This is a genomic window from Enterococcus sp. BWT-B8, from assembly GCF_020567625.1.
Classification (GTDB): Bacteria; Bacillota; Bacilli; order Lactobacillales; family Enterococcaceae; genus Enterococcus_L.
The window spans coordinates 1-57,671 of record NZ_JAJDJV010000013.1 but is presented as its reverse complement, the minus strand read 5'-3'; the positions used below and the strand labels follow the sequence as shown (position 1 = coordinate 57,671).

Annotated in this window: 47 protein-coding genes and 5 pseudogenes (1 of these 52 running past the window's edge); 11 read left to right on the top strand and 41 right to left on the bottom strand. The window is 37.9% G+C overall.

The annotated features are described in order from the left end of the window. The 19 genes and pseudogenes from LI951_RS12170 to LI951_RS12090 form a co-directional block, all read right to left on the bottom strand. On the bottom strand, positions 1-859 hold the 5' portion of the coding sequence (locus LI951_RS12170) for a glycosyltransferase (RefSeq protein WP_229442348.1). It extends 464 nt beyond the left edge of the window; 859 of the gene's 1,323 nt are visible here — the first part of the coding sequence; its start codon is at positions 857-859; its stop codon lies beyond the left edge, outside the window. Positions 860-1,058: 199 nt separating this feature from the next. Then, the gene (locus LI951_RS15155) at positions 1,059-1,181 is read right to left on the bottom strand and encodes a hypothetical protein (RefSeq protein WP_267491736.1); all 123 of its coding nucleotides are present in this window, start codon (positions 1,179-1,181) and stop codon (positions 1,059-1,061) included. Positions 1,182-1,354: 173 nt separating this feature from the next. Beyond that, positions 1,355-1,651: pseudogene (gene murQ / locus LI951_RS12165) on the bottom strand (N-acetylmuramic acid 6-phosphate etherase); the annotation flags it as partial. Between the two features lie 342 nt (positions 1,652-1,993). Continuing rightward, positions 1,994-5,224, bottom strand: coding sequence for an LPXTG cell wall anchor domain-containing protein (locus LI951_RS12160; RefSeq protein WP_229442347.1), 3,231 nt, complete (start codon positions 5,222-5,224; stop codon positions 1,994-1,996). Positions 5,225-5,880: 656 nt separating this feature from the next. Further along, the gene (locus tag LI951_RS12155; protein WP_229442346.1) at positions 5,881-6,660 is read right to left on the bottom strand and encodes a carbohydrate deacetylase; all 780 of its coding nucleotides are present in this window, start codon (positions 6,658-6,660) and stop codon (positions 5,881-5,883) included. A gap of 295 nt (positions 6,661-6,955) precedes the next feature. Continuing rightward, positions 6,956-7,309, bottom strand: coding sequence for a PTS glucitol/sorbitol transporter subunit IIA (locus LI951_RS12150; RefSeq protein WP_202067623.1), 354 nt, complete (start codon positions 7,307-7,309; stop codon positions 6,956-6,958). A gap of 27 nt (positions 7,310-7,336) precedes the next feature. Then, the gene (gene srlE / locus LI951_RS12145; RefSeq protein WP_229442345.1) at positions 7,337-8,332 is read right to left on the bottom strand and encodes a PTS glucitol/sorbitol transporter subunit IIB; all 996 of its coding nucleotides are present in this window, start codon (positions 8,330-8,332) and stop codon (positions 7,337-7,339) included. 11 nt (positions 8,333-8,343) lie between these two features. Then, the gene (gene srlA / locus LI951_RS12140; RefSeq protein ID WP_229442344.1) at positions 8,344-8,895 is read right to left on the bottom strand and encodes a PTS glucitol/sorbitol transporter subunit IIC; all 552 of its coding nucleotides are present in this window, start codon (positions 8,893-8,895) and stop codon (positions 8,344-8,346) included. A gap of 637 nt (positions 8,896-9,532) precedes the next feature. Further along, entirely contained in the window at positions 9,533-10,042 is a 510-nt protein-coding gene (locus tag LI951_RS12135) for a transcriptional regulator GutM (protein WP_202067620.1), read from the bottom strand. A gap of 1 nt (position 10,043) precedes the next feature. Next, positions 10,044-11,894 carry a BglG family transcription antiterminator gene (locus LI951_RS12130; protein WP_229442343.1) on the bottom strand — a complete coding sequence of 617 codons (1,851 nt, stop codon included), beginning with the start codon at positions 11,892-11,894 and terminating at the stop codon, positions 10,044-10,046. 20 nt (positions 11,895-11,914) lie between these two features. Continuing rightward, the gene (locus LI951_RS12125) at positions 11,915-12,715 is read right to left on the bottom strand and encodes an SDR family oxidoreductase (RefSeq protein ID WP_229442342.1); all 801 of its coding nucleotides are present in this window, start codon (positions 12,713-12,715) and stop codon (positions 11,915-11,917) included. 496 nt (positions 12,716-13,211) lie between these two features. Then, entirely contained in the window at positions 13,212-13,721 is a 510-nt protein-coding gene (locus tag LI951_RS12120; protein WP_202067617.1) for a ClbS/DfsB family four-helix bundle protein, read from the bottom strand. 574 nt (positions 13,722-14,295) lie between these two features. Next, positions 14,296-14,382: pseudogene (locus LI951_RS15435) on the bottom strand (pentapeptide repeat-containing protein); the annotation flags it as partial. A gap of 256 nt (positions 14,383-14,638) precedes the next feature. Further along, positions 14,639-17,332, bottom strand: a complete 2,694-nt coding sequence (locus LI951_RS12115) for a cation-translocating P-type ATPase (protein ID WP_229442341.1) — start codon at positions 17,330-17,332, stop codon at positions 14,639-14,641. Between the two features lie 312 nt (positions 17,333-17,644). Further along, positions 17,645-18,379 carry a GntR family transcriptional regulator gene (locus LI951_RS12110; protein WP_202067615.1) on the bottom strand — a complete coding sequence of 245 codons (735 nt, stop codon included), beginning with the start codon at positions 18,377-18,379 and terminating at the stop codon, positions 17,645-17,647. Positions 18,380-18,565: 186 nt separating this feature from the next. Beyond that, a complete protein-coding gene (gene celB / locus LI951_RS12105) occupies positions 18,566-19,927 on the bottom strand; it encodes a PTS cellobiose transporter subunit IIC (protein ID WP_229442340.1) in 1,362 nt (453 codons plus the stop codon). 5 nt (positions 19,928-19,932) lie between these two features. Beyond that, on the bottom strand, positions 19,933-20,436 hold the full coding sequence (locus LI951_RS12100; protein ID WP_202067613.1) for a hypothetical protein: 504 nt from the start codon (positions 20,434-20,436) through the stop codon (positions 19,933-19,935). Positions 20,437-20,944: 508 nt separating this feature from the next. Then, on the bottom strand, positions 20,945-22,033 hold the full coding sequence (locus tag LI951_RS12095) for a hypothetical protein (protein WP_229442339.1): 1,089 nt from the start codon (positions 22,031-22,033) through the stop codon (positions 20,945-20,947). Beyond that, a complete protein-coding gene (locus LI951_RS12090) occupies positions 22,026-22,544 on the bottom strand; it encodes an RNA polymerase sigma factor (protein ID WP_229442338.1) in 519 nt (172 codons plus the stop codon). The genes LI951_RS12095 and LI951_RS12090 overlap by 8 nt, the downstream gene beginning before the upstream one ends. A gap of 962 nt (positions 22,545-23,506) precedes the next feature. On the opposite strand from LI951_RS12090, the gene LI951_RS12085 reads away from it, so the two are divergent. The 3 genes from LI951_RS12085 to LI951_RS12075 all read left to right on the top strand — a co-directional run bounded on the left by LI951_RS12085 (position 23,507) and on the right by LI951_RS12075 (position 25,930). Next, positions 23,507-24,319 (top strand): hypothetical protein, encoded by an 813-nt coding sequence (locus LI951_RS12085; protein WP_229442337.1) that lies wholly within the window; start codon positions 23,507-23,509, stop codon positions 24,317-24,319. 933 nt (positions 24,320-25,252) lie between these two features. Continuing rightward, positions 25,253-25,414: a hypothetical protein gene (locus tag LI951_RS12080; RefSeq protein WP_229442336.1), complete on the top strand. Its 162-nt coding sequence runs from the start codon at positions 25,253-25,255 to the stop codon at positions 25,412-25,414. 93 nt (positions 25,415-25,507) lie between these two features. Then, positions 25,508-25,930 carry a hypothetical protein gene (locus tag LI951_RS12075; RefSeq protein ID WP_229442335.1) on the top strand — a complete coding sequence of 141 codons (423 nt, stop codon included), beginning with the start codon at positions 25,508-25,510 and terminating at the stop codon, positions 25,928-25,930. 267 nt (positions 25,931-26,197) lie between these two features. Here the strand turns inward: LI951_RS12075 and LI951_RS12070 are convergent, their stop codons facing one another. The 10 genes from LI951_RS12070 to LI951_RS12020 all read right to left on the bottom strand — a co-directional run bounded on the left by LI951_RS12070 (position 26,198) and on the right by LI951_RS12020 (position 36,628). Then, on the bottom strand, positions 26,198-27,700 hold the full coding sequence (locus LI951_RS12070; protein ID WP_229442334.1) for a helix-turn-helix domain-containing protein: 1,503 nt from the start codon (positions 27,698-27,700) through the stop codon (positions 26,198-26,200). Positions 27,701-28,161: 461 nt separating this feature from the next. Then, positions 28,162-28,836 carry a ribulose-phosphate 3-epimerase gene (locus tag LI951_RS12065; protein ID WP_229442333.1) on the bottom strand — a complete coding sequence of 225 codons (675 nt, stop codon included), beginning with the start codon at positions 28,834-28,836 and terminating at the stop codon, positions 28,162-28,164. Between the two features lie 115 nt (positions 28,837-28,951). Continuing rightward, positions 28,952-29,830 (bottom strand): class II fructose-bisphosphate aldolase, encoded by an 879-nt coding sequence (locus tag LI951_RS12060; protein WP_229442332.1) that lies wholly within the window; start codon positions 29,828-29,830, stop codon positions 28,952-28,954. A 17-nt stretch (positions 29,831-29,847) separates the two neighbouring features. Then, positions 29,848-30,558 (bottom strand): GntR family transcriptional regulator, encoded by a 711-nt coding sequence (locus tag LI951_RS12055; RefSeq protein WP_202067604.1) that lies wholly within the window; start codon positions 30,556-30,558, stop codon positions 29,848-29,850. Between the two features lie 166 nt (positions 30,559-30,724). Then, on the bottom strand, positions 30,725-31,759 hold the full coding sequence (locus tag LI951_RS12050) for a zinc-dependent alcohol dehydrogenase (protein ID WP_229442331.1): 1,035 nt from the start codon (positions 31,757-31,759) through the stop codon (positions 30,725-30,727). Positions 31,760-31,781: 22 nt separating this feature from the next. Next, on the bottom strand, positions 31,782-32,630 hold the full coding sequence (locus LI951_RS12045; protein ID WP_229442330.1) for a PTS system mannose/fructose/sorbose family transporter subunit IID: 849 nt from the start codon (positions 32,628-32,630) through the stop codon (positions 31,782-31,784). A gap of 19 nt (positions 32,631-32,649) precedes the next feature. Further along, positions 32,650-33,417, bottom strand: a complete 768-nt coding sequence (locus tag LI951_RS12040; protein ID WP_202067601.1) for a PTS mannose/fructose/sorbose/N-acetylgalactosamine transporter subunit IIC — start codon at positions 33,415-33,417, stop codon at positions 32,650-32,652. 13 nt (positions 33,418-33,430) lie between these two features. After that, positions 33,431-33,904, bottom strand: a complete 474-nt coding sequence (locus tag LI951_RS12035; protein WP_202067600.1) for a PTS system mannose/fructose/N-acetylgalactosamine-transporter subunit IIB — start codon at positions 33,902-33,904, stop codon at positions 33,431-33,433. A gap of 2 nt (positions 33,905-33,906) precedes the next feature. Then, the gene (locus LI951_RS12030) at positions 33,907-34,329 is read right to left on the bottom strand and encodes a PTS sugar transporter subunit IIA (protein WP_202067599.1); all 423 of its coding nucleotides are present in this window, start codon (positions 34,327-34,329) and stop codon (positions 33,907-33,909) included. A 1,996-nt stretch (positions 34,330-36,325) separates the two neighbouring features. Further along, positions 36,326-36,628: a bacteriocin immunity protein gene (locus LI951_RS12020; protein ID WP_229442329.1), complete on the bottom strand. Its 303-nt coding sequence runs from the start codon at positions 36,626-36,628 to the stop codon at positions 36,326-36,328. 170 nt (positions 36,629-36,798) lie between these two features. Here LI951_RS12020 and LI951_RS15430 point away from each other — a divergent pair. Then, a pseudogene (locus LI951_RS15430) lies at positions 36,799-37,846 on the top strand (IS30 family transposase). Between the two features lie 130 nt (positions 37,847-37,976). Here the strand turns inward: LI951_RS15430 and LI951_RS12005 are convergent. After that, on the bottom strand, positions 37,977-38,261 hold the full coding sequence (locus tag LI951_RS12005; protein WP_229442327.1) for a hypothetical protein: 285 nt from the start codon (positions 38,259-38,261) through the stop codon (positions 37,977-37,979). Between the two features lie 222 nt (positions 38,262-38,483). On the opposite strand from LI951_RS12005, the gene LI951_RS12000 reads away from it, so the two are divergent. From LI951_RS12000 to LI951_RS11990, 3 genes and pseudogenes are all read left to right on the top strand, one after another. Continuing rightward, positions 38,484-39,701, top strand: coding sequence for a hypothetical protein (locus tag LI951_RS12000; protein WP_229442326.1), 1,218 nt, complete (start codon positions 38,484-38,486; stop codon positions 39,699-39,701). 892 nt (positions 39,702-40,593) lie between these two features. Continuing rightward, the gene (locus LI951_RS11995) at positions 40,594-41,481 is read left to right on the top strand and encodes a hypothetical protein (RefSeq protein ID WP_229442325.1); all 888 of its coding nucleotides are present in this window, start codon (positions 40,594-40,596) and stop codon (positions 41,479-41,481) included. Positions 41,482-42,021: 540 nt separating this feature from the next. Beyond that, a pseudogene (locus LI951_RS11990) lies at positions 42,022-42,216 on the top strand (IS30 family transposase); the annotation flags it as partial. A gap of 241 nt (positions 42,217-42,457) precedes the next feature. Here LI951_RS11990 and LI951_RS11985 read toward each other — a convergent pair. Then, positions 42,458-43,564 (bottom strand): annotated as a pseudogene (locus tag LI951_RS11985) (IS4 family transposase). Between the two features lie 138 nt (positions 43,565-43,702). Between LI951_RS11985 and LI951_RS11980 the strand changes: the two are divergent. From LI951_RS11980 to LI951_RS11965, 4 genes are all read left to right on the top strand, one after another. Next, positions 43,703-44,635 carry an ABC transporter ATP-binding protein gene (locus LI951_RS11980; RefSeq protein WP_202067587.1) on the top strand — a complete coding sequence of 311 codons (933 nt, stop codon included), beginning with the start codon at positions 43,703-43,705 and terminating at the stop codon, positions 44,633-44,635. Between the two features lie 10 nt (positions 44,636-44,645). Continuing rightward, on the top strand, positions 44,646-45,782 hold the full coding sequence (locus LI951_RS11975; protein ID WP_229442323.1) for an ABC transporter permease: 1,137 nt from the start codon (positions 44,646-44,648) through the stop codon (positions 45,780-45,782). Beyond that, positions 45,769-46,932: an ABC transporter permease gene (locus tag LI951_RS11970; protein ID WP_229442322.1), complete on the top strand. Its 1,164-nt coding sequence runs from the start codon at positions 45,769-45,771 to the stop codon at positions 46,930-46,932. The genes LI951_RS11975 and LI951_RS11970 overlap by 14 nt, the downstream gene beginning before the upstream one ends. Before the next feature lie 807 nt (positions 46,933-47,739). Then, positions 47,740-48,009 (top strand): hypothetical protein, encoded by a 270-nt coding sequence (locus LI951_RS11965; protein WP_229442321.1) that lies wholly within the window; start codon positions 47,740-47,742, stop codon positions 48,007-48,009. Between the two features lie 514 nt (positions 48,010-48,523). On the opposite strand, the gene LI951_RS11960 is transcribed toward LI951_RS11965, so the two are convergent. From LI951_RS11960 to LI951_RS11920, 10 genes are all read right to left on the bottom strand, one after another. Then, on the bottom strand, positions 48,524-48,673 hold the full coding sequence (locus LI951_RS11960) for a hypothetical protein (protein ID WP_229442320.1): 150 nt from the start codon (positions 48,671-48,673) through the stop codon (positions 48,524-48,526). A 21-nt stretch (positions 48,674-48,694) separates the two neighbouring features. Then, positions 48,695-48,823 carry a hypothetical protein gene (locus LI951_RS15150; protein WP_267491400.1) on the bottom strand — a complete coding sequence of 43 codons (129 nt, stop codon included), beginning with the start codon at positions 48,821-48,823 and terminating at the stop codon, positions 48,695-48,697. Between the two features lie 296 nt (positions 48,824-49,119). Continuing rightward, positions 49,120-50,220 (bottom strand): ABC transporter permease, encoded by a 1,101-nt coding sequence (locus LI951_RS11955; protein WP_229442319.1) that lies wholly within the window; start codon positions 50,218-50,220, stop codon positions 49,120-49,122. A gap of 1 nt (position 50,221) precedes the next feature. Further along, a complete protein-coding gene (locus tag LI951_RS11950; RefSeq protein ID WP_229442318.1) occupies positions 50,222-50,914 on the bottom strand; it encodes an ATP-binding cassette domain-containing protein in 693 nt (230 codons plus the stop codon). A gap of 879 nt (positions 50,915-51,793) precedes the next feature. Then, a complete protein-coding gene (locus LI951_RS11945; protein WP_229442317.1) occupies positions 51,794-51,925 on the bottom strand; it encodes a hypothetical protein in 132 nt (43 codons plus the stop codon). 303 nt (positions 51,926-52,228) lie between these two features. Further along, positions 52,229-53,227, bottom strand: coding sequence for a S16 family serine protease (locus LI951_RS11940; RefSeq protein WP_202068077.1), 999 nt, complete (start codon positions 53,225-53,227; stop codon positions 52,229-52,231). Between the two features lie 10 nt (positions 53,228-53,237). Continuing rightward, entirely contained in the window at positions 53,238-53,876 is a 639-nt protein-coding gene (locus tag LI951_RS11935) for a GTP pyrophosphokinase (protein ID WP_202068078.1), read from the bottom strand. 101 nt (positions 53,877-53,977) lie between these two features. Then, positions 53,978-55,183, bottom strand: coding sequence for a hypothetical protein (locus tag LI951_RS11930; protein WP_229442316.1), 1,206 nt, complete (start codon positions 55,181-55,183; stop codon positions 53,978-53,980). 21 nt (positions 55,184-55,204) lie between these two features. Next, positions 55,205-56,044 carry a YitT family protein gene (locus tag LI951_RS11925; protein WP_202068131.1) on the bottom strand — a complete coding sequence of 280 codons (840 nt, stop codon included), beginning with the start codon at positions 56,042-56,044 and terminating at the stop codon, positions 55,205-55,207. Between the two features lie 2 nt (positions 56,045-56,046). Beyond that, on the bottom strand, positions 56,047-57,171 hold the full coding sequence (locus tag LI951_RS11920; protein ID WP_229442315.1) for a M20/M25/M40 family metallo-hydrolase: 1,125 nt from the start codon (positions 57,169-57,171) through the stop codon (positions 56,047-56,049). Positions 57,172-57,671 lie beyond the last annotated feature (500 nt).

Sequence of the window (57,671 nt, the reverse complement as noted above, 5' to 3'; positions counted from 1 at the left end):
CATAATATTTTTTATCTCCTAAATCTTCAAATGCATCAGGCTTAGATAGTACTACCCAACGCGGATTATTCGGTTCTTCTGCAATCATTTCTTTAGTAAGTTTAGCATATCTAGATTCTTTGTTGAATCGTTTTACTTCTTCTTTTGATGCACCAGCATTAACTACAGATATCCTTGATTGTATTCTTTTAAGTGGATTTGCTGTAGTTGATCTAGGTTCTTCATGTACTTTCCCGTAAAATTTTACAGTATTTGATTTTTTTATTATTCTATCTGGCAAAATAAACCGTGAGGAATTTGGATAAAATGCTTGTATTTGTAAACTAACATCTCTATTCTCTGTTAATACTGTTACAAAACCTAACAAATTTTTTAGTACTTTATAAGAAATTTTATTAGTAAAAACTTCATCAGAATCTAGAATAATCACCCAATCTCCCGTGGTCATACTAAATATTTTATTTCTCATAAACGAAAAATTTTCTTCCCATTCATACTCATAAAATTTAATTTTGTCTGTATCTATTTCTCTAATAGAGCTAATTGTATTATCTGTAGATCCTGTATCCACAACCACTAATTCATCAACTAATTCTTTTAATGAATTTATTGCAGCTTTAATCTTTACTTCTTGATTTCTAACCATTATTAAACCACTAATTTTGATATTACTTTGGATATTATCGTAATTTTCTAGAATATTTTCTAAAAATTGCTGCTCATTCAATTTTTTATCCACAGCAAATGGTTCTTCAAAAAATAATGGTAATAAAGATTCCATAGTATCTAGTATTTCTATAATGTCTTCCCTATTATTATTTTCTAAAAAAGGAATCACTTCTTTTAATTTTAAATACATATCTATCTCCTTTTATAAAAAAAAGAGGACGTACCAAAAGTATGTCACATCCTTAAGACGATGTTACAGAAGAAACATCTTCAATAATAGATCAGAACTCACCAAAAATTTGTTCGTGAATTCCTTCTTATTTACTAGAAGCTGGACTCTTGTCACGACCTCTTTCTCTTTTTATTACTTCTTCACAAAAAGATTTATTCTACCAATACTCAAGTGTATCAGCCCATTGACTTCCCCAGCCTACCCAGTCAAGAAACCAATTTCCGCCTTCTACTTCTTCTAAAAATTCCATAGAAACTTCCTCGTATAACTCGCTTAGCATAATTAAACACCTCCTATTTTTTTGATACAAACTAAATAATAACATACATTAGAACTAATTACAACACCAAAAAAATATAAATATTTAACTCGATAACATTTGTAGCAGTTCAACCTTTGTAATAACATGCCGTCTCAACTATTCTCATCACACAGATAGCTTCTTTATTTATTAGCAATCAGTGCCTGAAACAATTTTGGATCTGTATTGAATGTGGGGATACATTCGGCAGCATCAAGAACACCCAGCCGTCCGCTGGTACCTGCACCAATATAAAATAAACTTCCTCCTTTCTCCATACAATCGATAACAGCATTTATTACTTTCTCAATACTGTCCAGTTCATTTGAAACAGCTTCAGCAACTGTTTGGTCTTCCTGATTCATCATCCCAATGATTTCTCTTACGGATGAATGATCCAGATTTTCGGTTTTACTATTCCGTTTTTCTGTTTCCAGTTTTTCTAACACGGTACGTCTCCCCTTTTTTTGAATCGCTTACACATATAATATAAATGATACGAATTAAAATTTCAAGTTTTTAATCTATAAAACGAAATAAAATTTCGCTCAATTGAATTATAAACCAACTTAAAAAGAAAAAACAACTAAAAGCTATCCTTAATTTATCTTTAGCAACCATCATAAATTAAGATCAACTTTAGATACTAACAGATTTTATTTAAGCAACACTATCATTTTACACCCTGTTTTTAAAATCAAAAGCACTTCAACCTTTCGATTGAAGTGCTTTTAATGGGTTAAGACGACTGTCGCTAACCCATATTTACTTATATAGTCAAAAACTATAAACTATGAGTTTTCGCCGTCTTTTCTTCTGCGAACAAAACCTGCTAATCCTGTAAGACCTAACATTGCACCAAATGAAGCCAACCATGTCGGATTACTTTCACCTGTTTGTGGGAGGGTCTTTTTGCCTGTAGTTGGATTGCTGCCTACCGGTTTCGCATTGTTTGTTCCAGTGACAGTTGTCCCTGCAAGCTCTGCTGGAGTTGTTGATTCTGCCGGATCGACCGGATCTGCTAAAACTGCCTCAGTTATCACGAATTCCTGGATAGCTACAGAACTTTCTCCCTCAGGACTTATTTCAGTAAACTCCACTGTGTAATTTCCTGGGGCCAAACCAGAAATAACGTCCTGTGGTACTGTATTCCCAGCTCCTTCTGCAATAATTGTACCATCTTTATCTTTAATTACCCATGTTAGTTCTGAGTCTGGTATCTTCTGTCCACCTGTTATAGAATCCGGATTTTCTGTTTTATCAATTGATACAGTAGCTTCCGGGTGACGAACAGTAAAGCTGCCATTGGTTGTATGTGTTTCACCTTCAGGACTTATTTCAGTAAATTCTACAATATACTCTCCGTTTTCAAGAGCATTTATGATGTCCTGCGGTACTTCACTTCCAGTTCCTGATTTCACCACCCGACCTTCACTATCCTTAATCTCCCATGTTAATTCTGAGCCTGGAATCTTTTGTGTTCCTGTAATGGAGTCAGGATTGACTGGCTTATCTACTGTAGTTGTTGTTTCAGGATAACGAATGGTAAAGCTTCCTTCCGTTGCATGTGTTTCACCTTCCTGACTTGTCTCAACGAACTCCACTATATATGAGCCTTCTTCAAGCCCCTTAATAATGTCTTGCGGTACTTCATTCCCTGTTCCTGAAATTATTACATTTCCTTCACTGTCTTTGATCTCCCATGTCAGTTCTGAATCCGGAATTTTTTGCGTTCCTGTTACTGACTCAGGATTGATTGGTCTGTCAACAGTTGTCGTTGTTTCAGGATGACGAATAATAAAGCTGCCTTCTGTTACTGAAACCATATCCTCCGTACTCGTCTCTGTAAATTCAACCGTGTAAGAACCTTCTTCAAGTCCATCAATAATACTTTGAGGAACTTCATTTCCTGTTCCTGATTCCACGACATTTCCTTCACTGTCTTTAATCTCCCATGTCAATTCTGAATCTGGTAATTTTTGTCCTCCAGTAACTGACTCAGGGTTATATTCACGGTCAACGGTTGTGGTACTTTGAGGATGACGAGTAGTGAATGTCCCTTCTGACGTATGTGTTTCGCCCTCAGGACTTGTTTCGGTAAATTCCACTGTATAGTCCCCATCTTCAAGTCCATCAATAATGCTTTGGGGAACTTCATTCCCTGTTCCTGATTCCACAACATTGCCGTTGCTGTCCTTGATTTCCCATACCAATTCCGAATCTGGAATATTCTGTGTTCCTGTAATCGATTCAGGATTGACTGGTTTATCTACTGTAGTTGTTGTTTCAGGATGACGAACGGTAAAGCTTCCATCAGAGGTATGTGTTTCACCTTCCGGGCTTGTCTCTGTAAACTCTACTGTATAAGGACCCTCTTCAAGACCACTGATAATATCTTGTGGTATGTCGCTCCCTGTTCCTGATTCCACGACATTTCCTTCACTGTCCTTAATCTCCCATGTCAATTCTGAATCTGGAATTTTTTGCGTTCCTGTTACTGACTCAGGATTGATTGGTCTATCAACGGTTGTTGTTGTTTCAGGATGGCGAATAATAAAGCTTCCTTCTGTTACCGATGTTAGATTTTCAGTACTTGTTTCAGTAAATTCTACCGTATAAGAACCTTCCCCAAGTCCATCAATAACAGTTTGCGGAACTTCATCTCCTGTTCCAGATTCCACGACATTTCCTTCACTGTCTTTAATCTCCCATGTCAGTTCTGAATCCGGCAATCTTTGTCCTCCGGTAATTGATTCCGGATTGTATTCTCGATCTACATTAGTAGAACTCTGCGGGTATCTGGCAGTAAATGATCCGCTGGAAGTATGTGTTTCACCTTCAGGACTTGTTTCGGTAAATTCTACTGTGTAGTCGCCTTCATCCAGACCTTTAATCGTATCCTGCGGTACTTCACTGCCTGTACCTGATGCAACAACTGTTCCGCTGCTGTCTTTGATTTCCCATGTTAACACTGAATCTGTAATTTTCTGTGTTCCCGTAATGGAGTCAGGATTGATTGGTTTATCAACAGTCGTTGTACTTTCAGGATGGCGGATGGTGAAAGTACCAGTTACAGTTGTTGGCGGAACTTCCGAACCCTTTTTAGTAGTCGCTGTCGCAGTGTTTTCTACTGTGTAGTTTCCTTCTCCCAACGTTGACAATATACTGTCATCAATGACTTCACCAGAACCTTGAGCAACTACTTCGCCTGCTTCATTCTTTATTACCCAGTTGTTGTCGTCTCCTTGGAAACTTGTATCAATTGAATTGGGGTTATATGTTGCATCTGGTATAACTGCAGCATCTGTTGATTTAAGCTCAATTTTAATTGGAGTGGTCCAGTATTGGGGATCCAGCTCTCCATCTCCCCAGTCAGTATAACCTATTGCATTTATTTGCACTGTATATTCCCCATCACTAAAGCCTGAGACATCTAAATAAAATGACCCATCTATAACAGTTGGAACCACAGTGACGGAACTTGCTGAAGACGTTAATGTTACCTCGTAGGATTCTACAAAATTTAAAATGTTATCAGCTAGATATTTTCCTGAAATATAAGTTGGTAAATCGTACCATTGACCTGGTATCATTTCATTCCCATCACTGCTGATATCAAAATTATTTACAACAGCTGTCGGGGTAATTCCACTTACTTCATCTGCCGGAGAAATACCAGCTTCGACAGGTGCCAACTCTGCTGCCTCAAACTGCTCTGCTTCCACTATATTTTGAACTTCATTCTCTACAGGAGCTTCAACAAAAGCTGCCTCTTCTTCAACAACTACTGACTCGGCTACAGCAGCTTCTTCAGCAACAAGAACTTCAATAGCTTCTTCAGCAACAGAAGCTTCAACAGGTATCTCAGCAATCGATATATCTTGTTCTATAATATCCCCTGCCATGTTATCTTCATAACCGGAAGTTGCTTCTGCGACTATACTATGGAACGGTAATATTTGTGCACTGTAATTTAGACAGACAGTTACAACAAATAACTTTAAAAACTTTCTCTTTTTCAAAATAATCTCCTCATTCCTAAAATAATTTTATTCAAAAAAATGACCAAGTTAATAATACTACATTATATGGCTGTTTTGCAAAACCATTAGGAATATTATTCTATTAAATAAAATTTATATAGTACTTTAAATGAATAATTAATTTTTTTCATATGAAAATAAATTTTTTAAGAATCGTTCAAGAAAAATATACGAAACAAAAACTATTTGCAAATTATTTTCTCATGTCATATTATTTTAAAATAGTTTATTCGTTATATAATATCATTATTTATTTTCATTATAAAAATCATAGTTCAGACTTTAAATTAGAAAACTCAACATTTAACATACTTTATGACATATATACATTCGAACCCCTACACTCCTTTTATAATTACGAACTAACATTTACTCATTTTTTATTGCTGTCGAGATGCTGATAAATTATAATGACTATCAATTACAGGAACGCATGTCTAAAAGGATTATTTAGAGAAACCAGATTCAACAACTTGACTCAAATTGATTTCCAATTACTGATAATAACTGTTTCTTCCTGCCAATCATTAACAAAGAGCCCCACTAAAGTCATTGGCTATCTGTACAGACAGTCAATGACTTTAGTGGGGCTCTTTTTCAAGAATTATTTTTACTTGGAATCTACATTACAGCTTCTAATAAAAAATATTATAATTCGTCAGCAGAATTCCGCGTTTTTTCAGCATCTGTTTCACTTCAGGCAATGTCAAAATCTTCAGTTCGCTGATTCTTTCCATGCAATAGCTGGACAGCTCCGGCAAGTATGGATCAATAAAGGCTGGGTGGCAGCCTATTTCAAAAATCTCTTTGTCACTTTTGACAGCTTCATCAAAGAGCCGTTCGAGAACTTCGAGTGTAGCAGCTTTCCCATAAAAATCCAAAAAGGTCCAGTCCGTGGTTTGATAGTCATCATTTCTTGATCTATAGCTTACAAAGGTCTCTTCATTACTGCAGTTTCTGATGGGCAGCCGATACTTTTCCGCCAGTTCAAGTGTGACATTGAACAGCTCTTCCACTTTTCCGTGAACGTAATGATGGGAATCCAAGTGATCAGGTTTTCTCCCGCTTTCTAAAAAGCGAAGAATCTGCGCTTCCCACTCCAGCCTCACTTCTTCTGGACGAACTTTTTCAAGATACACCGATTGATTCCAAAAATACCCCTCTTCATCAACTAGACTAGGTACCTCTTCTTTTCTGAGAATAGGCTTTGCTTTATTCAATGTCAAAGTCAGATGAATACCAATTCCCAGACCAGGAGCCAGCTGTGATGCAAGTCTCATTCCTTCAAGAAAATGATCTGAAACAGTTAATGCTGTCGTCGAAGTCACAATTCCCTTGTTATGTGCTTCAATAATACCAAGCGAGACACCAGGTGTATAACCGAAATCGTCGGCATTGATAATGAGTTTTTTCATGACCGAACCTCCTTCTTCATATCCGTATTATACTGCATCCGCTGACAATCAAATAGCGAAATAGCAGTTGATTTCACTCAAAATTCAATGAGAGAAACATGCCACGCCGCATCATCTCGTTTTCATTCTTGTTCATTATAATTTCTGCTGTGTGCATCTTCCAGGCAGCAGAAAGTCATCAGCTGAGCGTAAGCCCTTATCTAAGCGATAAGCTTGACCTTTGCACATTAAAAAAGTTCTTCCTGACTTCATCTCATCATAAAAAAAACGGAGTTGAAATCAGAAAGAAATTCTTTTATTTAATACCGATTGTTGTTCCTACTTGAATTGCTGGCATTGTTTTCCTTTCCACATAGAGTGTACCCGGCAATTCTGCCTTATTAGAACCATCAAACCGCAAAGTAATGTGTCCAAGAGCATCCAAGTTCTTCTTGACCACTTCTCCCACGGCAGTAATTTTATAGCTCTGATTATCGAAAACAAAGTCCATTCCCGGAAGAATTTCTCCGGATGAAGGTTTTAACTCAATATTGTAGCAGTAATCAGCCAGCATTTCAGGAGCTTCATCACCAAAAAAGATCAGCATATTTTCTTCCCGAAACATGTCTGCTTCTGAACCAATGTTTGTCACGTACGTTTCAAAAATCATTTATCCTCTCTCCCAACAACTGCTAGTTTAACTGTACATTCCAAAGCTTGCCAGCCAGGCTACAATAACACGTGGTACCCCATTCAAAAATCTGGAATACAGAACGGATGGCACTCCAACTTCCACTGTTTCAGCTTCTGCCTCTTCCAGCCCTAAACCAACAGGAATAAAGTCAGCTGCATTTTGCGTATTAATCGCAAACAGCGCAGGCAGTGCCAGCTGCGGCGGAATATTTCCTTTGCCAATTTCCACCCCGATCAATGTTCCTAAAATCTGACTGATAACTGCCCCTGGTCCCAGAAGAGGCGATAGGAAAGGAAGTGAACAAATAAAACCGATGATAATCAGACCGATTACATTACCTGCCAGAGGTTTCATCATATTGGCAAAGACCGTTCCGATTCCCGATCCCTGAATAATACCAATCAGCAAAGATACAAACGCCATAAAAGGAATAACCGTATTAATCATAGTTTGTACCCCTTCACGGGCAGATTGGTTGAAGGTTGCCACCACTTTTCCAGCCCCCATCCCGATTTTGGCAATAAAGCTTTGCTGCTCGGCACGCTGCTCTGTTATTTTTTTATCAGTAGAATACGTATATTTCTTTTCTTCCTTCGGCGCCTCGGAAACAGCTTTTGACAAGACCTCATCCGAGAGCACAATCTGCTCTGCTCCCACAGCAGATACATAAATGTCTTCTGTGATATATTGGGCTAACGGACCACTTTTCCCTGTCGGTACAATATTGATAGTAGGGATTCTCTTCTTAGGATAAATCCCGCAGCGCAATGTGCCTCCGCAATCAATAATAGCCAGAGCAATTTCTTCATCAGGAATAGATGTTTTGAATCCATTGACAGGCTCCATACCGCTTAGCTCTGCAATTTTATCAACAATCGCTGGTTTTTCTCCGCCGCCTGTTACATAGATAAACTTATGCTTCTCTTCCGTAGGTGTGATAATCAAAGGTCCGCCAAAGCCACCTGACCCTTTTATTATTTTAATTTGATTGTACGTCATTCTATTTCCCCCTAGTCTACTAATTTAACGTCCTTGCTAAGCGTCACTCCCTGTTGTTTGCAGACAAACACAGTAGTGAAGTCAGTCACCCAGCCGCCAATAAAATTCATCACCAGCCCCACAAGAAGATACCGTATAGCCAGCTCCATTGAATTTAGTCCTAAAGCAGTAATCCCCTGCGCAATCCCCATCCAGACGAACAACTCCCCCGGATTGATATGAGGAAACACGCCATTGCTTGTATGGCAAAACTGTGCCTGAGATGCATAGTAGCTTGGCTTATAGAACTCCGGCAAAAAACGGGCCATTGTAAAAGACATTGGATTTCCAAGCATAAATGCTGAGACAAACGGCAAAATCAGATAACGGGTAAACGGATTTTTGGAAGAAGCTCTGGCGACTTTTGTTACACGCGCCTCTCCCAGAAATGCAATCAACGTGTTCATCGCAACCATCAGCAACAAAACAACCGGAACAATGCCAGTCATCCAGCTGATAAAGGTTTCTGCTCCGGTTTGGAAAAGTCCCATGAACCCTTCCGCAAACTTAATAAGATAATTCATTCTTATACACTCCTTCATACTGGGACATGTCTGAGAACTCTAGTGGCGAATGTTCTCATTATTTTTATGAAACTCGTTGTTATAAATATTCACTTATGAGCTGCATTGCCAATCCCGCTGATGCAGGAACATCTAGTGGGATGGTATGCGAACCGCCAATCTGATGAATGTGTAAACATTCAATCACTTTTTGGAGGTAGCTGCCAACACTTTTCCAAGTAGATGCGTTTGTATCGAGAATCGAACACGGTCCTTCAATTCTTAATGGCTCTGCCATTTAGAAATTGATGAGATCGAAACGAAGTGTAGTGAGACTCGTAGATACAAGATTTTTCCGTAGTAGAAAGTCAGTTAGCAGGATGGTATGCAATACTCTGATTGAGAGAAATGAGCTAAACATTTATATGACATCTCTAGGAGATTGCTGGCATACGTACGAAAATTAGTCCTATTTTTCCAACCCTTGTTTATAGAAAAATGAACACGCTAAAATAAGCCAGCTTTTTTATTGAGTAAATCTAGGTTTCCACAAAAATTCGGATACTTCGATAATTTTCAGACATGTCCTAATATAATATATTTTATTTTATAGAAAAACATAATTTTTGCTACTTGAACCTCGTCAGACCAAAGGACATCACTCCTTTTTTCTTCGAAAAACAAAGCAGCTTTTTCTTTCTGTAAATGCTGTCTGTACTGAATTCTTAACTATCGACAGCTGTATTCCAAGATTCATCACTGGTGAAACAGATTGCCTCTCTTGAAACTCTCCTTTTTCCACGTCTAAATAGATTCCTTTTGCGTTTAGTGCCGCTTGACGAGTCAGCTTATTCTCTTTTAGAAGTAAAGGATGGTTCTCTGAGAGTTCATGAATATTCAGTCCGACAAACTGCGGTCGTTCTTTAAAACGAGCCAAAATTGAAGTTCCCTGCATCATCTCAGCTTTAGTGATTTTTCCATCTGAAGCAACAGCCAATAAAAGGATGGTTCCGGAAACAATTTTTCCGGGTCTTCTGCCAATCGCAACTTTCCCTTTTCGCCTCATTCGTGAGTAAACAGTATTAAAATTTTTAATTTGCTTCAGTCCTAAAATCATTTGAATGGCATATGCCATAATAGCAATGACACCTAGAAAGAGAATGTTCATATCAGCGCTCTCCTTTCGTTAACAAACACGTGTAGTCTTTTTCAGACGTGATTTCCCGCACCTGTTTTCGCAGAGTCGGATTAGAAGAAATCAGAAAAATCGTATCATAAAAGCTTAATAGCTCATCCTCTGCGTCTATAGTTAAATTAACCGGAATAGCTACAAGGAAAATTAATTCGACTTCTTCCAACGAAACCTTTTCTCTGTATGAACCGATTGAGACAATAATTTGATCACTTTGATTGTTTATACCATGGGGAAATGCGATCCCATTTTCAATAACAGCTGAGTCCTCCTGTGCCTTTTGGAGAATATATGCAGCAAATTTTTCATCCACCAGCTTTTCGGCAGTTAATCTTTCAAGCATAACAGTCAGATTTTCTTCATAGGATTTTTCCACTGCCAATAGCTCAAAGTTAAACTGTATATTTTTAAAAGACGCTGCCTTTGAAGCGATGATCCGTTTCCATTCTCCCAACAGCCAGCTGTCATTAAACAGATCTGTCAGCTTAATCATTATCGTCGGTACTTTCGTTTCTTCTAATGGAATCGTCGTAAAAATGGCAAAATAACAGTTCAGCTCTTCCGTTTTATACGCCTCTTCTGAATAATGAACAATTTGAATATTGGGGCCCAAAACATTTCTCAATTGTCTTTTAATCATTAAGGCGGTTCCTTTTCCTGTATTACAGATAATTGCAATTTCTTTGAAGTCCTCGTCATCACTTTCATTTTTTAGCGCCAGCTCGAAATAAACAGCCAAATAAGCTATTTCTGCTTCTTGTTTCGGTTTCACTAGAAAATTTGAGAGTGCTTGAATTCCCAAATCAGCCAGCTCATAGGCAAAAGCCAATTTATTTCTAAAATCATGACCAAAAAGATCATAAGCCTGAACGCGAAAAATAATCCGATTGATCAAAAACATAAAATGTAATTTCAGCTGACTGAATAATTTTTGTTCATCAAGTGTAAGAATCACTGATTCACGAATAGTTTCCATCATTCCGCGAAATAGTTCAGCAGCCTGCATTTCCCCTGAAAAACAATCATCTACAGCATTATTATTGAAAATATTTAACGGAAAACAGAGGAAATCAAAATCATATTGACTGATGGTCAGACTATAATTCTCTTCCAACGCAATCATCAGCATTTCCAATTGCGGATCTGCAGCAAAATAATTCACATAATAAGGAATTTTCATGGAAAGGCTATTCCCTGAATGAATCCGTTTCATCGTAAAGGTAATGACTTTTTTCAATAAACCGACCATTCGAAAATCCAGTTTCTTTGTCAGTGATAATTCCTCAATTAGCTGAAGTACTGATCCGTTTAATGGCGTATATTCCAGATAATCATATGCATGATATAAATAAAGCATCCGCAGGTTCTCTTCCTGTCCTTTCAGTAGAAGTCCTTTGTTCGGCGTCCCGATTAAGGTACTGTCATACTCTGCCAGCAGCTGCTTTAAACTGCGTAAATCCTTATTGACAGTAGAACGGCTGACTCCAAGCAAATCTGAAAGATCATCAATCACAATATAGTCGTTTTGTTTAATAAAGCAGTCAATCAGAACTGCTATTCGCTTGGAGCTGGAATTAAGGTCCACATGCTGTTTCAAACTACCATTCATCACCGCTTCAAACTGTTGGGTGTCAATTACCTTCAGCTGATAGAAGCCCTCTTTTTCAATAATTTTAGCGATATGATCCAGCTGTTCATTCAATAGCTGAATCGTTTTTTTGACTGTTTGGGAAGTTGTAGCAGTGATCTTCTGAAGCTCTTCACGCGTCAGGCGATCGTAAGCAATAAAATACTGTAAAATTTGATACCAGCGATTCACCAGCGTCATCTCTTCCCCTCTCTTTCGCTTTAACCTCTTGTTTTACCGCCTGCAATATTAGTTGTTATACCAGTGATATAACTTGCCCGATCTGACAAATAGTAGCACACAAGATCAGCTACTTCATCCAACCGACCGCTTCTCCCCAGAGGAATAGTTGTTGTTTTACTGTAATTCTTGCGCAATTCGTCCACCGTGATCCCTCGGGTATAAGCTAAAGCTGTTTCGTATTCTATTGTCCGCAGCCCTGTTTCTTCCATAATTCCCGGTGCGATTCCAATCACTCGAATCCCCATCCTGCCCAGCTCCTTAGCCCATGAGCGGGTATAGCTGTTGACAGCTGCTTTTGTTGCTGCATAGGCACTCTGACCCTCCGAGCCTTCCAATCCGCTTTCCGATGACATATTAATGATACTGCCGTGTTTGTTCTTCACCATGATTCTGGCAACTGTCTGTGTCATCAGGAAAAGACCTTTTTGATTAATTTCGAAAATCTTATCAAAGACTGTATCGGATAATTCAAATTCCCCATGCGGCTTTTCAACATCCACCAGTAATCTGGGTACATTGATACCGGCATTATTCACTAATCCGTCCACTGCTCCAAACAGCTCTTCAACTTTCCGGACATTTTCCTCCACCTGTTGCTTTGAAGAAATATCTGTTGCCAAAAACATCATGTTTTCATGTTTTTTTGAACTCTCTTTTAAATCAAAATTCGCGACACTTACGCCTTCTTCCAGCAATGCATCTACGATACTGGCTCCAATTCCCGATGAACCGCCTGTAACAATCACTTTTTTTCCTGCAATATTTAACCAATCTTTCATCGATCCGCTCCTCCTCTACACCTTACAAGCACAGTATAAAAGAGATAGCGACTAAAATTAATACCCACTTTTTTTTTTGAGAAATAAAAAAGGTGAATGAATTTATTAAATCAAAAAAGCATTTGCTAAACAAAAAAATCATAAATAACAGAAAATCTGTCTCTATGATTTAAAAGATGGATTTGCAGCTTTTGATTACTCCAGATTATATTCGAGGTTATGCCTAAATGAAAAACAGCCTCCCTAAAAAAGAAGGCTGACCTAACCGTTGTACGAGCAGAAACAGATTGCTCAATACAGAGTGTACCAGCAACAATACATGTTATTCTTTCCAACTCCCTTTTGTTTTAACTACGTTCAGAATAACATAACAGGTTAAAGACAGATTTTATTATATCTACTCATCAGTCTAGTCTTAAGATATTGCCCATTTTCAAACCATCTCATTATTTTATTTACTTCGAACTTCTTCTATAAACCTCCATTTGATGAATCGTTATAAAGCGTACTTTTTCCATTTGCGAATTTTTGTCCTAAAGCTTGTAAATGGAGCAACTGTGTTAATATGAATCCATTTATACAGCGGCCATTTTGCTTTCGTCGTTGCCCAGCCACGCTGTTCAGGCTCAAACAATTCTATATCGGATAAAGAATCTATCCACCGACAGAGTTCCTCCACTCCGTTTAACAGCGCTTCCTGTTGTTCCAATAGTGTCATCTGACCATATTTTTCATAAAAGGACTGGTATAGCCCGCCTAACTCATTCCACTTATATCCTTCAGCAGGTGTTTGAACTGTTTTCCCCTGCTTCTCTCTTCTTTCCCAATCCAACAACAAGTTTATCCAGCCAAGCTGATAAGACAGATTTTCTGACGGCGTTCTGTCTGCTTCATCTATTCTCAGATTTTTTTTAGTTTCCGGAATATCTGCAAACTCTCTGATATACAGCTCATATTTACTTTTGATTGCAGAAATTAATTCTTTCTTATTTGTATATTCTTTCATCGCAAGATTCTCCTAAAATTTTTTCGAGTCCCATCGGTGCTTTTGTCCCCCACTACTATTACTTTATTAAAAACTGCCACAACTATCTAAACCATTTTTCTTTTGAGCGTTGAACGAGGTTGTGACAGAAGTGTTCTGTCTCAAGAACCAGGTAGGTATCATGCATCATCTACTCTGACAAGTCAATCGTAGTGATTTATGTCAATAAGTCGGAATATACGAAAATTGTCAAGGAACACTAGTCATAAAATGACTAGCTGTGAATTGATACCTCCCTGGAGCTACTCATATTTTCAGTATAGTTCGACTTATTTCCGAAGAGACAGCTTCTGCGTCTACGGTTCTCACTTCGTTCCGATCCTCGAAGCATGGAGGGGCTTTGGAACACCGTTTATTCGGTTTTAGGGGACTTAGACATACTTATGTCACAGTCCAGTTCTTTAACGACCCTATATAGTTTCTTCCATTCCGATTATGTTCACTTGCATGGGTGATCGTAAAGCATTCAGGATTGTTGACTGCTTGTTCTAATGACTTGAAGCAGACCGAATGATGGATGAGCCTCTTTGCACCACTACTGAGCTTCTTTAACAAATGCATTGCTAAAATCCACATTTTCCAAAATAGATTCTCTAAAACTCGTTTCTCTCAAATCAACATCTGCAAAATCGCTGTCTCAAATGAACACCTGAGTAAATTTAGATTCATCTAACGCCACTTTCACAAAACAAGTATAGCATAGTCCAATCTGTTGACACAGATATTCAGGCTAGTAAACAGCTCCTTTTCAGATATGTCTGTTCACGCACACAGAAAAAGCCTGAGAAAAATTCCCAGACTTAAATCATTTTGATTCAGAGCACAGACTGCTCTTCAAATTAGCCGTTCCCCTGCACCAAACCTTAATTATATCAATATCAATCAACTGGACCATACAACCCATTTTTCTGTTTCTTCATTTTTACAAGTACAGTTTTTAACAGCTCCATTAACGCTACTGCTACTGCCGCCAAACCTATACACAGTCCAATTTGTTCAAAACCAAAGCTTTCCGGAATTGAAAAGACTGCTCTTACACCGGGAATTAACGTAACACTATACAGCAGACCGCAAATCACTATAGCCAGCAGCACCATTTTATTAGAGAAAACTCCGGCTTGCATTGCTGTTTGTGTGTTGGAGCGTGCTGGCAGTGTTTGTAGCGTACGGCACCAAATCAGTGTTGAAAAAGCCATTGCCACACCCATTTCAGTTGAATGCTGCATTCCCAGCCATTGAGCGAAAATAACCATTCCAGCAATAATCACTCCCCGATAAGTTACAGAGATTAAAGTACGCCCGGTAAAAATCCCTTCATTTGGATTACGAGGCTGACGTTTCATAATTGTCGGCTCTGCTTTTTCCGTTCCTAATGCAATAGCAGGCAGCGAATCATTAACCAGATTAATGAACAACAGCTGCAGTGCAGTAAACGGATTTGCCCAGCCCATAATCAATGCAAAAATGATTGCAATGATGGCACCTAAATTACCGGCAAATAAATAGGCAATCGCCTTTTTGATATTATCAAATACATTACGGCCAACTTCTACTGCACTTACAATGGAAGCAAAGTTGTCATCTGTCAGAACCATAGCTGCTGCATCCTTGGCAACATCTGTTCCAGTTCCCATCGCAATACCAATATCAGCCTGTTTTAGAGCCGGTGCATCATTTACACCATCACCGGTCATTGCGGAAATATTCCCTTTTTCCTGCCACGCTCGAACAATTCTAATTTTATTTTCTGGAGAAACACGTGCATAAACAGTGGCTTTTGCTAAAATTCCTTTTAATTCTTCTTCACTTAATGCATCCAGTTCTGTCCCAGTCAATGCCTGATCACCTTCTGAGAAAATACCGATTTCTTTGGCAATAGCCACTGCTGTTGTTTTATGATCCCCAGTAATCATAATCGTTTTAATGCCCGCTGATTTTGCTTCAATTATCGCCTGTACCACTTCTTTTCGAGGTGGGTCAATCATTGCCAGCAATCCAACAAGAATTAATTCATTTTCATCATCCAATGTCAGTTCCTTATGTGCAACGGGCTTGTAGGCAAAGGCTAACACTCTAAGTGCCTGCTTGGAAAATTCTTCATTTTGATGCTGGAATTTTTGTTTTGCTTCTTCAGTAAACGGAACAATTTCTCCATCCAACAGCACCTGGCTACTTCTTTCAAAAACGATATCTGGTCCGCCTTTAACCAAAATCAACTGCTCGCCGTCTATATCATGAAGGGTTGACATCAGTTTTCGATCAGAATCAAAAGGCAGTTCACCCTTCCGGGGAAACTGTTCTCTAATTATCTGATACGGCTGATTTTGTTTATTGATAAAATCAATCAAAGCCACTTCCGTCGGATCACCAAGCGGACTTCCATCTTCACTAATCGCTGCATCATTTGCCAACACAGCAATTTCCATTAACCGCTGTTCATCTCTCGTCCATTTCTGCGGCTCTTTGGAAAATTCACTCATTTTACCATTAGCTAAATAAAAATTGACAACCGTCATTTTATTTTGTGTCAGAGTTCCTGTTTTATCAGTACAGATGATACTGGTTGAACCTAGCGTCTCAACAGCTGGGAGTTTACGGATAATCGCATGTCTCTTTGCCATTTTTTTAGTCCCTATTGACAAAACAATGGTGACAATAGACTGCAGCGCTTCAGGAATGGCCGCAACTGCTACAGCAACTGCAAACATAAATGCCTGAATGACATCTTCCGTTAAATCACCCGAACCTCTACCTAAAAATAAGCGTCCTAGCTGGATAGCAAGAATAACTAAAGACAGTGCTAAAATTGCCAGACTGAGTTTTTTACTGAAGCTGTCCAAACCTCTCTGCAGCGGAGTTTTATTTTCAACTGTTGTTTCAAGTAATCCAGCCACCTGTCCAATCTCTGTTTGATTGGCAACACCGGTCACCAGAAATTTTCCACGACCGTAAGTAGCAATCGTGCCGCTGAACACCATATTTACACGATCGCCAATTGGAACTGTATCTGAAATTTCCTTTACTTCCTTTTCTGACGGTGTCGATTCACCAGTCAGCATTCCTTCATCTACCTTCAATGATCCAGCTTCCAGCAGACGGCCATCTGCGGGTACATAGTCGCCGGCATCCAGCAGGACAATATCTCCAACAACGATTTCTTTTGCCAAAATCGTTTTCTCCTGTCCGTCACGCAAGACACGCGCATCCGGTGCTGACAAACTTTTTAAAGCCTCTAGTGATCCTTCTGCCTTTTTGGTTTGAATCACGCTGACTACTGAATTCAGCATTAGCACTGCAAAAATAACCAGCGATTCTACGTAGGCTCCCATAACCATTTGAACAATGGCAACGATAAGCAGGACGATAACCATTGCATCCTTAAATGTTTCCAAAAAGAGTACGAAGCTTGATTTTTTCGGCGCTTCTTTTAACTGATTATAGCCATCTGCTTTTAATCTCTCCTCTGTCTGTGATGAATTTAGGCCAGATTCACTGCTTTTTGTTTCAGTGAATAATGTACCCAATGATTGTTGATAAATTTGTTTTTGTTTTGCTTCCTGATTATTTTCCATGTTTATCCTCCAAATTTTGTTTTTTGACCACACTGCTGCAATCTGCATCGTCTGAAGCCTGCAATTTCAACTAAAAAAGACCCAAGACAAGTAGAAGCTACTTATCTTAGGTCTCACCGTTTCATATAATACCAGAAAACCACTTTAGTGATTAACTTACTGTTGATATTATCACAATGACTCTTGCCGGCTACTCCCCTAAAGAGTGTGTCTATTTATTTTATAAGACAGGAGGAATATTTGCAACAACTTTATTTACTGCTTTTGATTATTCAGCAAAATATCTGATTCACAAAATTATTTTCAGCTCCATTAATAGTTTTTCTTAAACATAAACAGCTCTGCTTTACGATAGTCATAGCAAATTTTTGAAAAGGCCAGAAGTTTTCCTGAACTTAAAAAACTGTCATCACGCACAACCAGTGTCGGCGCTCCTGCAGGCAATTGAAAGAAACTTGCTCCCCAGTCAGAAAGTGGTTCACTGCTGATGATTTTGTCAATAAATCCTACTTTGATATTTTTTTTCAGTTCAAAATATTTAAAAACAGAATCGTAGAGCGACTCTTCCGGAATTTCTTCAGCAACTGACTGTAAATAATACGACTGCTCAATCAAATAAGGTTCTCCATCAAGTGTTCGCTGACGCTTAATTTCTATTAATCGCTCTCCAGCAGGCAAATCATGGTTCTCCGGTAAAAAATCGGCATCAGCTGCACTCACTATACACTGGCAGGCTGCCACTGTTGTAATTACACGACCAGGACGTGCCAGCTCTTCTGTTAATTCTGTGTCATTTTGCAGATTCATCACGGTATCACGACGCTTGGGACGAACAAAAGAACCAATACCATGTGACTGATAGATATAGCCCATGTCACCTAGCTGTCCAAGAGCCTGTCGTAATGCATAACGAGAGACATTATAATGGGACATCAAGGTATACTCGCTTGGCAGCTTGCCGCTCTCATCAGCAAGCGTCCCCTTTTGGATTTCATTGACCATTTCTTTAACCAACATTTTAATATCCAGTGGATGTTTACGCTGCATTACTGACACTCCTTTTTTAATTAATATAACTAGTCACTATCACTTTATTATTATATCTCAATCCTCTGGAGTTATCATTCTCACTTCTCTTTTTCACGCTCAACTCAGTAAAAAATAATTCTCTGTTTTTTATTAATACTTTTGTTCATTGCTCTGTATTACATAATACAATAACAACTGCAGTTCCTAATTCATTTCGTTTACTGCAGCTTTTGCCTGCTCCTCCTGATACAATTTCCCATCATAAAACTTGATGAACGGGAACCAGATCAAAAATGCTGTCCCCGCACAGACAACTGCCAGCACGAATGCCCTCCAGTCACCGCCTGACCCAATAAATCCTGACAAACCAAGTGGTGTCGGCCAGGCAACCTGCGCAATTGGCGGGTTAACCAGCCCAAATTTGATGGCAAAGTAAGCAACGGACATTGAACTCATTGGAGCCAGGAAAAAAGGAATAGCTGTATAAGGATTATAGACAACCGGCATCCCAAATAAAATCGGTTCATTAATATTAAAGAGTGACGGAATCACTGCTGCCTTTCCCAGAGCACTTAGCTGTGCTGATCTTGCAAAGAATGTGATAAAAACAACCATCCCCAGTGTTGCACCAGAACCGCCAATCGTAACAAAACTGTTGTTAAACTCACCTGCAAATGGCAGATTTGCTCCATTTTGATTTTGAACCATGTTGGATAGAACTATAGGTGTCAAAAATGAGGTAACTATCGTTGCCCCATGAATACCAACGACCCAAAGTGCGTGCATTAAGAAGTAAATAACCAGCAATCCCACCCAGGTATTCGCTAAATTAGTAACAAAACCGAATGGAATGGCAATCATCTTAAAGATATCTGTTCCCAAAGCAATTAATACGCCATTAATAACAACAACTGTCAGTGCAATCAAGATAGTTGGAATAAGAGCAGTAAAAGAAGTTGAAACTCCGGTTGGAACAGTTTCCGGCATTTTGATGACCCACTTGCGTTTCACGCACAACGTATACAGCTTCACTGCAATAATGGACATAATAATTGCTGTAAAAATTCCTGTTGTTCCCAGACGTGTAACACCACCGGACATTTCCCAGCCATCAATAATTTTTTGATCCTCTGTAATCACACTGACCAATACGGCAACTCCGCCATCAAAAATCAGCTCCGGCAAACACATAAAGAATGCCATCATAGACAGCAAAGCTCCGTTCAATGGATTCAAATTGATTTTCTCTTCCTGAGCCTGAATTTTTGAATATTCGTAGCCAAAAACAATACAAAAATAAAGAGCCAAAATTCCCATTGTCGCCATATTTGCCAGCATGTATAAGCTTTGAACCCGATTGAACGAAGCTTCCCAGATCCCCTCTAATGCTGGAAAGCTTTGCGGTAAAACAGCAATAATCAGAAACATTGAGCCGACAATCGTAAATGGAATAGAGGCCATCCCTGCAGCCATAACCCCCCGAACAATTCTAAGCTGGGAAATTTTTCCCATCGGTCCCATTAAATAATTGTTCAAAAACTTAAATAATTTGTTATCTGAATCCATTTTTATCACCTTTCCTTTTCTAAACTATCCTCAAAAATTTTCATATGTTCTAAATAGGAATCCTTGTCCTGTTCAATTTGCCAAACCTTCCATTCGACAACGATTCCTGCAAGACACCCAATAATCAGACATATAAGCAACAATCCACGACCACTCTCATTGATAAATGGAAAAAGCTGCTGCTGTTGCCCCAGAAAAATCAGCATAATTCCCACTAAATTACTGCTAATCTGCACGGCATACCCTGCTTTCGTAAACAGCAAACGTTTGGAAGGATTCCAGTATTTTGCGGTTTGTTCAATGATGATAGCGATATCAATTATAAGCAGCCCTATTGGCACTGCCGTCCAAATGTTTGGAACAGAAAAACTTAATACACCCCAATATAAATTGATAAAGAAAAACATTGCTGTAGCATAACGAAATAGGAGATATCGATTGAAGTAAATACTTCTTAACTTAGTTTGCCTATTCAACTCTTCCTTAATTATGATTACTTCCACCACCATTCACTTATTCTTCACACCAAATTTAAAGAATGTGATCTGTCCAGAAAAATTATTTATCACCGCTTCCTATTGAGTGATCCACAATATAGTTTACTTGTTCGAACAAGTAAATATTAACATATTCAAACAACCTTGTAAACGCATTCCTCTTTTGATAAGTACCTCATTTTCAGGGAACTGTTTTGTATCACCGAAGATTTTTTTACTTTCAAACTATACGCAAACCACAGCTGTGAAAGTAACCACTAAAAAAGAGGTTGGGACAAACACTCATGAGGGCTATCCACCCGCACCAAACAGAATGAAAAGAAAAAAACGATCGGCCTACACGCTATTTCCTGTCATACTAAAGAGGACAGAAGGGCGTGTAGGTCGATCGCTTATTGAGGTTCTTCTCCAAGTTAACCTTGAGGGACAAACTAGATCGTTCTACTTATTTTGTACCAATCATTAGGTCACAGAACCTGCGTATAAAACTCTCTCTTCTTATTTTCTATACGCATTTCACTTATTTATTTTGCAACTCAAAGCTGCCTAATTCTTTTACTATATTCCCCATTTCGTCAACTTCATTGACTTGAATTTTGTAAACAGAGGTGTTATCCAGTGCACTCAAATCAAAAGAAAAATCAAATGCAGTATTACCATTTTTATTTTCGTAACTAAAGCTTGACTGCGCCTCATTCTTAACGTCGTTTTTATAAATAATTACATCATAAAATTGAAAGTCGCCTGAATCTCCTTCTGTAGGGATGTTAAAAGAAACAGTGGTCTGCAGCGCATCACTTTTTGCTTTAATCTCATGAACATTATCAGCCTGAAGAACTTGTGGTTCAGCGGTTTGAGTCAGCGGCTCATATTCAACGTTGAAGCTCCAATCGCCTTCATACACTAAGGCTGTTTCAACACTGAAAGAGCTGTATGCCTTTTTAATCGCTTCAGCCTTGACAGCTTCATATTCATCCCAATCCTGCCAATGCAACCGATAAATATGCAGGGTTAATTTAGCATTTTCCGGTATTTTCTCCTTATCAAAAATAGCTATAACAGACCCGTAAAACATATCCCCTTCAATACGAAAGGTCGAATAAGATAGTACACCCCTAAATAAATCCTCCATGTTCCCTTCAGCAAAAAGTCCAAGTAAAATATCCTGATAATTTGAACCTGCTGCAATTTCTTTTTCCAGCAAAGTTCTCAGTTTCTCATCATTCAGCTTGAATTGATAATCGAAAGCAAGTTTTTTCTTCGTTGCGACAAATTTAGTCAGCTTAATTTCACGTCCATTTTGGATACTTGTCAAGTCAAGCTTATTCGGAATACCATGACTTTCCACTGTTCCAACCCCTGAATCCCGGCTGATGCCAAACATCTTTTCAAGTGCTGTACCCACCGGCGTCTTAATCATTACAAGCAGAAAAACAATGGATGCCGCTGCCAAAATAAACATCACTTTTTTCCTGCGGCTCACTTTAACAGCTTTTTCCTGACTGATTTGGTTTGTCAAAATCAGCTTCCGATTGAGAAGCAGTTTTTCCATTACTTCAGCAGGAATTTCTTTTTCGTTTTTAATCCTGTCGATCGTCTTTTTATCCATGACCGTTCTCCTCCAATAAGGCTTTCAATTTGACTCTTCCGCGTGCCAGTCTGGTTTTCACTGTATTTGCAGATATCCTTTCCTGAACAGCAATTTCTTTGATACTAAATCCTGCATAATAATGTAAAATGAGTGGAATTTTGTATTTCTCCGACAATCTATTTAATCCTTGTTCAAGATCAGAAGTTCCATAACTGTCTTCTTCTCTAGTCATATGTTTTTCTTCAAACTCAACGGATTCAACCCGTCTTTTCAAGATTCCTTTGGCAATATTTACCATGATCCTAAATATCCAAGAATTAAATGCTGCTTCATTTTTTAGATTAGTTATTTTTTTCCATGCGCGAATTTCTGTTTCCTGCAGACAATCGGCCACATCCTCATTGTCTGCCAATAGTTTGTAGGCGGAATTATACAACACCGTTTGGTAAGCCCCGCATAGCTTTACAAATGCCTCGGCATCCCCAATTTTAGCCTGTTTTACCAACCTTATTTGCAACTCTTTCTCCATACATCTCCTACTTTCTGCCTTATATCTATTAGACAGTCTTTTCTTTAAAAAGGTTTCATAAAATTCAATTTTTTTCTTAACTAAACTGGCCAGCTCAAAAATATTGTCCGGAACAGCAACCCAAGTGCTGATATACTAGAGAGTATATTTATCATCTGTCTGTTTTTACTTATATCTATTATATTAAGTCACTAGTGATCTGACCAAATTATAATAAAAGATCATTTATAAATGAAGTTCAAAGATAGAAAATGTTAACGTGTATATTTCAATGACAAGAAGGAGCAGCTTTAAAAGAAACTGGAGTCAAACTAGCTATTTCTATAATTTTTACAGCTAGTTTGACTCCAGTTGGGGATGGACGTTTAGAGGTCACCAATACTTATAGTGAACGTTTGGTGAAAGAGCTCATAATGGGGAGAAAAAATTGTTTTTTTTCAAACAGTTTGGAAGAGGCACGACTTCGAGCCATATCTTAAGTGTACTGAAAATTGCGGAGCTGGATGGATTAAATGGGAGCCACTACCTCACTTACTTATTGGAGGAACTGCCTAATCTACCGGTTCTTTGTTCGGAAATGTTAGATGACTATCTTCTATGGTCAACAATCATTCAAGAAAAATACAAATAACTAGCAGACAACCTTCGCTCAATTGTTAGTATAGCAATCGGGCTATTCATCGTCTGGGTGCTTTGCTACCTGACATTTACACCATTTTTTCTATACTTAATTTTTAATCTAGGTTTATGTCGATACTCTCTAGGTGCGTGGATACTAAAGTATACGCTTGCGGTCAATTTTAATTTTTGAAATTGAAATATGACCTGACCTAATTAGAAAGGATATCGTATTCTATAGCTAATGAATGATCTAATTCTGGTCTGAAATACATAATTTATTTTGTGGACTAGTGTGGAAATTAATCATCATTAATCAGAAATCAGAAAATTTGGAGGAAAAGATGAAACAAAAATATTTATTAACGACAATAACAGCATTGACTATTGCAACTTTAGCAGGAGTAACTACAAGTGAACAAGCTTTTGCAGATTCTCAAAATATTGAAATATCACAAAAGAGTGACTCTACATTACAAGTGGAAGATGCATTTTTATCTAGCTATAATGTTTTAAGAGTAACTTTAAACAAAGCTGTAGACACTAAGGATACATTTGTTGCTTTACTAAATATTCAAGCATTAAAGGTGATTGAGTCAGGGAAAGTAGTAGCTTTTGATATTAATATAGATAAATTCTTTGAACAGTATCCTACTGAAGAAGAAAGAGAATCAATAATAAACTCTGTAGTTATCAGACAAGTAGCATACGATGGTTCATTTTATGAAGAAATTGCTATTCAAAATAACTTTTTTAAAGATACCCTACTCAATCCAGAATCATATAGTGGAGAGCTTTTGAAAACGGGGGCCATCGGAAAGGTAAGTAATATCCTACAACTAAATGGCTTTAAAGATGTTTTTGAAGATGTACCCTCTGGAGATAAATTATTACAAAGTAGTAATAGACTAACAACTGAAACACACTCGCTTGAGTTTAGACTTAACGAGAAATATAAAACTGGGTATACATTTATTTTACGAGATAAAAATGGAGAGATTGCGGGAAGCACCTTTTTACCTACACCTATGCAACGACTATTTGTTTTTCCACAAAATACTAAGTTTTCTAATCAAGAATATACGCTAAATATTAAAGAAGATGGTGCGAGTAAAGAAACATCATTAGCAAAATTTACACCAGTTTATATTTTTTAATAATCAAAATTTAAAAAATTCACACAAATAAAACTTGATACTATAGAGGTTGTGACACTTCTGCTCCATACGACGAGTAATCACTGGAGCAGAAGTGTTCTGCCTCAAGAACCAGGTAGGTAACACGCATCTACTCTGACAAGTCAATCGTAGTGATTTATGACAATAAGGCTGCGGATTGATGTCTACTTGGAGCTTTCCATATTTTTGAGAGTATTCGGCTTATTTCCGAGATCCTAGTTCTACTTTGCCACTTCTGCTTATATTCGTACTTTAGCAGAATGGTATGCGTAGTTTTGATAAGTATTCCTTGAATGAAACCAGCTCACTTGATGTAGTAGAACTGTATGCTGCGGAGCGTAGAAGAACTGCTGTCTCTATGAGTCTAACGATTCTCGAGACAAAACACTACGCCAATACGCGGTATCCGTTTTTCTGCGTCTACGATTCTCACTATACTACACTTCACTTCGTTTCGATCTCATCAATTTCTAAATGGCAAAGCCACTAAGAATTAAAGGACTTCGTTCCGATCCTCGAAGTATGGAGGGATTTCACTCCTACGCTTCTTACAAATGCTCAGATCATATAAAGACTGGAACGCTGTTTATTCGGTGTTAGGGGACTATGACATTAGTATGTCATAGTCTCGTTTTTTATAAATTTTTGAGACTTTATGTTAAAAAACAAATAAGCTAGCTATTTTCTGTCAGCTAACTTATAGAAAATCAACTTTAGTCCGTAGTTAATCCATAGCATAGAAAGACATAATGATACAAGGTCATTTTTGTTTGTATTTAATTAGAATTTGAACTTGAAAATTCTAATTAAGTGTTAAGCTTGCTATATAATACCTGCTGAATAATCAAAAAATATTGGTTATTCAGCGATTTAACCGCAAAATCACTGGATCAAAAAAGTGCAGATCATTCCGTGGAAGGTATTGGAAAAAGAATATGCCAAAAACTTTCGGAACAAAAAGGGCACTGTGACCAAACGTTGCGGATGACACTAGAAGCATTACTCATCCAAAAAGAATACAGCTATTCTGACGAAGAAATGATCCTGCAAATTCAAGAAACCCCCTATCTTTAATTCTTTATCGGCTTGTCTGGCTATCAAGATGAACAACCGTTTGATGCGTCTACAATGCTCTATTTTTTCAAACGCTTAGACGACATGACACTGATGACAATTAACGAAAAAATCTTAGGCGCTCACTTGAAAGAACAACCAGAAGATGATGATGACAGCGATTCGAATAGCAGAACGCTTATTTTAGATACCGCCCATGCACCGCACCAGATCAAGTATCCAACAGACACGAAGTTATTGAATGATGCTCGGACACTTGAGGAAACCATTATTGACACCCTCTACGAAGAAAAGCAATTGAATAAACCGCGCACTTACCGTCGAAAAGCTCGGGAAGTTTATCTGCCTATTGTTCATGTGAAAATCAAAGCAGCAACGGAATTTGGCACTAAGCTGGATATTAGTTTAGCCAATGAAGTTGCCCGTTTAGGGAAAATCGATCGCAATCGGAACAATCTCAACTACTGTAAGCAACGGGAGATTCGTCTTTCCGGTCCAGCCTTGGGATACCCCTAAAAATGAAGTTCACAGCAAACGCTTGGACAATCGAGATCGTATCGAGGTGGAGCACAGCTTCAGTCAATTGAACGTTGTTTTAGAATGGACTTAATTCTAATGAAAAGAAAAGATACTATGCTTGCCAGCGTTGCTTTGAGTGTGTTGCCTTAAATCTGTCTAAATTGATGGTAGATTCTTTGCACCTAATTTCCATTGAACTGAAAAGCAGTTCAGTTTTTTATCTTTTTTTACAGGAATTCGTCCAGCAAGCAATTTGATAACCATTCAATATACATTATATTTAGTAAAATAAATAGAGCTTTCTGTTAAAAGTTCCATATGATTTTTCTTATACTTAGCTTGAACAGCATTTAGTATATAGGTTAAATCCTGTTGAGTTAAATAATGAGAAATAGAAATTACGGTAGTTGTTGATGTTTTAAATGGCGTAATATCTAATATATTTGTAATTAATAAATCAGTAGTTTCAACTATTTTTGAAATATTTAAATCTTTAGCGGTAGAAATAACATTGAAATGTGGGCTGCCAGGAATCAATTTTTCGAGTTTATTCTTTAAATAATTAGAGAATTGGAAATCAAAATCGATCAGTAATGTTATCGTAATATTACTATAATCATCATATAACGTATCTAATAGATGTGGAAAAGTAGTTGTAACTGCAAAAAAGACAATATAGAAGTATGAATAAAATTCTTCTGAAAAACAATATTCATAAATCTCTTTCATTATAAGATGATAAGACTCCATAAAAAAAGTACTTAGTTGGTAAAATTCTTTAAATTGATTTGTTAGTACAAAGTTAGATGACTCAATAGGTCTTTTAAAGTTGTAAATAATTTCAAAAATTTCTAATGAAAGATCATCTAGTTGTTTTTTATCAATCTGTAGTTTGAAAATATCGCAAAATAGACTTAAAAATTCAGCTATTTGTTGATTTTGAGATGCAACAGAGCGATTGTTTATTTCAAGGTTTAAGGGAGTATTATTTGTAAAAAGATAAAAAATACGAATATAAAATTCAGTATCATTTGGATCATCGGGTCTTTCTAATTCGGTAATAAGATTAGGAGCAGTATCTATCAATTTTTTAAGAAACTTTATATTTAAACTATTAGGTAAATCAAGTCTATGGTGACGAAGTTCTCTTTCATATGAAACTGCAGTTGATAATATAAATCGAATGTATTGTTGAGCTGTAGATTGTTTTTCCATAACAAATGCACCGTATCTATAAAAGTTCCCTAAAGCTTTTATAGTGCCTTCTGGAAAGGGAAGGTTAAAAAAGCCATATTTTTCTTTAAAAAAAGCCATAAAGAAATAACGAATATTTGTCTCATTTCCAGTAATGCATAAAGGTTTAGTTTGAAGGATAATATCTATTTCTTTTAGTTTGGGTCTAATGGACCCAATTATTCTTTTTATTGTAGATTCACTAACAAATAATTCATCAGAAATCGCTAAGTAAGTAGGGTGTTGTTCAAAAAACAGCAATTCCATAATGGAATACTCTAAACTATTTTTTAAAATTTGAGCTATACAAAAGTCAAAGGAATATTCTGGAGGTCGAATAAGTTTTATTGTATTTTGATAATACTTAATTTGAATCGGATAAATAATTTCGTTTAATTCATTAATAATATTAGCAAATGTAGATTTGCTGATATTTAATTCATAAATCAACGATTCCACAGACAGTTCTTCTTCTGAAAAAATACTTCTAATGATATAGCTATAAGCATAGTCCCTTTTATTTAAAATATTCATATTAACACCTCATCAAACTAAAAATCTTTTTCATACAATAGCATTTCTTTCCAACAACAGAATAAACGTTATTTTAAAAAAAGTAAATAAAATATTAAAATAAAATAAATAATTAATTAAAAAAACAAATAAACCCCATGATATTGAGCACTAGTAATCTGACCAAATTATAAATTATAATAAAAGGTCGTTTATAAATAATGTTCAATGATAGAAAATTTTAACCTGTATACTTCAATGACAAGAACGAGCAGCTTCAAAAATAACCAGATATCTACCGATCTCATTAATCTTTGAATATGAAACATTCATCCTTAACCAGAAACTGTTTTACTGACAGATATTGTAATTTCAGCAACTGTAATCTATTACTAAAAAAAAAAGAGATTGTGACAAACATTCATGAGGGCAACTGCCCCTATGAATGTTTGTCACATCCCTTATCTCTTTACAATTTTCTTTTAGCTTTTGATTTTGCAAACAGCTGTTAACAAGTCTTCCACCTTATCACGATAGCTTCCTTGTTTGCTGTTAAAAAGCGCAGAGGTTCCAACCACATACAGATCAGCCCCATACTGACTGATCAACGAAACAGTCTCTGAGTGTATATTTCCATCCACTTCAATAAGCGGACTGAGCTGTTGCTTTTTTAATTCTTCGTTTAACAGCTTCAGCTTTTCCAAAACACTGTAATCAAATTTCTGTCCCGCAAAACCCGGATTTACCGTCATCATTAAAACCAGGTCAACATCAGACAAATAAGGGAAAATCATTTCAACCGTTGTCTGTGGGTTTAGAGCAATCCCCGCTTTCATTCCCATCTGATGAATCTGACGAATGAGCCCTGCAGCATCTGTCGTTGTTTCCACATGAAATGTAATATAGTCAGGATGAATCAGTGCAAACATCTCTATATATTTTTCCGGATGAATACACGCCAAATGAACGTCTGTTGTAAATTGACCAGATTGAATAATCGGCTCCAGCACATAAGGTCCCATTGCTAAATTATTCACAAACATTCCATCCATAACATCACAATGCAGCCAGTCTATTCCAGCTATTTGCAGGTCTTCCAGTTCCTGACCTAATTTCAGTTGATTTCCGCACATAATTGAAGCAGCAATTTTAGCCATCTTTGCCTCCTTCGCTGACTAGAACGACTCCATACCTTATAAACAAACACCTTATTTTCACTTCAAAATCATGGCATCTCTAAATTTTCTTACAGTCCAAGTTCTCAGACAGCTCCTAAGGGTTCATAAAAATTTTCATTGCTTCTTTGACATTTTTCTTCATTTCGGCTGTTGCAGCCAAAGAAAGTTCGTCAAAAAAGACCGTTTCTCCGGCAATCATTTTTTTCAGACATTTTATAACCCCTTTACCACCGGCTTTATTCATATAAGTATAGTAATTAATTTTACAAATACCATTTCTGATTGCCATTTTATAGTCTGCCTCGGATACCCCTGAACCGCCATGCATGACAAAAGGGATATCAATCTTATTTTTGATTTGCAGAATACGATCCAGATCCAGTTTGGGCTCTTTTAAATAAATACCGTGAACGGTTCCAAACCCAATCGCCAGACAATCCACCCCTGTTTCCTCCACAAAAGCTTTTGCCATGTCTGGATCTGTATACACATCCTCCAAATCATCATAATCTTCACTGGAATCAGAACCGCGCCCTTCACCACCGCCGACAGCTGAGGTAAAAATATGACCCAATTCTGCCTCAACAGAGACCTCTGCTGCATGAGCAATTTTAACAATTTCTTTTGTTTCTGCCAAATTGACTGCATACGGCTTGCTGGATGCATCATACATAATAGACGTAAAGCCCAATCTGATTGCCTGAACACACATATCAAAAGATGCTCCGTGGTCTAAGTGAACTGCAACAGGAACTTTTGCCCGGCGTGCATAATCCAACATCACCGGACCAATTTCTTCCAGACGAACCAGATTTTCATGTACTTCGGCATGCTGTAAAATAACCGGAGAATTCAACTCCTCTGCTGCCTCAACCACTGCACGAATTGCTTCAAGGTTTGGAACATTTATTGCTCCAACAGCATAAGGTGTGCGTTTTGCATCTTTCAAGAGTTCCTTCAATGTGACTAACATAATTTGTCCTCCTCGTTTTAATTAGTAAAACGATATTCAAGATTTGTCGAGAGGACGTCTGTATATACATAGGAAAGCTCAATGGGCTTATTTTCCCAACAAGCAAGATTGTTCACAACCATGACAACAGCAGGCTTAGAAATATTTAAGTAATCAATTTCAGTATAATTAGCCATTCGTGCGCTGACACGCTGACTGACAATTTGCGGTTGAATCCCAAACTGACTAAGTGTTTTCCAGAGCGATTTATCCGTTAAATCAATTGAACCTATTTCAGGACAACGATCTAGTGGAATAAAGCTTTCAGTCAGAGAATAAACCATATTGTCTACGCTTCTCAGTCTCAGGAGATTAAAAACATAATCTCCTTCAGCAATTTCAAGCACGGTACTTAACTCTTTATCCGCTTGAATAACATTCTTTTGTAAGACCTCTGAACTGATTTTCTTTTTCCTTGAAACAATATCATCATAAAATCCTGAAATATGCATACTGGAAACAACTTTTACATCCCGATCCTGCAAAATAAATCCTTTTCCTTCAATGTATGAGACAATTCCTTGTCTTTCCAATGCTTCAAGGGCACGTTTAACAGTCGTCCGACTAACATTTAAGCTTTCAGAGAGCTTTCTTTCACTGGGAAGAGGCTTCCCCTGATTACTTAAAATTTTTGCCAAATGTTGAATATCATTACTTACACGTTTATATTTTGGAATGAACTCTTCCATGAATTGATATACCTCCTTGTTATTCTGCTCTAAGTAGTATATCAAGTAAATACTCTTCAAAGCAGACAGTTAGATTCGTCCGGGATGGATGCATTTTGTCAGATTTTTTCATGTTGATTATAACATACCTTCATCCATCGATACCGTCTGCTTCGCTCTCTTGATCCTAGAATTTTACAACTACCCGGTACTTGTCACCTTTGATCGCCGATTCAAAACCTGAAACCACTTCATCAAACCCAACCACTTCACTGATAAAGGGTCGTACATCAATAATTTTCTCACTGATCATTTTCGCTGCCCGAACAAAATCACGACTGTTTGAATTAGCTGTTCCTGCAATTTGATAGCCTCCCTTGTGAAGCTTGTCAGGACTGAACGGCACCGGAGTGTCTGGATAAAATGAAGAATACAGAATAACCCGACCTGTATTTGCTACAAAAGATACTGCCTCTTCAACCACAGACGGAATAGGGGTTGTATCGAACACTACATTTGCCCCCAACCCTCGGCTGATTCGATTTATTTCATCAGCTAAATCCAGTTCATCAGAATTGACAGTATAATGGGCGCCAAGCTTCTTTGCCAAAACCAGTCTGTCCGGATTCAAATCACAGGCCAGTACAGCTGCGCCGCTTTTGACTGCCAGTGCGATGTGAAGCTGTCCCATAATACCGCAGCCGATGACCACTACTAAATCTCCATATTGAATATCGGCAGTTTCACAACTATGAACCACACAAGATAAGGGTTCTGTCAACGCTGCTTCTTCCGGAGAAACATTAGAATAATGGAACAGATGCCGCGGTTCGACAAGCATATATTCCGACAAACCGCCCATCCCTTTATGCGGCAGACCTTCCAAGTGCTTGCTGTGGTTGAAATCCAGACAATTCTGCTCTTCCCCGCTCTTGCAGAATTCACAATTCCCGCAGGCTAGATTTGTTCCAAAAACCACTTTATCCCCAATTGTCCAGTTTTTCGAATCGATATTACTGCCCAAATCAATAATCTCAGCAGCTATTTCATGTCCGCCAATAAAAGGATAGTCCACCTTTTTAACGCCTGTATATACTCTTTGCTCCCATGTACAAATCGCACAGGCTTTGATTTTTATCAGAATCTTATCTGCTGAAACTTTTGGTATGTCACACTCTTCAATCACCAAGTCTTTAATCCCATGAAAAACTGCAGTTCTCATTTTCTACACCTCTAATCTTCCCTTAGAATATATTTGCTGTGCCAAAAACAACGCCTATCACAACTAAAATCAGCATAACAGTTGTCGACTTCATTTTTCGATTCTTCAAAAGATACAGTGTGAGCAATGTAATCCCTAAAGGCAGAATCCCTTTAAACAGCTTATCCAGTATATCTTCCTGCAGCCCCAGCTCGACAGTTCCGACCTTAATAACAAAAGGGGAAGAAACTGAAACAAAGTTGGCTGTTAATGCTCCCAGTACAATAGCACCCATTGCGGACGCACCTGTGATTAAATACTGCAAAATATTACTGCTTAAAATTTTTTCAATCCCTGTCTTCCCCATCCTGTACCCCTGCATCCAGACAAAATAGGCAAGAGAAAACATAATCCCAAACATCATCAGCCCGTAAACCAGCGGCCCCATCAGATTTCCTTCTGAACCCAGACTCACCCCAAAAGCCAGCAAAATAGGAGTCAAGGTGCCCTGCCAAAGTGTATCGCCAATACCGGCAAACGGTCCCATCAATCCGGTCTTTATTCCATTAATGGCATCATCTGTGATTGGTGCGCCATTGGCACGATCTTCTTCCATTGCAATAACCATTCCGCAAATAACTCCGCCAAAATGAGGCTCAGTATTAAAAAACGCCATGTGTCTTTTTAACGCATTTCGGTATTCCTCCGGATTATCTGCATAGAGCTTTTTTATGATTGGACTAAATGCATGAACTAATCCCGTCGCTTCCAAACGTTCATAATTGTAGTTGGCATGACTGAAAAATGTCCAACGCCAAAACGATTTTGCCACGTCCTTTTTCGAGAGCTCTTTTCTTACTTCTGAACCTTCATTCTCTGTTGCTTGCTCCATTTCTATTCCTCCCTCTTCTTTAGCCTAACCCGCTAATTTCATTTCTTGGTGTAATGGTATATAAGTAGGCAATAATCGCTCCAACCACAGCTATGACAATAACATCCAATCCCATGTATATTGCCATTACAAACCCTAAAATAAAGAACAGCATCGTGTTTGGACGATTAATGGAACGCAAATTCATTGCGATACCTAACGCAGGAAGCAACCCGCCGATGACCTGTAAAATATGAAGAGGCGTCCCATCCAAATATCCCAGTATACTGCTTACTGCCCCAGAGCCGTAGTACGCTGCAAATGCAACTGGAATTACACTCATCAGGAGGAGGATAATTTGCGGCGGTACTACATGCAGAAAATTGATGCGGTCGAGATTGCCCTCATCAGCTGCTTTATCAGCCATATGAACAAAAAATACATCCACCGTCATATGGGCAACCCAAATTACAGTTCCCAGTAATCCAATCGGCATCGCCAGTGTTACTGCTGTCTGCGGGTCTGCTCCAGATGCCAGTGCCAGTGCCGTACCAAGCGTACCTGCCAGTCCCGGATCTACCGGGGCTGTCCCCCCGGCAGAGATAAATGCAATATACGGCAGTTGAATCGCCGCTCCGATAATCACACCCTGAATAGGATCACCCAGAATAAATCCAACAATCGTTCCTGCTACAAGAGGCTTTTGCATAAATGAAATACTTCCCAGTAATGAGAACCACGGAGTGCCTGTAACACCAAGATAATAAACGATACCAATTAAGATTGCCTGTATAAATGAAATACCCATTCTCTTATTCCTCCTAACTTACTAACTTTGAAACATCAATGGACTTATCTTCAGCAATAATTTGAATACTAACATTGACACCATTGTCAATCAGCTCTTTTAACCAACCCTTTTCTTCTTCAGATGCAGAAATATTTTTATAAAATTTAGAACGACCTTCTTTGGCACCCATTCCTCCAATATTCACCTTTTCCAGTGCTACGCCTCTTTTCAGCAATTCCACATAGCAAGAAGGTGATTTTACTAAAACAATTACCTTATCTGATTCACCAAGATTGCTTAATATTTCGGCTCCTCCTTCAATATCAAAAACCTCCGTTCTTATATTTGCAGGAGCTACAGAAGTCACTATCATCTTTAAAAACGTATCATTCGCTGTCTCCTCATCTACGATAATGATTCTGTTTGCACCAGTATAATTAAGCCATGATGTCATGACTTGTCCGTGAATTAAACGGTCATCGATTCTTGCCAATACAATACCCATAATTATTTACCTGTCCTTTCTATCATATTATTGTATGCTTTATTTAAATCCATGACGCTCCTGCTTCCGCTTTCCAACGCTATCCGGCCAATCTGTTCCACGTCATTTGAAAAATCCCGGTTCACAACAACCTCCAAAAGCATCGCCATATTCACTCCGGAAAGCACTTTCATTTTTTCTCTTGGCAACAGCTTCAACACCTCATTACCAGGTGTTCCGCCGAAAAAATCAACCAGAACAAGCACCCCTTTTCCTGAATCCAATTTTTCAATCATTTCCTGAATCCTGCCTCGAAATACTTCCGGACTATCTCCATGATACAGCCCTATTGATTCTGCATATTTTACTTCTCCAGTGATAATAGCAATAGATTCCAACAATGACTTGCCTAAATTCCCGTGAGTAACCACCAGTAAACCGATCAAATGTATCCTCCTCCTTCCGGAAAAACCAAAGGACCTTAAAAAGAGCCATTGGTATTATTCACAAATTAAATATATAGCCGTTCATCATTTTTGTCAACAAGATTTTGAGAAAATTTCTTATTTGGGTTTTGATGTGCAATAAAAGATTCCCTCACTTCATTTGGTCTACTCATTTATTTACAAAATACTGAGAACAATTTAGTCAGCAAGCATGGTATAATCGCTCTTCATTTTTCAACTGCCTCCAGACATTTTCCTGTCAATCACCAATGGCAGAAAAAAATCACTAAAAACAGGTCAGAAACAGAAATTTCACAAACACTAAATTTATCTATCCTCATAAACATTTTCCTAACTGTCGATATATCTGCAAGTCTAAGTACCTGTCAAAGAACACCCTTATTAAATTTTACTTACCAAAATCTAGGGAGTGTCTGAAAAGGTAGTGGAAGTTGAATTTTTCAGTGGTTTTTGTGGAAATCAAGGAAGAAAGTACAGGTTATGTGGTTCATAAGCGAGTATTTATGATGAGGAGTTCTATAAAAATCACCAAAATATTCGCCGCTTGAGTTTTCAGACACACCCTAATATAATCAATCTTCAAAATACATTTTGCCATTAGACATCTCTCCCCATTTGAGACACTTATATCAAAAAAAAGCTTGTTTCCTAATGGGTAAACATGTTTTCTGCTCTTTGCAGTATAATAAGTCAAGAAGGATGTGTCTGTGAAGATAAGAAGAAATGAATGGGAAATTTAGGCTTGGGAAAAGGTAAAAGAAATTGCGGAAGAATGTCACGGAGTTCGTCTGACAATATTTGATGAACCCTTTCCTTATATTGTTCCAGTAAATTTTGGTTATAAGCAGGATAATTCTCTAACACTGTATATTCACGGAGTCTGTCAAGGAAAAAAAGTACAATTGCTTGGAGAAAATTCCAAAACAGCTGTTGAAATGTACTGCCGCTGCAGATTAATTGAAGCAGGAACTGTGGCAGAAATCATTAAAATTGTTCTTTCCTCTTATACTTGTAAAGAACATATACATCCAAATAAAATGTAAGCTGTCTGCTGGTAATCAACAACTGGATGTAATTCGAGCTAAGCAATTCACCGAATTATAATACTTTGGCTCGACCTTGAGCAATTGTTTTGGCAAAGGACTGAAAAAAGGCTGTCACATAACCCTTAACGGAGTCAGTGTAACAACCTTTTTATTTTTTTGAGATACGAGCAACCTATTAGGATACTCTACGATAGGACACAGGATAAGCGAAAATAAATATATGGTTCAGCTCTTTCGTTATCCAATTTCAGGTTGTTGAGTTTGCAGGTTTGGTTAATCCTTTTATCATTTTAATCCAATGTACTGAAAAATAAACTATCTGAAGAAATCATAAAAATCAGTATGCTTACATACACTATTGTTGTTGATAATGGAGTAAATATACATAACTTTTAGATAGTATATGAAGTCTTTTTTCAAGATACCTTCTACTACTGCATCTTAGCAACCCAACTACCTAAGAAGCTCTATTTCCCTGTAAAGCTCTTCTTTCACCTGTTCATCGTTATCTCACAATCCCATATATTCAGAATCTTCATCCAACATACTTTCAAGTAATTCATGACTTTTTCTTTTGTCTCATCCAAACAGTCTATCCTTCCAATCAGGCAAATATAAACCTTTCCAAACATAAGTGTAACCCTGATTTAGTCATAGCTGAATACATCCTTTAAATAGAGGAATATCATTAAAATCATACCTATTTACAAGAGCTTGATACTCTTTATTATTGCCAACTTCCTACTGCTTAGCCCGTCATCTTGGCAGTTTACAGACAGATTTGACTGAGCTTCCGTCGTTATAAACTGAATGTTTTTTGTAACTGCAACTCATAATCCACATCACCTCCACGTTATTTAATTTTGACTGATACAAACTCCCCTTAATTTCAATTAAGTGAAAAATCAGTAATACTGTAATTTACAATACTAATCGAATTGTCCAGTATCAACAAAATCAGAACGATAAACACCATTAAAAGCGGATTTACTCCCAATTTCAAATAACTGACGGATCAGCTTCTGCTGACTATCCGTAAATGACAGACGCTCATTTACTTCCTTAAAGTAAATAAAGTTAACCAAGTGATTGATTAACGGCGGATTTTCCCCAGCAGGTCCAAGCTTTGAATAAACTTTTAGCAGCACTTCTCTAAGCTCATCCATGTCATTTCCTGAGTATTTGGAAAGATTAATGTACAGCTCATGGACAATATCTTTACTCTTTTCCATAATAAATCACCTTCTCTGTCTCATATATGTATAACTCTAATTATTATAGTAGTTTTCTCTTTTGCAAATTTTATAATCAAGTTAGCCACGGCAGAAAATAAAAAACACCCTAGTGAAAAAATCGTGTATTATTGAGGTTCCGCAACCAAACAATAAGGAGATTTTTCACTATGACGTATGCTCATTCTACTACAAAACGCACCAAAGGGAAACACCTCACTGCGATTGAACGCGGTCAAATTGCTACTTGGCTGGAAGAAAAGCTCTCCCATGGAGAAATGAGCAGACGCTTAGGTGTCAGTCGGCAAACAATCAGTAATGAATTAACCCGCGGTACCGTGAAGCAAATACGCAAGATCAATGGCATGATTCACTACTATCACAAGTATGATCCTGAGTATGCTCAGAATCTCTACAAGGAAAAGCGCCAGCGCTGCCACCGAACAAGCAAGTTTTATTAGGTAAAAGCTTTTCTTGCCTATTTTATTGAACAGTTCAAAACAGCGGTTTATGCACCAGATGTCGCTGTTAGGGTTGCCAAGCGTCATCAGCTTTTCTTTCCAGAAGAAATGGTCTGTACAACCACACTCTATAAGTACATTGATTAGCAGCTGCTTGAGATCAGAAATGTTGACCTCCAAAATCAAGTTAGTCGAAAAAGAACCACCAGGCAATCACGTAAAAACAAGAAGGTTTTGGGGAAAAGTATTGAAGAACATCCCGCTCATGTCGAAGAACGAACAGAATTTGGTCACTTTGAAATTGATACAGTCGTTGGAAAACGTGAAGGCTCAGAGACGGCCTTATTGACACTGACCGAACGAAAGAGTCACTTTGAACTCATTCGCTTAATTGATAACAAGGACGCAGATTCAGTGGCCTATGCCCTTCAACACTTAATCAAAGAATTCGGTTCGTCCATCTTCAAAGGGGTCTTTCAGTCGGTTACTTCAGACAACGGCTCTGAGTTTGCCTCGTTAACGAAAACACTTAAAGACCATTATGCAGTCTATTTCACGTATCCCTATACTTCTTGTGAGCGTGGCACGAATGAAAAACACAACCGAATGATTCGGCGCAAGATACCGAAGCATGAAAGTCTTGAAGGTTATAGTCGTAAGGACATTCAAGAGATTGAATGTCCTTACTCGTAGAATTTTAGATGATCGAACACCAAGGGGGCTGTTTGAACAAGAAGTTCAGCTCGTGGTGAATTGATCGGACAGCGAGCCTCCTGTGGCGTGATTTCACGTCTGGGAAGCCTGGCAAATGTGTCTGTCCAAGTCAGACTATCACCTCGCTGCTCCCTATCCAATCAACAACGGAAACTGGTAATAATAGACGATTTTCACTTTTTTCGATAAGTGGCAAACTTGTTCTTGCAATTTAGGAAAAATAAAAACAAGTAAATAAATACAAAAATGATTAGAAGTACTAATGATATTTTCATTAGTACAATACCTAAATCATAATTTAGAGCAGCTTCTTTTTGTGTTTTTAGTAGCTCTTCTTTTGACAAAGTATTCAAGTCTTGTATAGGAAATAGAATTGTTTGAAGAAAATAACCCAAAGCAAATGTAAAAAGGGTTGTAAAGATCCCAACAAAAGAAAAGTGTTTTATCTTTTTTCCCATATAATCTCCTCCTGAACTGTATAGTGATGACTAGGAAACTCTAGCCACCTTTTACCAGCGAGTTTCAGCTCTCTCAATTTTGAGAGTTCCTCCACTTGCTTTTTTTATTTATCCCTTTAAAATAACGCGTTTCCAAGGGTTTTTACTTGACTTTTGAAAATAGCCTACATAATCAGTGAGAACAGGTGCCTAATCTGTATCCCACTGAAAGTAGGTTTTTTTATGTTAAAACATCTGCAATCCCATCAAGAATATCTCGATACTCGGCTCCTCCTTCTTGGCTCTGTCACTCCAGAAGCACTTGACGAATATGACGATCTCATTCAAATGTTTACACACCTTAATTTTGACTCTGCTCATTCCGTTCTGCGGGAACTGTATTCTCATACTGGGCGTCCTGCCCTCGCGCAAATTGAGATTTTTAGGGCTTATATCTTGTGCGCCTACCTCAACATTTCATGGGAAAAGCTTCTTGATAAGCTGAAAAAGAGAGCTGTTTTCCGCGCCATTATCGGCATTGAGTTCGACCGTTTGCCGACGCTGCCTTCTTTTTACGAATTAAGTCGGCGGTTGATGCCGACAGGGGAAGTCGCTACATTACGCTGTAAACTAGGTCGGAAACCCACAAAAAAATTGAAAAAGAATGAAAAGATGCCCGAGAAAAAAGAGAAACGAACCACTCAAATTGCCAGACTCATTCGCAAAGGAAACTTTGCCTTAAATCGGCCAGAACGCTTTCTGCAACGGCTCTTCAAACGGATTAGTATTGATGCCTCTGTCGCCGCTGGACTGCTTTCTCGTGATCTTACTGTTAGCGGTGACGGGACCTGCGTTTACACTGGTGCCTCTAACTATGGACGTATTCTCTGCCAGTGTCGAAAAGCAGGTATTTTTACTTGCAATTGCCCTCGCCGCTATTCAGACCCTCTGGCAACCTGGGGCTGGGATAGTCATAAAGAACAGTATTATTATGGGCACACTGCTTATTTCTTAGCGACTTACCATAAAGAATTACAGCTCGATTTACCGATTTATTTAAGGCTGGTTGAAGCTCGCCGTCATGACAGTGTCACGGCTCTGGTGGCTTTAGCTGAGTTTCGAGCGCTTTATCCAGAGTTCACTCTCAACGCCTTTTTGTCCGACTCTGCTTCTGATAACTATGAAACCTGTCATTTGCTTGAAGAGTGGAAGATTCCTGCCATTATTGCCTTGAATAAGCGTCTAGCTGGTAACTTTACTTATAAGGAACTTAAGGTCAACGCAGATGGGATTCCTATCTGCGAAGGCGGCTTACCAATGCGTTTCAACTGGAATGACGCCCAACGAAAGCGAACTAAATGGCGTTGCCCAGCTATGGTGGCCAAATGCGTGACCTGTCCCTTATCCGAGCCCTGTTCAAGCTCACCCTACGGACGAACCTTTTACCACCAAGATGGCTGATAATCCGCGCTTCTTCCCAGTTTTTCCGCGTCAATCAAACCAGTGGAAAGCTCTTATGAAGCAACGAACAGCCGTCGAACGAATCAACAAACAAGTCTTGGTTGATTGTGGCATAGAGGCCAGTGGCGTTCGAACTAAAAGTCGGCTGACACTTTGGCTAACCGCCGCCATGATGGTCATTCATCTTAAAGCTCAATATAAAGCAACTAAAAGGTAGACGTCGAAAAAAATCATCTGTTCGACGTTTATTTAGTATGCCTATTTTTTTAGTAGAAACTTTCTGAAGTTAGAAAAGACAATCAAACCATTACATAACAAGCTTACTTTTGATGGAGAGCATCCATTTAGTCTATTTCGGCACTTAGTTTCCTAGTTCACTCGTATAAGCATTATATCTTATAAATTCATACATTTTTAATAGTTAGCTTTAAAGCTACGTCCTGTCTGCTTTACAGCTATTTTGGATTTTCCCCCATTTTGTGTACCAAAAGAGCACACCCTATGGTATTGTTAAGTCGTCTAAAACCACAAAGCAAAGGAGTGTTCTCTATGTTGACTTTACACTATTCTGTTCTTCAATTCAATACCAAACGTACTCTCTCTTCCAACTCTGGCCTTGTTCTAGTCAAAGAGTTTATGGAAAAAATCCAGTTTGACCACCTCTGCCAACATGTGTCCTTTCAAGAGACTCGAAGCTATTGGACTCATGAATGACAGGGCTTGTTTCAACAACTGCTGCTTCAACTAATCGCAGGCTAATGACTCCGATTCAATGGCCAATCAGTTGCGCACGCCCCTTTATTCTACCTGCTCTTTTAGTTTTATTTAAATTATTTTTGACATAATGATATTATCGTAATAGAATAAATACATTAAATTTAGGAGGGTGAATATGAAAAAAATTCTAGTTTTAGGTCTATTTTTGTTTGGTGTAATTGGGATTTGGGGTGATTCCTATGCGGAAGAGCTAAGTAATGAACAAATAGTTGAAGAAATAACAAAAGAAAATCCAGAAAACGCAGTTTTGAAAGATGAAAAGGAAGAGCTCTATATTACTGCCAAAACTCAAACGAGAATTGACGATTTCTTACAAGACAATATGGGAAATAGCAGCTATATTGATGAAATTTTGGGGTTAGTTGATAAAAACTCAGGAATAACGAATCAGGAATATAATGAGTACATTATAAGTTCAATTGAGAGTAAATCCGAGGCTAATGAAATAAAAACAACAGAACAAGTTGTGCATCCTAATTTAAATGAGCAGGCAATCCCAAGGAATCAAAGAGTTGTAGATCCATTCATTATTCAGAAGAAAGCATATCGTGCAGGTCAAACTCTAGTAGCTAGTAGGGGTGGGACTATGACAGCGAACTATATGGCACATGCAGAAGTAACTAGTCCTGGGGCAGCAGCACCTTCGCTTTATTTGTCAAAAAATAATAGTTGGGCACAGACTATTGCAACACCTATACTTAATGCAAATTACAGTGATTTCAAAAAAAATGGCTCCTATCTTTCAACGTATGTCCAAAGAGGATCGTACGCATTTACTTCTGGTGATCCATACTGGGCTCTTCACAATGTTAGTTATGTAATAAACTATGTACGGCAGGCTAATGGAGGATATAAATTTACAGTGACAGTAAATGATGTTTACGATTTTGCTTGGAGCAAATATGAGAACGTTCAAGTTGGTTTTGGAAACAACTATTGTTTTGCTATGCAAACTATTGGATTGATTAAACCGTTTAATATTCAAATTATTTATCAAATGTAAAATAAAAAAACATGCTTAGAATAAAAGTATGTTTTTTTTACAATTGAGCTCTAATATACAAAGATGTTCCGTTTCGTGCAGTTGATTTCATCGGCTTCGATACAAATTCTTGCCCTGATTTTTGACTATGATATGGGTTCACACAGTGACTAACACTAATTATTTTTTTTTAGTTTCATATGAGAAATACGCTGACTATCGTACCTTAACGCATAATATTGCACCCCCGCCGTCTCCATAGAGTTTTAATTAAATCGGACTAAAAACGTTGATTTGTTAGGGTTTATCAATTGTTTTTAGTCCTTTTTGTTTGGACTAAATGCCATTTATATTCCGGTATAGCTCGCAAATAAAGCAGCTGTTCTTTGTTTTTGTTCTTTTGTAACGTGAGCATAGATGTTCATAATTGTTTGGATATCTGAATGACCTAAACAGTCCCGCTGTTTCGCAGATAGTAAAATTAAGTTAGACAAAAAATAAAAAGTCATTTGTGCTACACTCAAAATAGTTCCGTCGAAAGAATTATAAGGAGTGAGCACAAATGAACACTCTAACGGGTTATTACGAAAAGATGGGTTGCCTAAACAAATGGATTTTAATACAGTGGATCAACAGTTTGTCTCGGCAGTGGCTTCTAGACGGAATCACATTCCTGGAAAATCATTGAACTACCGGACACCATTGGAAATATTTATGAGCTACATGCATGAGGACGTATTGTCTAACTTAATTTGACAAATCAAATTATATAAAATTTAGAATTATAAAAAATAAGCTATGTGATAGTAAATAGAGAGTATAAGCTAAGACAACCATATTATTTCACTAGTGTTGCATAAAACCCTTTTAGAATATTCTGAAAACTACCTTCTGTGGAATTTGTGAAAAAAAACTGTGCTGACGCAAGGGATGACTGTTTTCCAGAAATTTTTGTGCGAATATTCAACTGAAAACAAAAAGTTACGCATCCTTTTTCTCACGTAGGTATCAACTTCTCTAACCAACATTCAAATGGACGGAACAATAAATAGCGAAAGAATCGTTTGATTTGGAAAACAGATTGTTTCGTGTTCGTCTCTATTTTAATGAGGAAGGTTAACAGAGCGGAAATCATCGTTTAAATCAATTGATTATGCACGCCCTTTTCGCTTTGAGAAAAGAACGTTTTACTGGTCATGTGTTGTTTGATATGTTTGAAAAACAATTCGATTTGCCAACGAGCATGGTACATATCTGCTATTTCTTTTGAAGAACAGTCCATTCGATTGGTAATGAATTGAAACGCACGCCCACTTTTGTCTTGAATGGTCACTAGTCGGAAGTTCGCTGTCAAATAGGTTTTAGAACCTAAACGAACGAGTTCGTCTCGCAGCATTCCTTCTTTGAGTGAGGGGTCCAACGTTTCTACTACATGAACATTGGTATTTTTCTTGATACGCGTGACGAAGAAATAACCATCCCAATGCATCTGATCCATCTTTTCAAAATCCAAATAGCCACGATCAAAGACATAGGTCGCTTCGGGTTGATTCACTAACACATTCAACTGATTAACATCATGTTTGTGGGCATTAGTCAAAGTGAAATCAGCAGGATACATCGTGGCATCATCCATATAACAGTAATTCAAGTGCAGTTTGACTCCTGACTTGGTTTTTCGAAAAGTCGCCCATTTGTGTCGCTTCAAGCTGAGAGAAAAAGTGCTGGAATCAATCAGATAAAGACTGTTTCGCTTGGTTGGTTTCATCTGGTGCTGGACTTTTTCTAAAAGCTGTTGGAAAATGTCTTCTAATCCCTTTGGTTCAAGTGCGTTGAACGCACGAGATAATTGGGTATGACTAATGGTTGTCACATCGGTTTCTATTTGAAGCGATCGGTTAATCAGAGCGGTGCTCAAATCACGTAAACTCTCTTTTTCTTCGTTAATTGCGTAGAGAAAGAGTTTCAAGACCGATTCAAAAGACAATTTTTTACGATACGAATTGTAATCAAGAATCCATTTTTTTGAGTAAACAGAAAGAGTTTCTAATTTTATGGCAGAAAACCATTTATTAAATGCTGAATTTGTTTTATACTTATCCATGTATAGTCCTTTATATTGGTCTTGGATAAGTCATCCGAGTTCAATTATAAAGGATTTTTTTGTGTTATGGAATAGGTGGAGATTTTAATGCAACACTAGTGAGTCATAGTATAAAGAAATTTTAAAGGAGTTTTTCATATGATCATCGAAATAAATAATCTGGTAAAACGCTATGGGGACTTAACTGCTTTAAATCATTTTAATTTGAACGTAAAAAACGGCGACATTCTTGGTTTACTCGGACCGAATGGCAGCGGAAAATCAACAGCAATCAACTGTATGCTCTCCCTTCTTTCCTATGACCGTGGTGAAATCAAACTTTTTGGAGAACCGATGGCGCCCAACCGTTATGACTTGAAGCGCCGAATTGGTATCGTTCCTCAGGAAGTAGCTGTTTTTGAAGAACTTACAGTGAAAGACAACATTGATTATTACTGTGGTCTGTATATTACAGATAAGGCCGCACGCATTCAACATGTGGATGAGGTCATCCAACTCGTCGGACTGGAAGAATTTATAAAGTTTACTCCGAACAAATTAAGCGGCGGGCTAAAACGCCGACTAAACATCGCCTGCGGAATCGTTCATAAACCGGAATTAATCTTTCTGGACGAGCCAACTGTGGCTGTTGATCCGCAAAGCCGGAATAAAATTCTGGACAGTATCAAAGAACTGAATGCTCAAGGAGCAACTATTGTTTACACCACACATTATATGGAAGAAGTTGAATTATTGTGCAATCAAATCGTCATTATTGATCAAGGACAGGTGATTGCAGAAGGAAGCAAAGAACAGTTGAAGGACATGATTCGCAACAATGAAAAACTGGTTCTCGAGATTCCCGAGCTTTCTCAGAGCCATATCCAGCAAATCCATCAGCTGGCAAACGTTCTGGAAGCTGTTCATGAAGACAATTATCTGACCATCCAGACTTCAAATACGAAAACGACACTTATCGAATTACTGAACTATTTGGAGCAGCAGGCTGTCTCATATGGAAGTATCCGCACACAGGAAATTACGTTAAATGATGTGTTTCTTGAAATTACCGGCAAAGAGCTGCGGGATTAGGAGGAAAATTATGTTTTGGCATTTATATAAATATCGCATAAAGGTTATGTCAAAAAATTATTCGTTGTTGTTTTGGACATTGGCTTTCCCAATTGTTCTGGGATTGCTGTTTAACTTTGCGTTTAGCGGATTGGATAATCTGGATGTTGTAGAGCCGTCAGATATCGCTGTTGTTACTAAAAATGAAGAAAATATTGCACCGTTCACCAGCATTTTAGAACAGCTAAAAGTGGGAGAAAAGCCTGCATTCAAAAATAAAGAACTGTCTGCCGCAGAAGCTCAAAAGCAGCTGGAAGGCGGAAAAATCAGCGGCTATTACAGCTTTGACGGAGATGAAATTACCCTTCATATTGCAGCAGACGGCATCAGCCAGACTATTTTAAAAGAATTTTTGGATCAATATCTGCAGCAAAAACAAAAGATAGAGACACTGCTTGCTTCCGGGCAAGTAACACCGGAGCAGCTTACAGAAGATTATTTTTCACAGAAAAACTTTATTGAGGAAAATGAGTATTCAAAAAACGGCAGTACTAAAAGCTTTTACTTCTTCACCCTCGTTGGAATGGCCTGTATGTACGGATTTTTCTGGGGTTTGAGAAATGTCAATGACGAAAAAGCTGATCAGTCGCCAAACGGGATTCGTTTGAGCATGGCACCAACAAATAAACTATTGATTATTATCAGCAATATGCTCGCTGCGTATACGTTGTTTTTCCTGGAAATACTTATTCAATTAGCTGTATTCCACTTTGTCTACGGCGTAGATTTCGGGCAGCGCTGGGGCTGGATTATCCTTACCTGCGCATTAGGATGTCTATGTGCACTTGCTTTCGGATCATTTATTGCCCATACAGTTAAAGGAGATTTCAACAAAAAATCATCGCTTGCCATTTCACTGACTATGATGATGAGTTTTTTAGCCGGCATGATGGGAACCGAACAAATCAAATATACGATTGATATGAACTTCCCGATTTTAGGGCGCATCAATCTGGTCAACTTGCTGAGCGAAAGCTTTTATCAGTTGTATTACTACAGCGATATCCAACCGTTTTTTACAAATATTCTATATTTAATCGGCTTTACTGTTTTCTTTATTCTTGCAAATTTCTACTTCGAAAGGAAGGCTCACTATGACCATCTATAATGCTATCCTGCAAATCCTTAAAAAGAATAAAGGTTCACTGCTGTTAGGTGTCATCATTACGTTTGCAGTCACCTTTTTATATTCCAGCTCCTCTTCGGCTGATGTCAGCAATCTGGAAACAGCTGCTGCAGCCATCATTGACGAAGACAACTCTGAGCTTAGTAAAGCCTTAGCTTCATACATTGAACAGCATGCTGATGTTATGAAGCTTGAAAATAATCAAAAAAGTAAAGATGATGCGCTGTATTTCCGTCAGACTGATTACATCCTGACAATCAAAAAGGGCTTTGCTTCTAAACTTTCAGCGGGCAAAATACCTATGATGGAAGTTCAGACAAGACCGGACTCTTTCTCAAAATCATTAATGGATACCTATATTAATAACTATCTGAATACCTATTTGGATTTTCAAAAAGCAGCAGATATGGAAACCTCTGAACTTATTAAAACAACAAACAAAAGCCTCATCTCCAATGGGAAAGTTGTGCTGAATGCAAATCATGCCAAAAAGCAAAATCGACTGGTAACAGCAAGAGTATTTAATTTATTGGCGTATGGACTGTTCACCTCCATTTTTTCCGGCTATGCAGTCATTAATCTGGCCTTTAACCGTCCAGAAATTAAGCGCCGCAATAACTGTTCGCCAATTTCCAAGCAAAAGCTTTCCCGTCGGATTTCCATAGGTATGCTCGGTTATTCTGTTGCTATCACACTGGCATTTATTATCTATATGCTGATTTTTACAAGGAGCGGCTTCAACGCATATACAGGCTATACTTTACTAAATACCGCAGTGTTCTTTATTGTCATGGTCAGTTTCTCAACTTTTATTACAAGCTTTATCCACAACAATGAAGCCATCGGCGGTATCAACAATGTCTTTATCATGGGCAGCTGCTTCTTGGGTGGTATCTTCGTTCCAGCTTCGATCATGCCGGTATTCGTTTTAAAAATTGGTTCGTTCACGCCAACTTACTGGTTTGCACGAACCAATGAGCTGATCGCAGAATCTGCCCAGCTGAATGCAGACTTCCAGAAGGATTTTCTGTTTAACCTCATGATTCTTCTATGCTTTGCGGCAGCGTTCTTTATTCTGAACCTGGCAGCATTGAGGGAAAAAAAGATAAAATCAACATTAAAGATGACTTGATAAGAAGCAGTCAGCAGGATGGATAGGCTCCCTATAAAGTAGACAAGGAAAAATAGCTCTATTTTATAGAGAGCCTATCATTTCATCCCAGTCTCCGATTCTTTTTTATGAGATTGAATAGGCTACACTTTGTTTGACAATTTTTGGGCACACCATTTGCAAACTGTTAGATCATTTCTGAAACCATCAACATAGCAGTCATCAGGTAATTTTTCTCCCAATACATCTGAATACTCTTATAAAAATAGCCCACATCTAACATATTCATCTTTTTCTGTATCAAAGCTAAATTGACCGCCCTTACCTTTGTATTTATGGTAGTCATTCCATGTCAATAAAAATTCTCTCTTCTCAAAAACAACGGTTTTTGAAATAGATCACTTTTATATAAAACCGTTTGGAAAATACTCCATCCTAACAGCTTCTAAGCCCTTAGAAAGCTCCTCTTGCTCTCAATCATAAAAATCTTTCAAAACAACATAGTCAATTTATGAATATATATCCGCGATCTTCACATTCTGGATTGCCAATATTTGTATTGAACCTTAGTTCTTCGTCACATTCAAAACAATCCTTCTTTTTCATATCAGCATTCCTTTTTCATATCAGCATTCCTTTCTCATAAACCGATTTTTTGAAGTAACCGATTATTGCCTAACCGCGTATTTTCAAAGATGCTATGTGGTGATCAAATTACATTTTCCAGAAATCCACACCATATTTGTTGCATAATCCGTACATACATTATATAATTTTATTTACAAAGTGATTTTTACTTTGAAAATAAGCACATGGGAGGAATTATTTATGACAAAAGTTGGCGGTTGGACTATTCCTGAAACACCAGAAATCACAGAAGACGTAAGAAAGGTTTTAAAGGAAGCTGTTAGTGGGTTAGATGGGTCAAGTATAGAACCCTTTGCCCTACTTGGTACTCAGATCGTTGCCGGTGTAAATTATAAGTTAGTTTGTAAAGTAACTCCTATTGTTCCAGATGCTGAGACAAAACTTTCAATTGTTACTATTTATAAACCATTAACCGAGAAAGCAGAATTAAAAGAAATCACTGATATATGAACTACTCCCTGTCAAATAGACAGATAGATATTATAAATCATCCTGAAGTGTACAGTCCAATTCTTGAGCTGCATAACGGACCGGTTGATTGAAATGAAAATAATATCCTATTTAAGATGAGTTTGTTTATAACAATATTGATATAGATCATTTATGAGTACTCCTTGTTTTCTTTAGTTTGAAATACAGATTGAGTGTATTATAAATGATCTTTCATATTGTCTAGCTTAATTTTTATAATTGGCGTTATAAAAAGAAGCTCTATAATAAACGGGACTGATGAAATTAGAGATAATTTCTCAGTCCCGTTCTTATTTCAGAGTAAAATAACCTATCGTTCTCTGTTAAGATTAAGTCACTACACAAAAAAACAGAAGGGAACGACAGACCATATCTCGTGATATCAAAAAAATACTCAAATTTAACTATTTTAAACATTCATCAAGAACAATACCAGGGGGCTCAAACAACTGTCAAGCAGGAACTTAGCGGACAATCGGTACATCTCGGTTCGTTACGGCAGAAAGCCTTTGACTCTTCTGTATTTTTTCTCCAAAGTCATTTTGCGGGTTTCATTAGCTGGAGAGATTTTTTGATCTTCTTTATCATGTGCAACACGTTGTGTTGGGGAAATAATAATCTGAACATTCAGGACTTTCTTCAAGTAGTCTTTTCCATAGTCAATTTAGCTTTTAAACAAAGGACAGGCAGCAATCTGTCGATTTGACGAAACACAAATAGTAAAAGCATCTTCAATTAGTTCATGTCCGATGTAAGTCGTATGGTCGTCCAATAGCTTTATCAATTCGTCCAAGATCATTCTCTCCGGTACTGTTTTATTACTCTACGTTCACCGCCTTTGAGCAAGAAAGTCAACTCACTTTGGAAAAAACCGCGTTTATTCTGCCACAAAAAATAACATTACTTTCTAAAAGCAGATAAGTGTCGGCTTATTTGGCTTGTCAAAAAATGAAAGAAAGGCAGAACCATGACAGCTGTTTTACAAAAAATGATCAGTTTTTCAAATGGTCCTACTTATTTTCAATTTTTTCCATTTCTCAATAACCTGCTGAATTCCTTACTTTGATGACATTGCAGTCCCAATCTTCACTAAAAAACCCAACGTTTTCTTTTTAAAACGAAATAGGAAACAAGTAGTATAGCTAAGCAATAGCTCAAAATAATACCTGCTGAAAATGGAAAGGAAATCGTTGTTCCTATAGGCTCTGTATATCCTGAGCCGCCAACTACAATGTTGGGAAAATTAACGTGAGAAGTAATCAGAAAATCATTTTTAAATGGTGAAAATTCAGCGCCCAAAATCAAAAAGAACAGCATTGACATATTTACAGCACTATTCCCTGTGAACAGCGAAATCAGAAAGCTTAGGCAAGAAAAGAAGAGCAACCACAAGCTAAACAAAACGAAAATGCGTAATAAATACACAGAAAGTGTGATAAGTTCGGCTTCACCATTGTTAGTAATAATCCCAACTGGATAATCCAGTGAACCTGTTCCTTCAAAAGCGCTAAAGATTAGGAAGACAATAACGAAAAGGAACAGTGTCCCTAAAAAAGTATATATGAATCCTGATGCTATTTTGATGAACATCTTCTTTAAAGGAGAAACAGGGAGTACATTATAAAATGAAATCGTGTACTTCCTTTTTTCTAAAGTCATTATTCCTGAAATGATCAAACCAATAAATATAAAGAAAAAAGTATAAGGGAGACCGTATGATACCGTCATATGCAGATAATTCAGACCAGGCATTTTCGTTTTATTGTAGTCAACTTGTGTAATCTGATTTTCAATTAAAAAGTGTAACTCTTTCACTGTCTTCTCTTGTTCCACTAACGGCCTTCCGTATAATTTGCCTGAAAGTGTATCCTCCAAATTTTTCATTTCTAATTCATATTCTGTTTTTACTAATGCTTCCTTATCCCCCTGCTCTATCGCCTCAAGCATTGATTCTAAACGATGATTCACTTCCTTTAAATCTTTAACAAGAGTACTTGCTTCCGGGATATCTGCTAATTGATTGATATTCTCCTTATTTTGTTTCAGCACGCTTTTAAGCTGAACAGCTTGAAATTGGTCATTCAAAGTATCTCTTGAAAAAACTGGTGATAATAACATCAAAAAGAAGAGCGCCAGAAGAAAATAAAAACTCTTTTCTTTTAATATTTTTCTAATTTCAAAAATGAACATGCTACAAGCGCCCCTTTCCTTGAAAAATAAGCTTGTATTCTTCTTCGAGATGAGTTAGTTGTTTCACTACACGAGCAATCTTTTTATTTTTCATAAAAACAACTCTCGAACAGGTTCTTTCCAAGTTAAATAAATCGTGTGAGGAAAGAAGAATAATTTTATTTTCTTCACTCAGTCTTTTTAAGCAGTTATTGACGATTTCCACACTAGTTGGGTCTAAACCATTAAGCGGTTCATCAAATAGCAAAACAGTTGCATTACTAGCTAGATACATGCCAATCAATAGATGCTGCTTCATACCTAGTGACAGCTTTTTAACGGGTTTATCTGCATAGTCTGTCATTTGTAACAAGGTCAAAATTTTGTCAACCTCATCTTTCCCTTTCCAGATATGGTTTACATAATTTAAATGTTCTCTTGCTGTTAAATTTTCATATAAATTGTCTACACCTTCAATAAAGAATATATTGCCCAGATACATTTTTCGGTTTGTTTCCAAATCAAAATGGGAGAGTACGATTCGCCCTTGTTCAATTGGCAATAATGTACCGATGGTTTTAAATAAGGTGGTTTTACCAGTACCATTAGGTGCAACGACACCCAGTACTTCACCAGAAGCCACTTGAAGACATAAATGTTCAATAATTTTCTCTTTTCCAATTTTCACCGTAAGATTCTCAATAATCAACTCCATAAAATACCTCCATTTTATACTATTTCATTAAAAAATTATTAACAATTAGACATTTTTTTGTTATTGTACTATAAAAGAGTTCAAAAAAACGTTTAGAAAGAATTTTTTATGAAAAAGTTATCACATCATTTTGTTTATTCGTTATCAGCTTTTCTTGTTTTAGTCTAGGTCTATATTCTGCTTCAGCTGCAGAAACGGATGAGACAGCAACATCAAACTATTTAGAGGGAAATGACGCACTAACAGAAATACTTGGTAATTTTGAGCCAAAAACACGAGCCTACGTAGAATCCGTACCTAACATTGCTGATCAGATCTTGTACAATGGGAGAGATTGGTCTTCATTACTAAACATTCAATGGCGATCTTTAAGCTTTAGAAATGGCTATACCAGGTCATTTTATGAAAGAAAGGCTTCCTCCTATGTATTTCCTAACCATAGAAGATACCACTGGGCATTTACGTATCAAACCTATTAAAATCATCTTATAAATTCATAAAACCAGTGAACGAAATTTTTACTAGAAATTTTATTCACTGGTTTTATCCTTGATGTTGCGTTAAACTATTCACTATCCAAAAACAAAAAAAATCCTTTATAATGAATCTCGGATGACTTATCCTAGTGCTCTGACCAAATTATATTAAGAGATCGTTCATAAATGATATTCAATGATAGAAAATTTTAACTTGTATGCTTTAACAACAAGAACGAGCAGCCTCAAAAGCAACTGGGGAATTACCAGCTGTTTCTATAATTTTTACAGCTAGTTTGACTCCAGTTAGGGATGAAATCGGCGTTTTTTGCCGAGTTGCTCCCGTGCTGGCTGCACATTTCTTGGGTTAGAAGCATCATTTAATTTTAAGGTGGTCAACATACTAGACCGATATATAGGAGGGAACCAGTTCCTGAGTCAACCAACAGGCAGAAAGATTTTCTTTGGCTAACTGCTGGATTTTCCGACTACTGAAGACACTGCGGGTGTAAGCGAATAAAAGTAATTTCAACATAGCGTTCAGGTCATACTCTCTGGGTCTGCCAAACAGATAAGGTTCAGAAATTTGGAGAGCTTCAACGAGGTCGTTAATGAACCCTGCGGTATTATTTTTTGATGGAACATAAAAAGTGAATAGTTCCAAAGTAAGTTGATTGCATGTTAGAATCAGTATGCATTTGTTTTAGTCCTTTCTAGGTAGAGTACAGGGACAATCTGTACTCTTTTATTTTACCTAAAAACACCAATGAACCCTATTCAGGTATTTCATTGGTGTTTTTCTATGGACTTATTGTATAGACTCGTTTGCGTATTGGGCTTACTGAGTTTCTTTTAAATAACTGATGATATCCTGCAGATTATTTACCGGAACGATTTCCATATCCGACTGCAAAAAATCTCTTGTTCTCACTGCTTCAGCATAATTTGACTCCGAGGTCACATCAAGGTCTGCCCAGTCAGGAACAAAGAAGATTTCAGCCCTTGCGGAGTGAGAAGCCGCTACTTTTTGTGAAATCCCGCCAACCTGACCTATTAGTCCTGATTCTTCAATCGTGCCAGTTCCGGCAATCGTTCGGCCTTGCAGCAAGTCCTGACCGGTAAGCTGCTGATAGATACTCAATGTAAGCATTGCTCCTGCCGAAGGTCCGCCAAAGCCTTTTGAATCAATCATAACTGATGGTGTTTTTTCCTCGATAGCCAGCACAGCACTTAACAAATACCCTTCCAGCTCTGTTTTTTCCACAGTTAAATCTACTGTTTCTCCATTTCTGATAACGGTTAGCTTAGTCTCTCCCGCACGAAGCAGTTCTGGTAGAGCAGAGAGTATTTCCTGCGAAAACGGTTCATCATTCACTGCTGTCAAAATATCATTGACCCGTAAATCATCTAAGCTTGAAGCCTCCCGATTGACTGCCATAATTCTTATGCCTACAGCTTTCAGTTCATTTTCAATCTGAGCTGCCCGATAAGCTTCAACGATCGCTTTTTGCTGAGAGTTCGCCATAAAGGCTCGTTGGATATCCTGGTTATCTCTCCCCATGATCCCCTGATTCGTGTAATCTGTTTTCACATCCGAATAATAAGAGACCAGAGCTGCCAGATAGCTGGCTAACGTCGCTTGACGTCGTCTGACTGTAGTGACAAAGGCCTTCCCTTCTGTCGTTTCCGGTGTATTTGCTACAGAAACCATCTGAACAGCATCCCCCAAAGGTCCAGGTTTCAATATATATCGGTTGGGCAGTTTAAAAAAGAAGATAAAATAAACAGCAGCCAAGCCGATAATAGTGATGATTATGTATTTTTTATTTATTTTCATGTTACACCTCTTATCCTGATAAAGACGAATGATTAAACAATGTGATTCTATCTCTTAAATGCAGCATCTCTTTATCCAGCAAGTGTGCCGTCTCTGAACAATGCTTCAGCTCTTGAATCAGCGTCATGTCTTTGTATTCATTTTTATATTTTAATTCATGCTCAAGATTTGCCCAGAAATCCATTGCTGCAGTACGAATTTGAACCTCCACATTCACCTTTTTTTTCATTGTAGATAAAAATACAGGGATCTGCACAATCAAATGAAGACTTCTGTAGCCATTTTCTTTGGGACATTGAATATAGTTTTTTTCCTTCACAAGAACTACATCATCCTGTCCTAAAAACATCTCTCTAATTCTGTAAACATCATCAATGTAGGAACAAATAATTCGAACACCAGCTCCATCAAAAATTCCGTTTAAAATACTGTCAGTTGTCACAGGCAGCTTCTTTTTTCGGCATTTTTCAAAAATCGAACTGCTGCTTTTTACTCTGGAGCTTATTCGCTGTATCGCCGTATGTTCATTCTTCAAAGACAACTCGGCAAGTAATATATTAAACTTCGTTTCGCATTCCTTCATCGCGCACTCAAAAAAAAATTGAGCATTGCGAATTTCCATTTGACAATGTGAAAGTGACTGATTCATCGTTTCCATCCCTTCTACCTAACAACTCATACTTTTTGCCGGAAAGGCAGGGAGAGCTGCAACTATCAGCTCTCACCGCATACTATTTTTCGGTTATTCAGTTAACCAAGCATCAGTCCGACAATCAATCCTCCTGTAAGTACAGAGGTGATTGTAATCGTTGAGAATCCTGCCGTTACCATGATCGGAAGTAAATTTTGCTCAATTACAGCAATCTCCTCTTCTGATTCACCTACTGCTGCTGCAGCTTCTTTCGTTAAGACCATTGTTCCCGGAAAACCAAAGAGTGTCGTCATCCCAACAGCAATAGACAATGGTCCTGAATAGCCGACCGCTTTTCCAAGGAAATAAGAGATTAGGAAAATTACCAGGACTCCTGCTGCCAGATAGAAAGCAATAGGTCCAACCAGATTAAGAAGATCAGCTGGAACAATATCCGCCAAAGGTCCAAAGGCAATAACCATTATTGAAACCATCATCAAACCAAAAGCATCTGTTGATGACAATGCATTGGGCTTCAGTATTTTAAAGTGTCTCAAGATAATACCTAGGAGCAAAGCAATCACGAAGGTATTAATATTTCCATTCGTCAAATCGCTTAAAAGCCTGGCTACATAAACTGTAGCTCCTAAAATGAACAACGTACCATAGGCAGTCTGAAGAAATTCCGGAAGAATACTTGTGCTCTGTTCTTTTATATTTTCCTTCACTTCATTTTCATAAAACGTCAGATTTCCTTTACGATACTCTCCCTGCACCCGTGTAGCTTCTTTCTTTAAAATATTTGCAGTTACTAAAAATCCGACCAGATTCTTTAGATTGAGAATCAGCAGAGGGAAAACCGCTAAAAGGTATCCTGACAGCAGACCTAAATCTCCTCCAGCGCTCATAAGCTCTGTAACTTTTTCCTGAACCATCAGAATGGACAACGTTCCGCCGGTAATCGCTGCTGTTCCAGCAACTGCAATATTCCGGTCAAAGATTAATTCTCCAATAAAAATCAACACCAGAGACATAACCACTACAGTAATTGAACCGATCACAAAGGTTCGCCACTGCGCCTTCAAATCTTCAAAGCTCATCATTGTTCCAAGGTGAACAATAATTACGCCCACTACCGCACTCCCCAACCCCAGCAGTCCGGATTGTTGGATCAGATCATGAGGCAACAAGTCTGCAGCAAATCCGATTAGAAAAATCATGGATGCTACAAGCATCATTGAAATCAATGCTTTTGTTTTCGACGAAACCAGTTCCCCCACTGTCCAAATTAACATAACAATTGTAAAAGCCAATATTGGTTCCATTTTTATTTCCTCCTTTTTCTCCTACTGGATTGGATGATACGTAAAGCCCAATCCATGTACTTCAGCAACATTGTAAGTAATCACAAAGCTGTCCGGATCAATTTGATCAATCACTCTTTTTACTCGAGGATATTCCTGATCTGCAACAACCATCAAAATCATTTCTCTGCCTTCATCATCTTTTCCGCCTCGAATATCAAAAATCGTCAACCCGCGGTTCATCTCATGCTGAAGTTGTGTTCTCATATCTCCTGCATGAGACTGACTGATAATCATGATAGCTTTTCTTCGTTTTAAGCCAGTTTCAATATAGGTCATAACAACTGATGTAATTCCTATAGACAGAATGGCAAAAAGAAACTCCTCAAATCCAAAAACATAAAGACTCATAAAGACAATTACCACATCCGTTAAGAATAGACCCATAGATGTATTTAAACCGAAATATTTTTCAAAAATCAGTGGCGGGATTGTCGTTCCTCCGCTGGATGCCTGTATTTTGTATAAAAGAGCTACACCTACTGCAAAAATGATGCTTCCAAATATCACTGATAATAAACGGTCCGTTGTCAGCATAATCTCAGGAACAACACGTAAAAATAGCGGAAATAATATACTGCCGAACAACGTATTCCAAAAAACTTTTTTTCCAAGAAAAATTGCAGCAAGTATCAGCAATACCACATTAAATGACAGAACCACCCATGCTCTATTGATTCCAAGCATGTATTCAAGCAAAATCCCAATACCGCTCACCCCGCCGGCCGCAATATGATGCGGCCCCAGAAACATGTTGATGCTGATTGCCAGCAGCAAAACTGCTGCAGCAATCTTTAAAATTTGTGTTCCCTGCTTTTTCATTGTCACACCCCTGTTCTCTCCGGTGACTGCTTAGCCAGCTCCATGACCAGCAAAACTGCCTTTTCCATTTCTGCTACCGGAATATATTCATCCGTTGTATGGATTTTTTCATAACCTATCGAAAGGTTGACCACACGCTTTCCTTTCTCATTGAAAACATTGGCATCACTTCCTCCTCCGCTTGTTTCTCTGATCACTTCATAACCAAGCGCTTCACCTGCTGACAAAAGCAGCTGCATAACCTTTTCGTCATTATCAACATCAAATCCTGTCGCCATTTTCTTTATGGTGATCTCCACTGTTCCGCCATGAAGGGAGGCTGCCTGTTCAAACGCTGCAGTCATTTCAGCAATCAGCTCCTCTGCTTTTTCAGGATCGATTGCACGAACTTCTCCTTTTACCAGAAGCGAGTCCATCACAATATTCGTGGCTTCGCCCCCCTGGATAACTCCTATGTTGGCAGTTGTCCGCTCGTCAATTCTGCCCATTTTTATTTTCTTTAATGCATCTGACAAAATTGCCACAGCTGAAACACCCTTTTCAGGCTCAAGTCCCGCATGTGCGGCCTTTCCGGTTATTACAGCGTCATACATATAAAGTGTCGGACTGGCAACTGTTACTCGTCCTACAGAACCTCCGCTGTCAAGTACATAGCCGATTTGGGATTTTATTAAATCCATATTCAGCGCAGAAGAGCCGATCAAGCCGATTTCTTCACCCGGAGACAGGACAAATTCCAAATCACCAGTTTTAATTCCTTCTTCTTTAATCCGCTGAATTGCTTCCAGCATAATCGCAATTCCAGCCTTGTCATCTGCTCCAAGAATTGTCTCTCCTTTAGAATAGAGAACGCCGTCTTTCTCGATCATCTCGATACCATTTCCCGGTGTCACTGTATCCGTGTGTGAAGAAAACATCAGCGGTTCTTTCCCGACAGCTCCTTTAAGTGTGGCAATCATATTATTTGCACCTAAGCCTGTTGATTCCATACTCTCATCCTCTGTAACTGTCATTCCAAAAGAGACAAACTTTTTCTTCAAAAATTCATGAACCTTTGCTTCATTTCCTGAAACCGAATCAATTGTTACCAACTCTTCAAACGTCCTTACCAATCTTGATGTACTCATTTCAATCACTCCCATTATTTTGTGTTTTTTAAAAGGGATATTAGCCAACCCTTTCTTCAAGATAAACTATAACAAACAAATGATTCATCCTGAGATCAACTTTTTCATACAGGACTGAAAAAAAAGTAAATTTTCTTTTCCTTTTTGAGTCTGATGAAAAATGACAGGGAATTCCGTAATTCTCTGTTGTTAAGTTGAGTATATCCTTATGTAAAAATCTGGTCAAAGATTCAGATTTTGTTATTTAAAAAAAATATCCTGTTTTTACAGTAAAAACTTTTTTCCATCTTGTTCCCCATCTGACTATTCCCTTATCAGCTATTGATTTTCCTGATATTTTTTTAAGTAAGAAAAACAAAACTGTTGTAAAATAATTTTTCGCAAATTTCAAGTGCAAGTTAGCCACTTATTGAAATTCTCTCGTTATTCAATTTTTTTGTTTCCTAGTAAGGGGAGCTCACGTAGTCAAGGATAGTTGGGCCATCTCTTCCAACAAGCAT

Excerpts from the sequence above, each read along its gene's own strand:
- LI951_RS15155 (WP_267491736.1), bottom strand. The coding sequence starts at position 1,181 with ATGCTAAGCGAGTTATACGAGGAAGTTTCTATGGAATTTTTAGAAGAA.
- LI951_RS12155 (WP_229442346.1), bottom strand. The coding sequence starts at position 6,660 with ATGAAAAAACTCATTATCAATGCCGACGATTTCGGTTATACACCTGGT.
- LI951_RS12150 (WP_202067623.1), bottom strand. The coding sequence starts at position 7,309 with ATGATTTTTGAAACGTACGTGACAAACATTGGTTCAGAAGCAGACATG.
- srlE (WP_229442345.1), bottom strand. The coding sequence starts at position 8,332 with ATGACGTACAATCAAATTAAAATAATAAAAGGGTCAGGTGGCTTTGGC.
- srlA (WP_229442344.1), bottom strand. The coding sequence starts at position 8,895 with ATGAATTATCTTATTAAGTTTGCGGAAGGGTTCATGGGACTTTTCCAA.
- LI951_RS12135 (WP_202067620.1), bottom strand. The coding sequence starts at position 10,042 with ATGAACATTCTCTTTCTAGGTGTCATTGCTATTATGGCATATGCCATT.
- LI951_RS12130 (WP_229442343.1), bottom strand. The coding sequence starts at position 11,894 with ATGACGCTGGTGAATCGCTGGTATCAAATTTTACAGTATTTTATTGCT.
- LI951_RS12125 (WP_229442342.1), bottom strand. The coding sequence starts at position 12,715 with ATGAAAGATTGGTTAAATATTGCAGGAAAAAAAGTGATTGTTACAGGC.
- LI951_RS12120 (WP_202067617.1), bottom strand. The coding sequence starts at position 13,721 with ATGAAAGAATATACAAATAAGAAAGAATTAATTTCTGCAATCAAAAGT.
- LI951_RS12115 (WP_229442341.1), bottom strand. The coding sequence starts at position 17,332 with ATGGAAAATAATCAGGAAGCAAAACAAAAACAAATTTATCAACAATCA.
- LI951_RS12110 (WP_202067615.1), bottom strand. The coding sequence starts at position 18,379 with ATGCAGCGTAAACATCCACTGGATATTAAAATGTTGGTTAAAGAAATG.
- celB (WP_229442340.1), bottom strand. The coding sequence starts at position 19,927 with ATGGATTCAGATAACAAATTATTTAAGTTTTTGAACAATTATTTAATG.
- LI951_RS12100 (WP_202067613.1), bottom strand. The coding sequence starts at position 20,436 with ATGGTGGTGGAAGTAATCATAATTAAGGAAGAGTTGAATAGGCAAACT.
- LI951_RS12095 (WP_229442339.1), bottom strand. The coding sequence starts at position 22,033 with ATGGATAAAAAGACGATCGACAGGATTAAAAACGAAAAAGAAATTCCT.
- LI951_RS12090 (WP_229442338.1), bottom strand. The coding sequence starts at position 22,544 with ATGGAGAAAGAGTTGCAAATAAGGTTGGTAAAACAGGCTAAAATTGGG.
- LI951_RS12085 (WP_229442337.1), top strand. The coding sequence starts at position 23,507 with ATGAAACAAAAATATTTATTAACGACAATAACAGCATTGACTATTGCA.
- LI951_RS12075 (WP_229442335.1), top strand. The coding sequence starts at position 25,508 with ATGACAATTAACGAAAAAATCTTAGGCGCTCACTTGAAAGAACAACCA.
- LI951_RS12070 (WP_229442334.1), bottom strand. The coding sequence starts at position 27,700 with ATGAATATTTTAAATAAAAGGGACTATGCTTATAGCTATATCATTAGA.
- LI951_RS12065 (WP_229442333.1), bottom strand. The coding sequence starts at position 28,836 with ATGGCTAAAATTGCTGCTTCAATTATGTGCGGAAATCAACTGAAATTA.
- LI951_RS12060 (WP_229442332.1), bottom strand. The coding sequence starts at position 29,830 with ATGTTAGTCACATTGAAGGAACTCTTGAAAGATGCAAAACGCACACCT.
- LI951_RS12055 (WP_202067604.1), bottom strand. The coding sequence starts at position 30,558 with ATGGAAGAGTTCATTCCAAAATATAAACGTGTAAGTAATGATATTCAA.
- LI951_RS12050 (WP_229442331.1), bottom strand. The coding sequence starts at position 31,759 with ATGAGAACTGCAGTTTTTCATGGGATTAAAGACTTGGTGATTGAAGAG.
- LI951_RS12045 (WP_229442330.1), bottom strand. The coding sequence starts at position 32,630 with ATGGAGCAAGCAACAGAGAATGAAGGTTCAGAAGTAAGAAAAGAGCTC.
- LI951_RS12040 (WP_202067601.1), bottom strand. The coding sequence starts at position 33,417 with ATGGGTATTTCATTTATACAGGCAATCTTAATTGGTATCGTTTATTAT.
- LI951_RS12035 (WP_202067600.1), bottom strand. The coding sequence starts at position 33,904 with ATGGGTATTGTATTGGCAAGAATCGATGACCGTTTAATTCACGGACAA.
- LI951_RS12020 (WP_229442329.1), bottom strand. The coding sequence starts at position 36,628 with ATGGAAAAGAGTAAAGATATTGTCCATGAGCTGTACATTAATCTTTCC.
- LI951_RS12005 (WP_229442327.1), bottom strand. The coding sequence starts at position 38,261 with ATGGGAAAAAAGATAAAACACTTTTCTTTTGTTGGGATCTTTACAACC.
- LI951_RS12000 (WP_229442326.1), top strand. The coding sequence starts at position 38,484 with ATGTTAAAACATCTGCAATCCCATCAAGAATATCTCGATACTCGGCTC.
- LI951_RS11995 (WP_229442325.1), top strand. The coding sequence starts at position 40,594 with ATGAAAAAAATTCTAGTTTTAGGTCTATTTTTGTTTGGTGTAATTGGG.
- LI951_RS11980 (WP_202067587.1), top strand. The coding sequence starts at position 43,703 with ATGATCATCGAAATAAATAATCTGGTAAAACGCTATGGGGACTTAACT.
- LI951_RS11975 (WP_229442323.1), top strand. The coding sequence starts at position 44,646 with ATGTTTTGGCATTTATATAAATATCGCATAAAGGTTATGTCAAAAAAT.
- LI951_RS11970 (WP_229442322.1), top strand. The coding sequence starts at position 45,769 with ATGACCATCTATAATGCTATCCTGCAAATCCTTAAAAAGAATAAAGGT.
- LI951_RS11965 (WP_229442321.1), top strand. The coding sequence starts at position 47,740 with ATGACAAAAGTTGGCGGTTGGACTATTCCTGAAACACCAGAAATCACA.
- LI951_RS11955 (WP_229442319.1), bottom strand. The coding sequence starts at position 50,220 with ATGTTCATTTTTGAAATTAGAAAAATATTAAAAGAAAAGAGTTTTTAT.
- LI951_RS11950 (WP_229442318.1), bottom strand. The coding sequence starts at position 50,914 with ATGGAGTTGATTATTGAGAATCTTACGGTGAAAATTGGAAAAGAGAAA.
- LI951_RS11945 (WP_229442317.1), bottom strand. The coding sequence starts at position 51,925 with ATGTTGAAATTACTTTTATTCGCTTACACCCGCAGTGTCTTCAGTAGT.
- LI951_RS11940 (WP_202068077.1), bottom strand. The coding sequence starts at position 53,227 with ATGAAAATAAATAAAAAATACATAATCATCACTATTATCGGCTTGGCT.
- LI951_RS11935 (WP_202068078.1), bottom strand. The coding sequence starts at position 53,876 with ATGAATCAGTCACTTTCACATTGTCAAATGGAAATTCGCAATGCTCAA.
- LI951_RS11930 (WP_229442316.1), bottom strand. The coding sequence starts at position 55,183 with ATGGAACCAATATTGGCTTTTACAATTGTTATGTTAATTTGGACAGTG.
- LI951_RS11925 (WP_202068131.1), bottom strand. The coding sequence starts at position 56,044 with ATGAAAAAGCAGGGAACACAAATTTTAAAGATTGCTGCAGCAGTTTTG.
- LI951_RS11920 (WP_229442315.1), bottom strand. The coding sequence starts at position 57,171 with ATGAGTACATCAAGATTGGTAAGGACGTTTGAAGAGTTGGTAACAATT.